General features: G+C 72.1%; 36 protein-coding genes and 1 pseudogene. 31 read left to right on the top strand and 6 right to left on the bottom strand.

The genetic code is table 11. The features are described from left to right. Window positions 1-119 precede the first annotated feature (119 nt). Together QK440_RS28375 and QK440_RS28370 are read right to left on the bottom strand one after the other, a co-directional pair. A complete protein-coding gene (locus QK440_RS28375) occupies window positions 120-1,775 on the bottom strand; it encodes a hypothetical protein (protein WP_282796069.1) in 1,656 nt (551 codons plus the stop codon). Window positions 1,776-1,990: 215 nt separating this feature from the next. Beyond that, window positions 1,991-4,207, bottom strand: coding sequence for an elongation factor G-like protein EF-G2 (locus QK440_RS28370; protein ID WP_282796068.1), 2,217 nt, complete (start codon window positions 4,205-4,207; stop codon window positions 1,991-1,993). 260 nt (window positions 4,208-4,467) lie between these two features. Here QK440_RS28370 and pgsA point away from each other — a divergent pair, with 260 nt between their 5' ends. The 4 genes from pgsA (at window position 4,468) to QK440_RS28350 (ending at window position 8,137) form a co-directional block, all read left to right on the top strand. Beyond that, window positions 4,468-5,142: a phosphatidylinositol phosphate synthase gene (gene pgsA / locus QK440_RS28365; protein ID WP_282796067.1), complete on the top strand. Its 675-nt coding sequence runs from the start codon at window positions 4,468-4,470 to the stop codon at window positions 5,140-5,142. Continuing rightward, complete coding sequence (locus QK440_RS28360) at window positions 5,139-6,074, top strand: phosphatidylinositol mannoside acyltransferase (protein WP_282796066.1); 936 nt, start codon at window positions 5,139-5,141, stop codon at window positions 6,072-6,074. The genes pgsA and QK440_RS28360 overlap by 4 nt, the downstream gene beginning before the upstream one ends. Continuing rightward, complete coding sequence (locus QK440_RS28355) at window positions 6,071-7,231, top strand: glycosyltransferase family 4 protein (RefSeq protein WP_282796065.1); 1,161 nt, start codon at window positions 6,071-6,073, stop codon at window positions 7,229-7,231. The genes QK440_RS28360 and QK440_RS28355 overlap by 4 nt, the downstream gene beginning before the upstream one ends. A 360-nt stretch (window positions 7,232-7,591) precedes the next feature. Beyond that, on the top strand, window positions 7,592-8,137 hold the full coding sequence (locus QK440_RS28350) for a hypothetical protein (RefSeq protein ID WP_282796064.1): 546 nt from the start codon (window positions 7,592-7,594) through the stop codon (window positions 8,135-8,137). Between the two features lie 15 nt (window positions 8,138-8,152). Here QK440_RS28350 and QK440_RS28345 read toward each other — a convergent pair whose 3' ends face one another. Continuing rightward, complete coding sequence (locus QK440_RS28345; protein ID WP_282796063.1) at window positions 8,153-8,404, bottom strand: hypothetical protein; 252 nt, start codon at window positions 8,402-8,404, stop codon at window positions 8,153-8,155. A 281-nt stretch (window positions 8,405-8,685) separates the two neighbouring features. Here QK440_RS28345 and pdxS point away from each other — a divergent pair, with 281 nt between their 5' ends. The 12 genes from pdxS to QK440_RS28285 all read left to right on the top strand — a co-directional run bounded on the left by pdxS (window position 8,686) and on the right by QK440_RS28285 (window position 21,761). After that, window positions 8,686-9,612: a pyridoxal 5'-phosphate synthase lyase subunit PdxS gene (pdxS, locus tag QK440_RS28340; RefSeq protein ID WP_282796062.1), complete on the top strand. Its 927-nt coding sequence runs from the start codon at window positions 8,686-8,688 to the stop codon at window positions 9,610-9,612. Next, the gene (pdxT, locus tag QK440_RS28335; RefSeq protein ID WP_282796061.1) at window positions 9,612-10,259 is read left to right on the top strand and encodes a pyridoxal 5'-phosphate synthase glutaminase subunit PdxT; all 648 of its coding nucleotides are present in this window, start codon (window positions 9,612-9,614) and stop codon (window positions 10,257-10,259) included. The genes pdxS and pdxT overlap by 1 nt, the downstream gene beginning before the upstream one ends. Before the next feature lie 76 nt (window positions 10,260-10,335). Beyond that, window positions 10,336-11,088, top strand: coding sequence for a YebC/PmpR family DNA-binding transcriptional regulator (locus QK440_RS28330; protein WP_282796060.1), 753 nt, complete (start codon window positions 10,336-10,338; stop codon window positions 11,086-11,088). Window positions 11,089-11,199: 111 nt separating this feature from the next. Continuing rightward, the gene (ruvC, locus tag QK440_RS28325) at window positions 11,200-11,760 is read left to right on the top strand and encodes a crossover junction endodeoxyribonuclease RuvC (RefSeq protein WP_282796059.1); all 561 of its coding nucleotides are present in this window, start codon (window positions 11,200-11,202) and stop codon (window positions 11,758-11,760) included. Beyond that, a complete protein-coding gene (gene ruvA / locus QK440_RS28320; RefSeq protein WP_282796058.1) occupies window positions 11,757-12,368 on the top strand; it encodes a Holliday junction branch migration protein RuvA in 612 nt (203 codons plus the stop codon). Before ruvC ends, ruvA begins: the two co-directional genes overlap by 4 nt. A gap of 127 nt (window positions 12,369-12,495) precedes the next feature. Further along, a complete protein-coding gene (gene ruvB / locus QK440_RS28315; RefSeq protein WP_282796057.1) occupies window positions 12,496-13,599 on the top strand; it encodes a Holliday junction branch migration DNA helicase RuvB in 1,104 nt (367 codons plus the stop codon). A gap of 198 nt (window positions 13,600-13,797) precedes the next feature. Further along, a complete protein-coding gene (gene yajC / locus QK440_RS28310; protein ID WP_282796056.1) occupies window positions 13,798-14,265 on the top strand; it encodes a preprotein translocase subunit YajC in 468 nt (155 codons plus the stop codon). Window positions 14,266-14,433: 168 nt separating this feature from the next. Then, window positions 14,434-16,284, top strand: coding sequence for a protein translocase subunit SecD (secD, locus tag QK440_RS28305; protein ID WP_282796055.1), 1,851 nt, complete (start codon window positions 14,434-14,436; stop codon window positions 16,282-16,284). A gap of 1 nt (window position 16,285) precedes the next feature. After that, a complete protein-coding gene (gene secF / locus QK440_RS28300) occupies window positions 16,286-17,413 on the top strand; it encodes a protein translocase subunit SecF (RefSeq protein ID WP_282796054.1) in 1,128 nt (375 codons plus the stop codon). A gap of 17 nt (window positions 17,414-17,430) precedes the next feature. Continuing rightward, window positions 17,431-17,979: an adenine phosphoribosyltransferase gene (locus QK440_RS28295; RefSeq protein ID WP_282796053.1), complete on the top strand. Its 549-nt coding sequence runs from the start codon at window positions 17,431-17,433 to the stop codon at window positions 17,977-17,979. A gap of 241 nt (window positions 17,980-18,220) precedes the next feature. Then, on the top strand, window positions 18,221-18,661 hold the full coding sequence (locus QK440_RS28290) for a hypothetical protein (RefSeq protein WP_282796052.1): 441 nt from the start codon (window positions 18,221-18,223) through the stop codon (window positions 18,659-18,661). 328 nt (window positions 18,662-18,989) lie between these two features. Beyond that, complete coding sequence (locus tag QK440_RS28285) at window positions 18,990-21,761, top strand: RelA/SpoT family protein (protein WP_282796051.1); 2,772 nt, start codon at window positions 18,990-18,992, stop codon at window positions 21,759-21,761. A gap of 81 nt (window positions 21,762-21,842) precedes the next feature. Here QK440_RS28285 and QK440_RS28280 read toward each other — a convergent pair whose 3' ends face one another. Both QK440_RS28280 and QK440_RS28275 read right to left on the bottom strand, forming a co-directional pair. Beyond that, entirely contained in the window at window positions 21,843-23,075 is a 1,233-nt protein-coding gene (locus QK440_RS28280; RefSeq protein ID WP_282796050.1) for a DUF349 domain-containing protein, read from the bottom strand. 178 nt (window positions 23,076-23,253) lie between these two features. Next, window positions 23,254-24,081 carry a peptidylprolyl isomerase gene (locus tag QK440_RS28275; RefSeq protein WP_282796049.1) on the bottom strand — a complete coding sequence of 276 codons (828 nt, stop codon included), beginning with the start codon at window positions 24,079-24,081 and terminating at the stop codon, window positions 23,254-23,256. A 228-nt stretch (window positions 24,082-24,309) separates the two neighbouring features. On the opposite strand from QK440_RS28275, the gene QK440_RS28270 reads away from it, so the two are divergent. The 5 genes from QK440_RS28270 to rpsD all read left to right on the top strand — a co-directional run bounded on the left by QK440_RS28270 (window position 24,310) and on the right by rpsD (window position 29,490). Continuing rightward, on the top strand, window positions 24,310-25,032 hold the full coding sequence (locus tag QK440_RS28270; RefSeq protein WP_282796048.1) for an MBL fold metallo-hydrolase: 723 nt from the start codon (window positions 24,310-24,312) through the stop codon (window positions 25,030-25,032). A gap of 15 nt (window positions 25,033-25,047) precedes the next feature. Further along, window positions 25,048-26,310: a histidine--tRNA ligase gene (hisS, locus tag QK440_RS28265; protein ID WP_282796047.1), complete on the top strand. Its 1,263-nt coding sequence runs from the start codon at window positions 25,048-25,050 to the stop codon at window positions 26,308-26,310. Between the two features lie 175 nt (window positions 26,311-26,485). Beyond that, the gene (locus tag QK440_RS28260) at window positions 26,486-27,127 is read left to right on the top strand and encodes a vitamin K epoxide reductase family protein (RefSeq protein ID WP_282796071.1); all 642 of its coding nucleotides are present in this window, start codon (window positions 26,486-26,488) and stop codon (window positions 27,125-27,127) included. Between the two features lie 57 nt (window positions 27,128-27,184). Next, window positions 27,185-28,540: a replication-associated recombination protein A gene (locus QK440_RS28255; RefSeq protein ID WP_282796046.1), complete on the top strand. Its 1,356-nt coding sequence runs from the start codon at window positions 27,185-27,187 to the stop codon at window positions 28,538-28,540. A 335-nt stretch (window positions 28,541-28,875) separates the two neighbouring features. Continuing rightward, on the top strand, window positions 28,876-29,490 hold the full coding sequence (gene rpsD, locus QK440_RS28250; RefSeq protein ID WP_190139530.1) for a 30S ribosomal protein S4: 615 nt from the start codon (window positions 28,876-28,878) through the stop codon (window positions 29,488-29,490). A gap of 22 nt (window positions 29,491-29,512) precedes the next feature. On the opposite strand, the gene QK440_RS28245 is transcribed toward rpsD, so the two are convergent. Continuing rightward, the gene (locus tag QK440_RS28245) at window positions 29,513-31,729 is read right to left on the bottom strand and encodes an AAA family ATPase (RefSeq protein ID WP_282796045.1); all 2,217 of its coding nucleotides are present in this window, start codon (window positions 31,727-31,729) and stop codon (window positions 29,513-29,515) included. A gap of 194 nt (window positions 31,730-31,923) precedes the next feature. Between QK440_RS28245 and QK440_RS28240 the strand changes: the two genes are divergently transcribed. The 10 genes and pseudogenes from QK440_RS28240 to QK440_RS28195 all read left to right on the top strand — a co-directional run. Beyond that, on the top strand, window positions 31,924-32,382 hold the full coding sequence (locus tag QK440_RS28240) for a DUF948 domain-containing protein (RefSeq protein WP_282796044.1): 459 nt from the start codon (window positions 31,924-31,926) through the stop codon (window positions 32,380-32,382). Between the two features lie 7 nt (window positions 32,383-32,389). Then, window positions 32,390-32,743, top strand: coding sequence for a DUF6167 family protein (locus tag QK440_RS28235; protein WP_282796043.1), 354 nt, complete (start codon window positions 32,390-32,392; stop codon window positions 32,741-32,743). Further along, complete coding sequence (alaS, locus tag QK440_RS28230) at window positions 32,743-35,412, top strand: alanine--tRNA ligase (protein ID WP_282796042.1); 2,670 nt, start codon at window positions 32,743-32,745, stop codon at window positions 35,410-35,412. Before QK440_RS28235 ends, alaS begins: the two co-directional genes overlap by 1 nt. Further along, on the top strand, window positions 35,412-35,876 hold the full coding sequence (gene ruvX, locus QK440_RS28225) for a Holliday junction resolvase RuvX (RefSeq protein WP_282796041.1): 465 nt from the start codon (window positions 35,412-35,414) through the stop codon (window positions 35,874-35,876). Before alaS ends, ruvX begins: the two co-directional genes overlap by 1 nt. Before the next feature lie 125 nt (window positions 35,877-36,001). Continuing rightward, the gene (gene mltG / locus QK440_RS28220; RefSeq protein WP_282796040.1) at window positions 36,002-37,666 is read left to right on the top strand and encodes an endolytic transglycosylase MltG; all 1,665 of its coding nucleotides are present in this window, start codon (window positions 36,002-36,004) and stop codon (window positions 37,664-37,666) included. Then, window positions 37,663-38,493 carry a shikimate dehydrogenase gene (locus QK440_RS28215; RefSeq protein WP_282796039.1) on the top strand — a complete coding sequence of 277 codons (831 nt, stop codon included), beginning with the start codon at window positions 37,663-37,665 and terminating at the stop codon, window positions 38,491-38,493. The genes mltG and QK440_RS28215 overlap by 4 nt, the downstream gene beginning before the upstream one ends. A gap of 136 nt (window positions 38,494-38,629) precedes the next feature. Continuing rightward, the gene (gene aroC, locus QK440_RS28210; protein WP_282796038.1) at window positions 38,630-39,814 is read left to right on the top strand and encodes a chorismate synthase; all 1,185 of its coding nucleotides are present in this window, start codon (window positions 38,630-38,632) and stop codon (window positions 39,812-39,814) included. Between the two features lie 29 nt (window positions 39,815-39,843). Next, entirely contained in the window at window positions 39,844-40,326 is a 483-nt protein-coding gene (locus tag QK440_RS28205; RefSeq protein WP_282796070.1) for a shikimate kinase, read from the top strand. Further along, window positions 40,323-41,414 carry a 3-dehydroquinate synthase gene (gene aroB, locus QK440_RS28200; RefSeq protein ID WP_282796037.1) on the top strand — a complete coding sequence of 364 codons (1,092 nt, stop codon included), beginning with the start codon at window positions 40,323-40,325 and terminating at the stop codon, window positions 41,412-41,414. The genes QK440_RS28205 and aroB overlap by 4 nt, the downstream gene beginning before the upstream one ends. 157 nt (window positions 41,415-41,571) lie before the next feature. After that, a pseudogene (locus QK440_RS28195) lies at window positions 41,572-41,899 on the top strand (hypothetical protein); the annotation flags it as partial.

Raw genomic sequence — 41,899 nt, 5'->3', positions numbered from 1 at the left:
GGGGCCCCCCGCCTGGTGGGGGGGGGGGCGGGCGCCGGGGGGGGCCCGCCCGGGGCCCCGGGGCGGGGGGGGGGGCTCGCCCCCGCCCCCCCCCCCCCTTGCCCCGTGCCGCGCGGCAGTCAGACGCCGTACACGTCCGCCTGGCGTGGCGACGGGTCCTGGATGGCGCCGCTGAGGAACGTGGCGCGGCCGCTGAAGCGGTCGGTGTTGACGCCGTTCTCCTCCAGGACCTTGATGGCGGCGGAGTGCACGACGCGCAGTACGGGCGTGGCGGCGCGCAGGGCGTCGTCGGCCATGAAGCGGTGGCGCCAGGGCTTGTCGGCCCAGGCGTGGCGCAGGCCGAAGGGCTCGGGGAGGACCAGGCTGCCGCCGAGGTAGTCCAGGATCGGCGGGTACCAGGTGAAGGGGGCGCGTACCGCGAGGCGCACCACTTCCTGGGCGTCGACGAGCGGGAGGTTGCGCGTCGTGGTCTCCCAGAACTTGACGGTCTTGCTGACCGTCTTGGTCTTGGGGGAGGGCTTGCTGGTGAACAGGGAGTGGACCGGGCCGAGGGCGTGGCCGGTGACCTCGATGCGCAGGGTCTCGTGCAGGACGGTCACCGTGATCAGCATGGTGATGACGAGCTGGCCGTCCCAGAGGGTGAACTGCACGCCGAGGTAGTGCCGGTCGCCGCTGCCGAACTGCTGCTCGTTGCAGATGCGCTGTATCTCGTGGCCCTTGATCTGGAACGCCTCGACGTCGGTGCCGGAGGGGCGGGAGACCGCGCCGGCGTTCTCCCCGATGGGGGAGACGATCCAGTGCTTTATCGACGGGGTGGGGAAGCCCCCGGTGTGCAGCGGGCCGCGCTCCAGCATGCGGAGCTGGTCGTGCACCGCGCGTATGACGTCCCAGCTCCGGAAGGGGTTGATCTCCTTGCCGTCCTCGCGGGGGGTGAGCTCCTCGGCGAGCTGCCAGCTTCCCCAGCGGGTGCCCATGCCCAGTATCCCCTTGGGGCCCGCGTAGAAGACGGAGTTGCTCTGCTGCTCGGCGGAGAGGCGGGCGAGGCCCTGGCGCAGGCGCTCGGCGGAGGTCTCGCCGGGGCTGCCCGGCACGGCCTCGGGGATCTTGGCGGCGACGCCGCCGCCGGAGAGCAGGCCGGACCAGCGGTCGCGCAGGTCCTTGGCGGTGGCTTCGGCCATGTGCTTGGCCAGGAACCAGCCGATGAGGGGGGCGACGAGGGACAGGCGCAGGTACCAGGCCCAGAAGCCGTCGAAGGGCAGCTTGACGAGGACGATGACGACGAGGATGCCGACGGCCACGAGGACGGCCGTGGAGACGGCCTGGGCGCGCTTGTCCTTCTGCTTGGTGATCCAGCGGTGGGCGGTGAAGACGAGCAGCCAGGCGAGCAGGCCGGGCAGGAAGAGCAGCCCGCACACGGCCATGACCGCCGTGAGTCTGCTGTCGCGCTGGCGGCGGATGCGGGTGGCGGCGAGGCAGTGCTCGACGACGGTCTGCGGCTCGGTGCCGAAGGACTGGATGAGGGGTTTGCGGGCGCCGCCGAGCATCCGCACCTGGACGGTTCTGGAGAAGGCCTCGCCGAGGCTCGGCCGGAACAGGGACCACAGGCCCGGTTTCACCACGGACTTGTGCCAGTCGTTGTTGGCCTTGAGGATCTCGTCGACCTCGCTGTCGCGGTAGGCCGCCGAGGCCAGGGCATGGGTGGCCGCGGTCTGTCCGGCGGAGCCGGAGAGCGGTACCTGGGCCCCTGGCCTGAAGTCGAATGCGTCGTCCGCCACCTGCCGCCCCCACTCGCCGCGCCGCCGGTCGGCGCGGCCCTTCCCGACTGCGTAGTTTCCCGACTGCGCGGCCAGGCACACCTGTTGAGCCGGCCGGTACATCAGTTGATCAGGTCATCAGCGTATCGGTGCGCACCGGCATCCGGCAGTCCTCGGCCGAATGCCGCCCGTCCGCGGGCGCGCGGAGCGGGCGGCAGGGGGCCGGTGGGGCGTGACTAGGCGCCGGGTCCGGCCTGTTCGCGGATCTTCTGGGCCACTTGCGGGGGCATCGGTTCGTGCCGGGCGTACGAGCGGTTGAAACGCGCTGTGCCCTGGGACAGGGACCTGAGGTCGATGGCGTAGCGGCCGATCTCGATCTCGGGGACCTCGGCGCGGACGAGGGTGCGTCCGCCGGGGGCCTGTTCGGTGCCGACGACGCGGCCGCGCCGTCCGGACAGGTCGCTCATGACGGTGCCCACGTACTCGTCGGAGATGAGGACCCGGACGTCGGCGACGGGTTCGAGGAGGTGGATGGTGGTGCCCGCGGCGGCCTCGCGCAGGGCGAGCGCGCCGGCGGTCTGGAAGGCGGCGTCGGAGGAGTCCACCGAGTGGGCCTTGCCGTCGAGGAGGGTGACGCGGATGTCGACGAGGGCGTTGCCGGTGGCGACGCCCTTGGCGGCCTGGGCGCGGACGCCCTTCTCGACGGAGGGGATGAACTGCCGGGGGACGGCGCCGCCGACGACCTTGTCGACGAACTCGATGCCGCTGCCGCCGGGCAGGGGTTCCACCTCGATCTCGCAGATGGCGTACTGGCCGTGGCCGCCGGACTGCTTGACGTGGCGGCCGCGCCCGGCGGACCGGCCCGCGAAAGTCTCGCGCAGGGACACCTTGTGGGGGACGACGTCGACCTGGACGCCGTAGCGGCTGCGGAGCCGTTCCAGGGCCACGTCGGCGTGGGCTTCGCCGAGGCACCACAGGACGACCTGGTGGGTGTCCTGGTTCTGTTCGAGCCGCATGGTGGGGTCCTCGGCGACGAGCCGGGAGAGCCCCTGGGAGAGCTTGTCCTCGTCGGCCTTGCTGTGCGCCTGGATGGCGAGCGGGAGCAGCGGGTCGGGCATGTCCCAGGGCTCCATGAGGAGCGGGTCGTCCTTGGCGGAGAGGGTGTCGCCGGTCTCGGCGCGGCTCAGTTTGGCGACGCAGGCGAGGTCGCCGGCGATGACCCGGGGCAGGGGGCGCTGCTGTTTGCCGAAGGGGGCGGACAGGGCACCGACGCGCTCGTCGGCCTCGTGGAGGTCCCGGGGCTCGTGGCCGCGGTCGGTGAGGCCGTGTCCGGACACGTGCACGGTGTCGTCGGGGCGCAGGGTGCCGGAGAAGACGCGGACCAGGGAGATCCGGCCGACGTAGGGGTCGGACGCGGTCTTGACGACCTCGGCGGCGAGGGGCCCTTCGGGGTCGCAGGTGAGGGCGGGCCTGGGGGTGCCGTCGGGGGTGGTGACGGCGGGCACGGGGCGCTCCGGCGGGGTGGGGAAGCCGCCGGTGACGAGTTCCAGGAGTTCGACGGTGCCGATGCCCTGGCGGGCGCCGCCGGCGGCGGGGGCGGCGGCGAGCACGGGGTGGAAGACGCCGCGCGCGACGGCGCGCTCCAGGTCGTCCACGAGCGTCTTGTGGTCGATCTCGTCACCGGCGAGGTAGCGGTCCATGAGGGACTCGTCCTCGCTCTCGGCGATGATGCCCTCGATGAGCTTGTTGCGGGCCTCCTCGATGGCGGGGAGCTGGTCCGGGCCCGGCTCGGACTCCTTGCGTTCGCCGGACGCGTAGTCGTACACGCGCTGGGACAGCAGGCCGACGAGGCCGGTGACGGGGGCGTGGCCGTCGGTGCCCGGCTCGCCGTGCAGCGGCAGGTACAGCGGCAGCACGGCGTCGGGGTCGTCGCCGCCGAAGGCGTCGGCGCAGGCGCGGGTCATCTGCGGGAAGTCGGCGCGCGCGGATTCCAGGTGGGTGATGACGATGGCCCGGGGCATGCCGACGGCGGCGCACTCCTCCCAGACCATGCGGGTCGCGCCGGTGATGCCCTCGACGCCCTCGGCGGCCGAGACGACGAAGAGGGCCGCGTCCGCGGCGCGCAGACCGGCCCTCAGCTCGCCGACGAAGTCGGCGTATCCCGGGGTGTCCAGGAGGTTGATCTTGTAGCCGCCCCATTCGACGGGGACGAGGGAGAGCTGGACCGAGCGCTGCTGCCGGTGCTCGATCTCGTCGTAGTCGGAGACGGCGGTGCCGTCCTCGACGCGGCCGGCCCGGTTCACCGCCCCCGCGGTGAGGGCGAGGGCCTCCACCAGAGTCGTCTTGCCCGACCCGCTGTGGCCGACCAGCACCACATTCCGTACGGACGCGGGATGGTCGGCCGTCGCTGCCCTGCCGGCGGCTCCGGGGTGTGCGTTCGCCTTGTCGCCCATGCCTTGGCCTCCCGGTGACGCGCATGGTGAGGAGGCTCAGCCCCCTCGGGGATGCTGGCTCAAGCGCGGACACACGGAGAACCGCTGCGGGGGCGGCTCCGACGACGCCCGCGGTGCTTCCGAGCTTTCCACTTGCGTCACTGTGCGTCCATACGTCGTACGCGATCGTGAGGGGGCGAGCCGCCCCCTCCGGGGCGTGACTACGATGGGCCAGCCGGTGGCCAACGGGGCCGCCGTGCGCACCGACCCTCGGGAAGGCCATGCTGAACAAGTACGCGCGTGCGTTTTTCACGCGTGTCCTCACGCCGTTCGCCGCGTTTCTCATCCGCCGCGGGGTCAGCCCCGACACGGTCACGCTCATCGGCACGGCCGGGGTGATGGCGGGAGCGCTGGTCTTCTTCCCCCGCGGGGAGTTCTTCTGGGGCACGGTCGTCATCACGCTGTTCGTGTTCTCGGACCTGGTCGACGGCAACATGGCGCGGCAGATGGGCCGCTCCAGCCGGTGGGGCGCGTTCCTGGACTCGACGCTCGACCGGGTCGCCGACGGCGCGATCTTCGGCGGCTTCGCCCTCTGGTACGCGGGCTCCGGCGACGACAACATCCTGTGCGCGGTGTCGATCTTCTGCCTGGCGAGCGGCCAGGTGGTGTCGTACACGAAGGCGCGCGGTGAGGCGATCGGCCTGCCGGTGGCCGTCAACGGCCTGGTCGAGCGCGCCGAGCGCCTGGTGATCTCGCTGGTCGCTGCGGGCTTCGCCGGGCTGCACAAGTTCGGGGTGCCCGGCATCGACGTGCTGCTGCCCGTGGCGCTGTGGATCGTGGCCGTCGGCAGCCTCGTCACGCTCGTGCAGCGGGTGGTGACGGTGCGCCGCGAGGCCGCCGAGGCGGACGCCGAGGCCGCGCGGCAGGACATGCCACAGAGCGGGACGGCGTCGTGAGCCGCGGCGCGGAGAAGCTCACCGACGCCCTGTACGGCGCGGGCTGGAGCACCCTCAAGAAGCTGCCGGAGCCCGCCGCCGTGCGCCTCGGGCGCACCATCGCCGACGTCGCCTGGAAGCGGCGCGGCAAGGGCGTGCTCCGCCTGGAGGCGAACTACGCGCGCGTGGTCCCGGACGCGTCGCCGCGGCGCCTGGCCGAGCTGTCCAGGGCGGGCATGCGCTCGTACATGCGCTACTGGATGGAGTCGTTCCGGCTGCCCGCGTGGAGCGAGGAGCGCATCCGGGACGGCGTGACGGTCGAGGACGTGCACCTCCTCACGGACGGCCTGGACCGCGGCCGCGGCGTCATCCTGGCGCTGCCGCACCTGGCCAACTGGGACCTGGCGGGAGCCTGGGTCACCACGAAGCTGAAGACGCCGTTCACGACCGTGCAGGAGCGGCAGAAGCCCGAGTCCCTGTACGACCGCTTCGTCGCCTACCGCAGCGGCCTCGGCATGGAGGTCCTGCCGCACACCGGCGGCTCGGCGTTCGGCACGCTGGCGCGGCGGCTGCGCGCGGGCGGCCTGGTCTGCCTGGTCGCGGACCGGGACATGTCGTCGTCCGGGGTCGAGGTGTCCTTCTTCGGCGAGACGGCGCGCATGCCCGCCGGGCCCGCCGCGCTCGCCCAGCAGACCGGTGCGCTGCTGCTGCCGGCGACGCTCTGGTACGACTCCTCGCCGGTGATGCGCGGGCGCGTGCACCCGCCCGTCGACGTGCCCGAGGAGGGCACCCGCAAGGAGAAGACGGCCGCCATGACGCAGGCGCTGGCCGACGCGTTCGCCACGGGCATCGCCGCGCACCCGCAGGACTGGCACATGCTCCAGCGCCTGTGGCTCGCGGACCTCGACCCGGCGAAGGGGCCCCGGCGCGCGGGAGGCGGAGGGACGCGGTGAGGATCGGCATCGTCTGCCCGTACTCGTGGGACGTGCCCGGCGGCGTCCAGTTCCACATCCGCGACCTGGCGGAGCACCTCATCCGCGTGGGGCACGAGGTGTCCGTCCTCGCCCCGGCGGACGACGAGACCCCCCTGCCGCCGTACGTGGTGTCGGCGGGCCGGGCCGTGCCGGTGCCGTACAACGGCTCGGTGGCGCGGCTCAACTTCGGCTTTCTGTCGGCCGCGCGCGTCCGCCGCTGGCTGCACGACGGCACCTTCGACGTCATCCACATCCACGAGCCGACGTCGCCCTCGCTCGGCCTGCTGGCCTGCTGGGCGGCGCAGGGCCCGATCGTGGCGACGTTCCACACGTCCAACCCGCGCTCCCGGGCCATGATCGCGGCGTACCCGATCCTCCAGCCCGCCCTGGAGAAGATCAGCGCGCGCATCGCGGTGAGCGAGTACGCCCGGCGCACGCTGGTCGAGCACCTGGGCGGCGACGCGGTCGTCATCCCGAACGGCGTGGACGTCGACTTCTTCGCCGACGCCGAGCCGCGCCCCGAGTGGCAGGGCCGCACGCTCGGCTTCATCGGCCGCATCGACGAGCCCCGCAAGGGCCTGCCGGTGCTGATGAAGGCGCTGCCGCGGATCTTCGCGGAGTGCCCCGAGGCGCGGCTCCTCGTCGCCGGGCGCGGCGACGAGGAGGAGGCGGTCGCCTCGCTCCCGGCGGAGCTGCGCCGGCGGGTGGAGTTCCTCGGCATGGTCAGTGACGAGGACAAGGCGCGCCTGCTGCGCAGCGTCGACGTGTACGTCGCCCCGAACACCGGGGGGGAGAGCTTCGGCATCATCCTGGTCGAGGCGATGTCGGCGGGCGCCCCGGTCCTCGCGAGCGATCTCGACGCCTTCGCGCAGGTCCTGGACCAGGGCGCGGCCGGCGACCTGTTCGTGAACGAGGACGCCGACTCCCTCGCGGAGGCGGCCGTACGCCTCCTCGACGACCCGCGGCGGCGCGCGGAGCTGCGCGAGCGGGGCAGCAAGCACGTGCGGCGGTTCGACTGGTCGACCGTCGGGGCGGACATCCTGTCGGTGTACGAGACGGTGACGGACGGGGCGGCGGCGGTGGCGGCCGACGAGCGCACGGGCCTGCGAGCCCGGTTCGGCCTCGCCAGGGACTAGCGGGGCCCTGCCCCTTTTGCCCACCCGCCCACCCGCCCGGCCCTGGCGGTCCCGTGCGGCCCCGGCCTGGCGGCTTTCCGTCCGTCGTCTGGCTGTTCCGTCGCTTCGCGCCGGATGGTTTCCCACCCGCCCACCCGCCCACCCGTGCGGGTCCGGTGCGGGATGGGCGGGGGAGTCTCAGGGCGCAAGGCGCAGCACCGCATCCAGCCCGTCCGGCGTTTGAGGACGAGGCGCGAAGCGCCGACGGGCCCGGGCCGTGTGCCCCGTGGGGCGCCGACGGCCCCGGCCAGGAGGGACCGCGGGGTGGCCGGGGCCGGGCCCCGGGCTCGTAGCCGCACCCCGGCGGTAGCCTAGGCCGCTGTGACCTCCACCTTGATCTGGATCGCGGCGGCCCTGTTCGCGATCGGCCTCTACCTGAGCTGGACCGCGGGACGCCTGGACCGGCTGCACGCGCGCATCGACGCGGCCCGCGCCGCGCTCGACGCGCAGCTGCTGCGCCGCGCCTCGGTCGCCCAGGAGCTGGCCACCTCCGGAGTGCTCGACCCGGCCGCCTCGATCGTCCTGTACGAGGCGGCGCACGCGGCCCGGCAGGCGGAGGAGGAGCAGCGCGAGGTCGCCGAGAGCGAGCTGAGCCAGGCGCTGCGCGCGATCTTCGGCGAGGCCCAGCAGGTGGAGGCGGTGCGCGAGGCACCGGGCGGCGACGAGGCCACGCGGGAACTGGCCGCGGCCGTGCGCCGCGTACCGATGGCACGGCGGTTCCACAACGACGCCGTACGCGCGGCCCGGGCGCTGCGCCGGCACCGCAAGGTGCGCTGGTTCCGCCTCGCCGGGCACGCGCCGTTCCCGATGGCGGTGGAGATGGACGACGAGCCGCCGGTGGCCCTGGTCGACCGGACCACCGCGTAGACCGGACCGCGGGGCCTAGGTCCGGCCCGCCTTGCGGAGCAGCTTGGCCACCTCCAGCCCCCACAGGGCGAGGGAGGCGACGGCGAGCGGCATGAACGGGGCCATCCGCCAGCGGAAGCCGTGGTTCACGGTCTCCCAAGTGACGTACACGGGCAGGACGAGGGCCGTCACCACCCCGTGCGCGTCCCACCACCGGCTCGCACGCCGCGCGCCCCTCACGACCGGCGCCACCACCGCTGCCCGCACCACAGCCCAGACTGCCCGCATGTCCCCAGAATGGCGCCCGCGTACGGCCCCCGGGGAGTGGTCACCAGAGTTTTCCGGCGGTCACGGCCTCGGCCACGGCTTCGGTCACGTCCACGCTCACGCCCACGGACACGCTCACGGACACGTGCAACGTACGAAAACGATCCACCGCCTCATCATTGGCCCTTGCTGTGGACTGGTCCGCGGACGTTTCCTCTAGACGGGCGTTCTCCCGGGACGGCGAAAGCGCCCCACACAGCTCTTTTCCACCGAGCCACCGAGCCACCGAGTGAGGTCAACCCGTGTCCAGCACGCTCCCCAGCACCGACCAGGCCACCGCCGAGACCACCGCGACCGGCACCGCCCGAGTGAAGCGCGGCATGGCCGAGCAGCTCAAGGGCGGCGTGATCATGGACGTCGTGACGCCCGAGCAGGCGAAGATCGCCGAGGACGCGGGCGCCGTCGCCGTCATGGCGCTGGAGCGGGTGCCCGCCGACATCCGCAAGGACGGCGGCGTGGCCCGGATGTCCGACCCGGACATGATCGAGGGCATCATCGAGGCCGTCTCCATCCCCGTGATGGCCAAGTCCCGCATCGGCCACTTCGTGGAGGCCCAGGTCCTCCAGGCCCTCGGCGTGGACTACATCGACGAGTCCGAGGTGCTCACCCCGGCCGACGAGGTCAACCACTCCGACAAGTGGGCCTTCACCACGCCGTTCGTCTGCGGCGCCACCAACCTGGGCGAGGCCCTGCGCCGCATCGCCGAGGGCGCCGCCATGATCCGCTCCAAGGGCGAGGCCGGCACCGGCAACGTCGTGGAGGCCGTGCGCCACCTGCGCCAGATCAAGAACGAGATAGCCCGGCTGCGCGGCTTCGACAACCACGAGCTGTACGCCGCCGCCAAGGAGCTGCGCGCCCCGTACGAGCTGGTCAAGGAGGTCGCCGAGCTGGGCAAGCTGCCGGTGGTGCTGTTCTCCGCCGGTGGCGTCGCCACCCCGGCCGACGCCGCCCTGATGCGCCAGCTCGGCGCCGAGGGCGTCTTCGTCGGCTCCGGCATCTTCAAGTCCGGCGACCCGGCCAAGCGCGCCGCCGCCATCGTGAAGGCCACCACCTTCTACGACGACCCCAAGGTCGTCGCGGACGCCTCCCGCAACCTCGGCGAGGCCATGGTCGGCATCAACTGCGACACCCTGCCCGAGACCGAGCGCTACGCGAACCGGGGCTGGTGATGACCGCCACCGCGACGCACGGCCCCGGCGGCTCCACGGCGGACGTCCCCGTGGTGGGCGTCCTCGCCCTGCAGGGCGACGTACGCGAGCACCTGATCGCCCTGGCCGCGGCCGACGCCGTGGCCAGGCCGGTCCGGCGGCCCGAAGAGCTCGCCGAGGTCGACGGCCTGGTCATCCCCGGCGGCGAGTCCACCACCATCTTCAAACTGGCCGCTCTGTTCGGCCTGTTGGAGCCCCTTCGCGCGCGCGTGCGCGAGGGCATGCCGGTCTACGGCACCTGCGCGGGCATGATCATGCTCGCCGACAAGATCCTCGACCCGCGCTCGGGCCAGGAGACGATCGGCGGCATCGACATGATCGTGCGGCGCAACGCCTTCGGCCGGCAGAACGAGTCCTTCGAGACGGCGGTCGACATCCAGGGCGTCGAGGGCGACCCTGTGGAGGGCGTCTTCATCCGCGCCCCCTGGGTGGAGTCGGTCGGCGCCGCGGCCGAGGTGCTCGCCGAGCACGAGGGCCACATCGTCGCCGTACGCCAGGGCAACGCGCTCGCCACGTCCTTCCACCCGGAGCTGACGGGGGATCACCGGGTGCACGCCTTGTTCGTGGACATGGTGCGGGCGGACCAGGCCGCCCGGCGGTCCTTGTAGGATCTCCGGGGGTCCCCCCGGCCGTCGCGGCACGGGGGAGTTCGTACGAGGTTGGTTACGCGAAGGAGACAGGCAGATGTCCGGCCACTCTAAATGGGCTACGACGAAGCACAAGAAGGCCGTGATCGACGCCAAGCGCGGCAAGCTCTTCGCGAAGCTGATCAAGAACATCGAGGTCGCTTCCCGTACCGGCGGCGCCGACCTCGACGGCAACCCGACGCTCTTCGACGCCGTGCAGAAGGCCAAGAAGTCGTCGGTGCCCAACAAGAACATCGACTCGGCCATCAAGCGCGGCGCCGGCCTGGAGGCCGGTGGCGCCGACTACGAGACGATCATGTACGAGGGCTACGGCCCCAACGGCGTCGCGGTGCTCATCGAGTGCCTGACGGACAACCGCAACCGCGCCGCCTCCGAGGTCCGCGTCGCCATGACCCGCAACGGCGGCTCCATGGCCGACCCCGGCTCCGTGTCGTACCTCTTCCACCGCAAGGGCGTCGTGATCGTCCCCAAGGGCGAGCTGACCGAGGACGACGTCCTGGGCGCCGTCCTGGACGCGGGCGCCGAGGAGGTCAACGACCTCGGCGACACCTTCGAGGTGCTCAGCGAGGCCACCGACCTGGTCGCGGTCCGCACCGCGCTGCAGGAGGCCGGGATCGACTACGACTCGGCGGACGCCAACTTCGTCCCGACCATGCAGGTCGAGCTCGACGAGGAGGGCGCGCGCAAGATCTTCAAGCTGATCGACGCGCTGGAGGACAGCGACGACGTGCAGAACGTCTTCGCCAACTTCGACGTCTCCGACGAGGTCATGGAGAAGGTCGACGCCTGAGGGCGCATCCGGTGAGCGGGCCGACGGGACACACCCCGTCGGCCCGTCGCTTTGTCAGTGGCACCCGATAGCCTGCACGAACAGGCGATCGGTGAAGGGGGCAGGGGAACGGTGCGGGTACTGGGGGTCGACCCGGGGCTGACCCGGTGCGGTGTCGGCGTCGTCGAAGGCGTCGCGGGCCGCCCGCTCGCGATGCGCGGCGTCGGCGTCGTGCGCACCCCCGCCGACGCGGAGCTGGGCAGCCGCCTCGTCGCCATCGAGGCGGGCATCGAGCGCTGGCTGGACGAGCACCGCCCCGAAGTCCTCGCCGTGGAGCGCGTGTTCAGCCAGCACAACGTGCGCACGGTCATGGGCACCGCCCAGGCCAGCGCCGTCGCCATGCTGTGCGCCTCCCGCCGCGGCATCCCCGTCGCCCTGCACACCCCCAGCGAGGTCAAGGCCGCCGTGACCGGCTCGGGCCGCGCCGACAAGGCCCAGGTCGGCGCCATGGTGACCCGGCTGCTGCGGCTCGACGCGCCGCCGAAGCCCGCCGACGCCGCCGACGCCCTCGCCCTCGCCATCTGCCACATCTGGCGCGCCCCGGCCCACAGCCGCCTGCAGCAGGCACTCCAGCAGGCCAGGAGCCCGCACGCCCCGCACGCCCCGCACGCAACGAAAGGCCGTACGGCATGATCGCCTTCGTCAGCGGCCCGGTCGCCGCCCTCGCCCCGGACACCGCCGTGGTCGAAGTGGGCGGCGTCGGCATGGCCGTCCAGTGCACGCCCGCCACGCTCGCCACGCTCCGCGTCGGCCGGCCCGCGAAGCTCGCCACGTCCCTCGTGGTCCGCGAGGACTCCCTCACGCTCTACGGCTTCGCCGACGACGACGAGCGGCAGACCTTCGAGCTGCTCCAGACGGCGAGCGGCGTTGGCCCGCGCCTGGCCCAGGCGATGCTCGCCGTGCACAGCCCCGACGCGCTGCGCCGCGCGGTCTCCTCCGGCGACGAGAAGGCGCTCACCGCCGTGCCCGGCATCGGCAAGAAGGGCGCCCAGAAGCTCCTGTTGGAGCTGAAGGACCGCCTGGGCGAGCCGCTCGGCACCGGCGGCCCGGCCGTCGGCACCCCTGTCACCCAGGGCTGGCGCGACCAGCTCCACGCCGCCCTCATCGGCCTGGGGTACGCGACGCGGGAGGCCGACGAGGCGGTCGCCGCCGTCACGCCGCAGGCCGAGGCCGCCGAGGGGAACCCGCAGGTGGGCCAGTTGCTGAAGGCGGCGCTCCAGACGCTGAACCGCACCCGGTGACCGCCGGGCCGCCCCCGGCTGACGGCCGGCCCCCGGGCCGCGCCCGGCGCGGCGGCCCGCTCCATCCGGTCCGCGGACACCGCGGATCCGCCATTCGATCATCACGGACACACGCGAGGCAGACGCCATGAACTGGGACGACCCGACCGACGAGACCGCGCCCGCCGCCGCGGACGAGCGCCTCGTCGGCTCCGCCGCGGAGCGGCTGGTGGGCGCTGCCGCCGACGGCGAGGACCAGGCGGTCGAGGCCGCCCTGCGCCCCAAGGACCTGGACGAGTTCATCGGCCAGGAGAAGGTCAGGGAGCAGCTCGACCTCGTGCTGCGCGCGGCCCGCGCCCGCGGCGCCACCGCCGACCACGTGCTGCTCTCCGGCGCCCCCGGCCTCGGCAAGACCACCCTGTCGATGATCATCGCCGCCGAGATGGGCGCCCCGATCCGCATCACCAGCGGCCCGGCCATCCAGCACGCGGGCGACCTCGCGGCGATCCTGTCCTCGCTCCAGGAGGGCGAGGTCCTCTTCCTCGACGAGATCCACCGCATGTCGCGTCCCGCCGAGGAGATGCTGTACATGGCGATGGAGGACTTCCGCGTCGACGTCGTCGTCGGCAAGGGCCCCGGCGCCACCGCCATCCCCCTGGAGCTGCCGCCGTTCACGCTGGTCGGCGCCACCACGCGCGCGGGACTGCTGCCGCCGCCGCTGCGCGACCGCTTCGGCTTCACGGCGCACATGGAGTTCTACGAGCCCGCCGAGCTGGAGCGGGTGATCCACCGCTCGGCGAGCCTGCTGGACGTGGAGATCGACGCGGACGGCGCCGCCGAGATCGCCGGCCGCTCCCGGGGCACCCCGCGCATCGCCAACCGCCTGCTGCGCCGCGTACGCGACTACGCGCAGGTCAAGGCCGACGGCGTGATCAACCGCGAGATCGCGGGCGCCGCCCTCAAGGTGTACGAGGTGGACACCCGCGGCCTCGACCGCCTGGACCGCGCCGTGCTCGAAGCCCTGCTGAAGCTCTTCGGCGGCGGCCCGGTCGGCCTGTCCACGCTGGCCGTGGCCGTGGGGGAGGAGCGCGAGACGGTGGAGGAGGTGGCCGAGCCGTTCCTGGTGCGCGAGGGCCTGCTCGCCCGCACGCCCCGCGGCCGCGTCGCCACCCCCGCCGCGTGGACGCACCTGGGTCTGACGCCGCCCCGGCAGGGGGCGGGAAATGGCCAACAGGACCTGTTCGGGACGTGACACCGGCGGTGACGGCGCGGAGAGTCGCACGGTCAGGAACCCCGGTGCCATGCTGAGCGTTGTTCCTTAGGCGGCGAGCGTTGTTCGTATGGCGCGGACTCGCTTAGACTCCGCCGATGCCGCCTTTGTGGGCGGCGCCGCCCACCCCCATCCATCAGGCCGCTCCACCACGCGGTCGTGCGAAGGAAACTCCGTCCCGTGAATATCGTGACCCTCCTCCCGTTCATCGTGCTCATCGGGGCCATGTTCCTGATGACCCGCTCCGCCAAGAAGAAGCAGCAGCAGGCGGCGCAGATGCGCGACCAGATGACGCCTGGCACCGGCATCCGCACCATCGGCGGCATGTACGCCACCGTCAAGGAGGTCCACGACGACGCGGTCCTCCTCGAGGTGGCCCCCGGCGTCCACGCGGTGTACGCGAAGAACGCCATCGGTGCCGTCCTGGAGGACGACGAGTACAACCGCATCGTGCACGGCGCGGAGTCCGAGAGCGACACGCCGGTGGTGCCGGACGACGCCTCCTCCCTCACCGGGTCCGACGAGCCCGGCGAGTCCGTGTCCGACGACTCGCGCATCGACCTCGGCAAGAAGGACGCGGCCGACGAGGCCCCCGAGGCCGCAGACGCAGAGCCGAAGAAGACCGACGGCGAGTCCGGCGCGAAGTAGTCACAGCCGGGGGCCGTGCGCCCGCTCGCGCACCGGTGCCCCCGCCGCAGGTGATTTCGCGCCGCGTCTCGACACAACTTCATGGCCGCCCGCCCGGGCCCCCCTCCGCTCAGCGAGGACCAGGGGGAGCACCCCGCAGGCCGGCGGTTGGACAGGGAGAACGAGAAGGTGGCAGCACCCAAGAAGGGCCGAAGGCAGGGCACCCAGGGGAAACCGGGTCGCACCCTGGTCTTCATCCTGATCGCCCTGGTGGCGCTCACCGGGGGGATGTTCCTCTCCGGGCACACCACGCCCCGCCTCGGCATCGACCTCGCCGGCGGTACGAGCATCACGCTCCAGGCGAAGAACGAGCCGGGTCAGAAGAACGCGATCAACGAGACCAACATGAACACGGCTGTTGACATCATCAACAAGCGTGTCAATGGTCTGGGTGTTTCCGAGGCCGAGGTACAGACCCAGGGCTCCGAGAACATCATCGTCAACATTCCCAAGGGCACCAACGCCGAACAGGCGCGCGCGCAGGTCGGCACCACCGCGCAGCTCTTCTTCCGGCCGGTCATCGCCCGCCAGCCCTCCGTACCGGCGGACGCCGGCAAGGACAAGGGCGGCAAGGACCAGGGGGACAAGGGCGACAAGGACAAGAAGGACAAGCCCGGCTCGTCCGCCTCGCCGAGCGCCGGCGACAAGGACGGCAAGGGCGACGACGCGTCCTCCGGCAAGCCCTCCTCGTCCCCGACGACCCAGGGCCGTTCCGTCACCGACGGCCTGAAGGACGCCCCCACCCCGCCGACGGCGCCTTCCGGTGCGGCCAGTGACAAGCCCCAGGGCGACCAGGGCGACAAGAGGGACGACGGCAAGAAGGACGAGACGCCGAAGCCCGACCCCACCGGCGAGCCGACGGCCAAGCTCCAGCAGCAGTTCGCCACGCTCGACTGCACCGACCCCAAGGTCCGCACCAAGATCAAGGAGGGCGTCAAGCCCACCGACACGGTCGTGGCCTGCGGGAAGGACAAGGACGAGAACTGGAACAAGTTCATCCTCGGTCCGTCTGAAATCAACGGCAAGGAAGTCGACGACGCCGAGGCCGTCTACGACACCCAGACCGCTGCGGGCTGGAAGGTCACGATGGAGTTCTCCAAGAAGGGCTCCAAGCAGTTCGGTGACATCACCGGCAAGCTGGCCGGCAAGCCGTCCCCGCAGAACGAGTTCGGCATCGTCATGGACGGTGAGGTCGTCTCGTGGCCGTATGTGAACCAGGCTGTGACCGGCGGACAGGCCGAGATCTCCGGCAGCTTCGACCAGGACGAGGCCAAGGACCTGGCCAACATGCTGTCGTACGGCGCGCTCCCGCTGACGTTCAAGGAGCAGAGCGTCCAGACCGTCAGCGCGGCCCTCGGCGGCGAGCAGCTCCGCGCCGGTCTCATCGCGGGCGCCATCGGCCTCGCCCTCGTCATGATCTACCTGGTGGTGTACTACCGCGGCCTGTCCCTCATCGCCATCGCCAGCCTCGGGGTCTCGGCGGCGCTGACGTACACGATCATGACGCTGCTCGGCCCGACGATTAAGTTCGCGCTGAACCTGCCGGCCGTCTGCGGCGCCATCGTCGCCATCGGCATCACCGCCGACTCGTTCATCGTCTACTTCGAGCGCATAAGGGACGAGGTCCGCGAGGGCCGTACGCTGCGGCCCGCCGTGGAGCGCGCCTGGCCGCGGGCCCGGCGCACCATCCTGGTGTCGGACTTCGTGTCGTTCCTCGCCGCCGCGGTGCTCTTCATCGTCACCGTCGGCAAGGTCCAGGGCTTCGCGTTCACGCTGGGTCTGACCACGCTCCTCGACGTCGTGGTGGTGTTCTTCTTCACCAAGCCGCTGATGACGCTCATGGCCCGGAAGAAGTTCTTCGCGGACGGCCACAAGTGGTCCGGTCTCGACCCCAAGCGGCTCGGCGCCAAGCCTCCGCTGCGCCGCTCGCGCCGTACGAGCGCCCCCGCCCCCGTCGACCCGAACCCGAAGGAGGCGTGAGATGTCGAAGCTCGGCAATCTCGGCGCCCGGCTCTACCGCGGCGAGGTCGGCTACGACTTCGTCGGCAAGCGCAAGATCTGGTACGGCATCTCGATCCTGATCACCATCACGGCCTTCGTGGCCCTGATGGTGCGCGGCCTGCACATGGGCATCGAGTTCGAGGGCGGCGCCGTCTTCAACACGCCCAAGACCAGCGTCTCGGCCGCCCAGGCCGAGGAGATCGCGGAGGACGCCTCCGGCCACCAGGCGATCGCCCAGCGCCTCGGCAACGACACGCTGCGCATCCAGATCAGCGGCGTGGACACCGACAAGTCCGACCAGATCAAGGTCAAGCTCGCCAAGGAGCTCGACGTCAAGGCGGACGACATCAACGCCGACCTGGTCGGCCCGAGCTGGGGTGACCAGGTCGCCGACAAGGCCTGGCAGGGCCTGGCGATCTTCATGATCCTGGTGGTCATCTACCTGGCCATCGCCTTCGAGTGGCGCATGGCCCTGGCCGCGCTCATCGCGCTCATCCACGACATCACGATCACCGTGGGCGTGTACGCGCTCGTCGGCTTCGAGGTGACGCCGGGCACGGTCATCGGCCTCCTGACGATCCTTGGTTACTCGCTGTACGACACGGTCGTGGTCTTCGACAGCCTCAAGGAAGGGTCGAAGGACCTCACCAAGCAGACCCGCTTCACCTACAGCGAAGTCGCCAACCGGTCCATCAACGGCACCCTGGTCCGGTCGATCAACACCACGGTCGTCGCGCTCCTCCCGGTCGCCGGTCTGCTCTTCATCGGTGGCGGCTTCCTCGGCGCCGGCATGCTGAACGACATCTCGCTGTCGCTGTTCGTCGGCCTCGCCGCGGGCGCGTACTCGTCGATCTTCATCGCCACTCCGCTGGTCGCCGACCTCAAGGAGACCGACCCGCAGATGAAGGCGCTCAAGAAGCGGGTGCTCGCCAAGCGCCGGGCCGCCGCCGCCAAGGGCGAGTCCGCGGAGGCCCCGGCATCGGAGGCCGCGGAGGACGCGGAGCCCGCCGAGGACGCCGCGGCGGCCGTCGTCGGCCCGCGCTCCGGCCCGCGCTCCCAGCCCGCCCGCAACCGCGGCCGCGGCCGCCCGTCGGGCAAGCGCCGATGACCGGGACGGACACCGCCATGACCGACACCACCGACATCACGGGCCTGCTGCTCAGCCGCATCAGGGACGTGCCGGACCACCCGATGCAGGGCGTGACGTTCAAGGACATCACGCCGCTGCTCGCCGACCCGGCGGCGTTCGCGGCGCTCACCGGCGCGCTCGCCGACCTGTGCGTGCGCAACGGCGCCACGAAGGTCGTCGGCCTGGAGGCCCGCGGCTTCATCCTGGGCGCCCCCGCGGCGCTGCGGGCCGGGCTCGGCTTCATCCCGGTCCGCAAGGCGGGCAAGCTCCCCGGCGCCACGCTCAGCCAGGCCTACGACCTGGAGTACGGCAGCGCCGAGATCGAGGTGCACGCCGAGGACCTGGCCGCGGGCGACCGCGTCATGGTCATCGACGACGTCCTCGCCACCGGCGGCACCGCCGAGGCGTCGCTGCGGCTCATCCGCCGCGCCGGCGCCGAGGTGGCCGGTGTGGCGGTTCTGATGGAACTCGCTCACCTGCAAGGGCGCCAGAGGGTCGCGCACGCTTTGGAGGAGGCTCCGCTGGAAGCCCTCATTACCGTCTGATTGGGTCTATCAGCTGCTCGTACGGGCGTTCCGGTTCCTACCGGAACGCCCGTTGCTGTTGGTGCTACCCGTTACTCATCCCTGTGCCGTCCGCCGTCGGCCCAACGGTGACGTGATGCTTTTCGCCGTCCTCTGGTCGAACCTCAGATCCCCCACAACCCATTTGATGGGCTCCAGGGTTTTATGATCAAATGGATCTTGACCTCCCCGTACGGGGATCTGAATAGGAGGACGTATCTTGATGTCGCGCAAGTTCGCTACGGGGGCAGTTGCCTTGGCCTCGGTTGCCGCCATGGCTTCGGTTGCAACTCCGGCGAACGCAGCTCCGAAGCCCGCGGCGAAAGCTGCCGCGGTCACCATGGACACGAAGGTGACGGCCGTGAAGGGGTGTGGTGGCTGGAAGAACGCGGTTGGCATCCCTGGTCGGTGGAGCACCTCCAAGTGGAACTGCGATCTCATCGGCAGCCCGGGCCTCAAAGTGGGATACCGCTGGGTAGCTGAGCGCGGGACGCCCTGCATCAAGGTCAGGGGATACGTCAAGGGCGGTCCCAGGGGCTACAGGGAGAAGTGGTACAACGCGGGCTGCGGAAAGTCCGGTTATCTCAAGAACGTGCCGTGGGGATATGTGGCGTCTACGCGTGCGATTAAGATTAAAGGTTTCGCAATGCTGAAGTGGCGGTGAGTGGCCACCCTCACGAGTTAGTGAGGTAAAAAATCAGACAACTCGTCGATGTCGAACTGATGTGTCTGAGTCTGCACTCAACATCCGCTGCCAGTCTGGGCTGTCTCAGGCAAGCTCGCAGTAATGCCACCTGGGAGCGTCGCGGTCTGAGGTGCAGGGGCCTGATGTGACGGCTAGAGGCGGGCACCGGAGGAATCCGGCGCCCGCCTCCGGTGTTTCTCCAGTACGGAGCCGTCTCACCGGTCGAAGGCGAGCCGTGGGCCCAGGATCGATACCATGGGCACTTCGGGACCTGACCGGGGGACCCGATCGCGCACAGGGAGCGCTCTTGCCAGACGAGTCCCAGCCACTTGCCGCCGCCGAGTCCGCCACGGAGACCGAGCGGGCCGCGGCGCCAGCCGCCGCGCCCACGCGGCCCGGGCCGAGCACGCCCGCGCCGAACGGGAAGACGACCGGCCCCGGCGCGACCCCGGCGCCCGGCGGCACGACCGCGCCCGGCGGGACCCCTGCGCCCCCCGCCCCCGACGGCACCCCTGCGCCCGAAGGCACCCCCGCCCTCGGAGGCACCCCCGCCCCCGGAGGCACCCCGGCCGCCGAAGGCACCTCAGCATCCGGCGGCCGCCCCGCGCCCGGGGAACGCAACCGCGCCGCCGAGCGGCAGCCCGAGCAGCCCCGGCCCACGGACCCCCAGCGGCCCGAGCGCCCCTCCGCCCAGCCGCCCGCGGTCCGCCCCAGCACACCGCCCCCGGTCCGCGCCACGCCGCCCGCGGCCCGCCCCGCCTCCGGCAAGCCGGAGCGCTCCGGCTCCTCCAACCGCGTCCGCGCCCGCCTCGCCCGCCTGGGCGTGCAGCGCTCCAACCCGTACAACCCGGTCCTGGAGCCTCTGCTGCGGATAGTGCGCAGCAACGACCCCAAGATCGAGACCGCCACGCTGCGCCAGATCGAGCGCGCCTACCAGGTCGCCGAGCGCTGGCACCGCGGCCAGAAGCGCAAGAGCGGCGACCCGTACATCACCCACCCGCTGGCCGTCACCACGATCCTGGCGGAGCTGGGCATGGACCCGGCCACGCTGATGGCGGGCCTGCTGCACGACACCGTCGAGGACACCGAGTACGGCCTGGAGCAGCTCCGCCGCGACTTCGGCGACCAGGTCGCCCTCCTCGTCGACGGCGTCACCAAGCTCGACAAGGTCAAGTTCGGCGAGGCCGCCCAGGCCGAGACCGTGCGCAAGATGGTCGTCGCCATGGCCAAGGACCCCCGCGTCCTGGTCATCAAGCTCGCCGACCGCCTGCACAACATGCGCACCATGCGCTATCTGAAGCGCGAGAAGCAGGAGAAGAAGGCCCGCGAGACGCTGGAGATCTACGCTCCGCTGGCGCACCGCCTGGGCATGAACACCATCAAGTGGGAGTTGGAGGACCTCGCCTTCGCGATCCTCTACCCCAAGATGTACGACGAGATCGTGCGCCTCGTCGCCGAGCGCGCGCCCAAGCGCGACGAGTACCTGGCCATAGTGACCGACGAGGTCCAGGCCGACCTGCGCGCCGCCCGCATCAAGGCCACCGTCACCGGCCGCCCGAAGCACTACTACAGCGTCTACCAGAAGATGATCGTCCGCGGCCGTGACTTCGCGGAGATCTACGACCTGGTGGGCATCCGCGTCCTCGTCGACACGGTGCGGGACTGCTACGCGGCCCTCGGCACGGTGCACGCGCGCTGGAACCCGGTCCCCGGCCGGTTCAAGGACTACATCGCGATGCCCAAGTTCAACATGTACCAGTCGCTGCACACGACGGTCATCGGCCCCAACGGCAAGCCCGTCGAACTCCAGATCCGGACGTTCGACATGCACCGCCGCGCCGAGTACGGCATCGCCGCGCACTGGAAGTACAAGCAGGAGGCCGTCGCCGGCGCCTCCAAGGTGCGCACCGACGCGCCCAGGACGTCCGGCAAGAAGGACGACCACCTCAACGACATGGCGTGGCTGCGCCAGCTCCTCGACTGGCAGAAGGAGACCGAGGACCCGGGCGAGTTCCTGGAGTCCCTGCGCTTCGACCTGTCGCGCAACGAGGTCTTCGTGTTCACCCCCAAGGGCGACGTCATCGCGCTGCCCGCGGGTGCCACGCCGGTGGACTTCTCCTACGCGGTCCACACCGAGGTCGGCCACCGCACCATAGGCGCCCGGGTCAACGGCAGGCTCGTCCCGCTGGAGTCGACCCTGGACAACGGCGACCTGGTGGAGGTCTTCACCTCCAAGGCGGCGGGCGCGGGCCCGAGCCGGGACTGGCTCGGTTTCGTCAAGTCGCCGCGGGCGCGCAACAAGATCCGTGCCTGGTTCTCCAAGGAGCGCCGCGAGGAGGCCATCGAGCAGGGCAAGGACGCCATCGCGCGCGCCATGCGCAAGCAGAACCTGCCGATCCAGCGCATCCTCACCGGCGACTCACTGGTCACGCTCGCGCACGAGATGCGCTACCCCGACATCTCGTCGCTGTACGCCGCCATCGGCGAGGGCCACGTCACCGCGCAGAGCGTCGTACAGAAGCTCGTGCAGGCCCTCGGCGGCGAGGAGGCCGCCAACGAGGACATCGCCGAGAGCGCCCCGCCCGCGCGCCGCAGCCGCTCCAAGCGCCGCTCCAGCGCCGACCCCGGCGTGGTCGTCAAGGGCGTCGACGACGTGTGGGTGAAGCTGGCTCGCTGCTGCACCCCGGTGCCGGGCGACCCCATCATCGGCTTCGTCACGCGCGGCAGTGGCGTATCGGTTCACCGCAGCGACTGCGTCAACGTGGACTCGCTGTCCCGCGAGCCCGAGCGCATCCTCGAGGTCGAGTGGGCACCCACGCAGTCCTCGGTGTTCCTCGTCGCCATCCAGGTCGAGGCCCTGGACCGCTCCCGGCTCCTGTCGGACGTCACGCGCATCCTCTCGGACCAGCACGTGAACATCCTCTCGGCGGCCGTCCAGACCTCCCGCGACCGCGTCGCGACCTCCCGCTTCACCTTCGAGATGGGCGACCCCAAGCACCTGGGCCACGTCCTGAAGGCGGTCAGGGGAGTGGAGGGCGTCTACGACGTGTACCGCGTGACGTCGGCCCGCAGGCCCTGAGGCGGCGGCAGAGGCGGCGGCGGACACGGGTCCGCCCCCGGCGCCACGGCACCGGGGGCGGACCCATGAGCGGGGCGGGCGTCAGCCGCCGAACTCCTGCAGACCCTTGAGCGCCTGGTCGAGCAGCGCCTGACGGCCGTCGAGCTCCTTCTGGAGCTTGTCCGCCTTCGCGGTGTTGCCCGCCGCGCGCGCGGCCTCGATCTGGCCCCTCAGCTTGTCCACGGCGGCCTGCAGCTGACCGGTCAGACCCTCGGCGCGGGCCCGCGCCTCCGGGTTGGTCCGGCGCCACTCGGCCTCCTCGGACTCCTGCAGCGCCCGCTCCACCGCGTGCATCCGCCCCTCGACCTTCGGCCGGGCGTCGCGCGGGACGTGGCCGATGGCCTCCCAGCGCTCGTTGAGGGAGCGGAACGCCGCGCGGGCCGCCTTCAGGTCCGTCACCGGGACGAGCTTCTCGGCCTCCTCGGCCAGCTCCTCCTTCAGCTTCAGGTTCTCCGCCTGCTCGGCGTCGCGCTCCGCGAACACCGCGCTGCGCGCCGCGAAGAAGACGTCCTGGGCGCCGCGGAAGCGGTTCCACAGGTCGTCCTCGTGCTCGCGCTGGGCGCGGCCCGCCGCCTTCCAGTCGGCCATCAGCTCGCGGTAGCGCGCGGCCGTCGGGCCCCAGTCCGTGGAGTTCGACAGCGCCTCGGCCTCGGCGACCAGCTTCTCCTTGGTCTTGCGGGCCTCCTCGCGCTGCGCGTCCAACTGCGCGAAGTGCGCCTTGCGACGCTTGGAGAACGCCGACCGGGCGTGCGAGAAGCGGTGCCACAGCTCGTCGTCGGACTTGCGGTCCAGGCGCGGCAGCCCCTTCCACGTGTCCACGAGCGACCGCAGACGCTCCCCGGCCGCCCGCCACTGCTCGCTCTGCGCGAGCTCCTCGGCCTCGGCGACCAGCGCCTCCTTGGCGTGCCGTGCCTCGTCGGACTGCTTGGCCTTCTGCGCCTTGCGCTCCTCGCGGCGCGCCTCGACCAGTTCGACCAGCTTGTCGAGCCGCTTGCCCAGCGCGGCCAGGTCACCCACCGCGTGCGCCTCGTCGACCTGCTGACGCAGGTGGTCGATGGCGGTCATCGCGTCCTTGGTGGACAGATCGGTCGTCTGCACCCGGCGCTCGAGAAGTCCGATCTCGACGACCAGACCGTCGTACTTGCGCTCGAAATAGGCCAGGGCCTCGTCGGGAGATCCTGCCTGCCACGAACCGACCACTCGCTCGCCGCCGTCGGCCGTACGCACGTACACGGTCCCCGTCTCGTCGACGCGGCCCCACGGGTCGCTGCTCACAGCGCCTCCTCCACATGATGCCTGCACAAGGCCACGGGCCCCCGGCATCGTCCACAGTTTCGTCACCGCCAACATAGGCGAACGGCGGGGCGGCTGTCCGCATCCAGCGCGAGCGAAATTCGCCGCTCGCGCTCGGGTTTCGCCGGACAGCCGCCCCGGTCCGCGCCCCGCTACGACGTCAGGACTTGCGTACGGTCGCCTTGTCGATGACGACCGTCGCGTTCGGCGTCCCGTCGCCCTGCCCGGAACTCTCACCCGCGGCGGCGATCTTCTTCAGCACCTTCAGGCCCGACGCGGAGATCGTCCCGAAGGGGGTGTAGTCGGGCGACAGCTCACTGTCCTGGTAGACGAGGAAGAACTGGCTGCCCCCGGTGTCGCGGCCCTTCTTCGTGCGGGGGTCGTAGCGGTTCGCCATCGCCACCGTGCCCGCCGGGTAGACGTTGCCCTTGACGCGCGCGTCCTTCAGGTTCTCGTCCGGGATGGTGTAGCCCGGGGTGCCCTCACCGGTGCCCTTGGGGTCGCCGCACTGCAGGACGTAGAGGCCGCGGGTGCTCAGACGGTGGCACCGGGTGTGGTCCAAGTAGCCCTTGTTGACGAGGAAGTTGAACGAGTTGACGGTGCGCGGGGCCTTCGCCGCGTCCAGGGCGAGGTCGATGTCGCCGCACGTCGTGCCCAGCCTCATGGTGTACGAGGCGGACTTGTCGACGGTCAGCGGCGGCTCCTTGCCGAAGCTGAGCGGCTTGACCTTGCCCGGGGCGGGCTTGCGGCAGGGGTCGGCGGGCTTGCTCGGGGTGGGCTTGGCGTCCGCCTCGTCCCGCGTGGAGCCGCCGTCGTCGAACGCGCCCGCCGCGTACGACACGGCGCCGCCCGCCACCACCACGGCGAGCGCGCCCGCGATCACCGCGTTGCGCGCCCGCCGCCGGCGCTGCGCGGCCTCCCGCCGCGCCTGCTGCCGCAAGTGCTTCTCCCGTGCGAGCTGCTTACGCCGCTGCTGCTGGCTGACCACCGGGCCCACTCCTCGAACGTCTCATGCGTCGTCTCGTACATCCCGTACGCGCCCTCGTACGTGCCCGTACGCGCGCCTACGTCGTCCGTCGTCCTCGGCGCACGGCCGAAGGGGCCGCGCGTGCCCGTACCGTATATGGGTTACCTGTGGAATCGGCAGCGCCGGTAGGCTCTGACCCGCCGCGACCTCCGCTGCCGACTCCGCCGTACGACGACATGAAGGACGACCGTGCTCATTGCCGGGTTTCCCGCCGGGGCCTGGGGGACCAACTGCTACCTGGTCGCCCCCGCCGCCGGCGAGGAGTGCGTGATCATCGACCCGGGGCACGAGGCCGCCCCGGGCGTCGAGGAAGCACTCAAGAAGCATCGGCTCAAGCCCGTCGCCGTGGTGCTGACCCACGGCCACCTCGACCACGTCGCCTCGGTGGTACCGGTCTGCGGCGCCCACGACGTGCCCGCCTGGATCCACCCCGAGGACCGGTACATGATGACCGACCCGGAGAAGGCCCTCGGCCGCTCCATCGGGGCGCAGCTCATGGGCGAGCTGACGGTCGGCGAGCCCGACGACGTGCGGGAGCTGACGGACGGGGCGCACCTGAGCCTGGCCGGGCTAAACCTGACCGTCGCGCACGCCCCGGGCCATACCAAGGGGTCGGTGACCTTCCGGCTGCCCGAGACCGCCGAGATCCCCTCGGTCTTCTTCTCGGGCGACCTGCTCTTCGCCGGCTCCATCGGACGCACCGACCTGCCCGGCGGCTCCCACGCCGACATCCTCGAGTCGCTGGCCCGCGTGTGCCTGCCGCTCGACGACTCGACCGTGGTGCTGTCCGGCCACGGCCCCCAGACGACCATCGGCCAGGAGCGCGCCACCAACCCCTTTCTGCGGCAGGTGGCCGCCGGCCGTCCAGGCCGGGACGCGGACCCCACGTCCGCGCCCCGACGAGGAATGTGACGAGAGACTTCTGAAGTGAGCACCTTCAAGGCCCCCAAGGGCACGTACGACCTCCTGCCGCCGGACTCCGCGACGTACCTCGCGGTGCGCGAGGCCATCGCGGCACCGCTGCGCAACTCCGGCTACGGCTACGTGGAGACCCCCGGCTTCGAGAACGTCGAGCTGTTCGCGCGCGGCGTCGGCGAGTCCACCGACATCGTGAACAAGGAGATGTACTCCTTCACGACGCGCGGCGGCGACCAGCTCGCCCTGCGCCCCGAGGGCACCGCCTCCGTGCTGCGCGCCGCCCTGGAGGCCAACCTGCACAAGGCGGGCAACCTCCCGGTCAAGCTCTGGTACTCCGGCTCGTACTACCGCTACGAGCGCCCGCAGAAGGGCCGCTACCGCCACTTCTCGCAGGTCGGCGCCGAGGCCATCGGCGCCGAGGACCCCGCGCTCGACGCCGAGCTGATCATCCTGGCCGACCAGGCGTACCGCTCGCTCGGCCTGCGCGAGTTCCGCATCCTGCTGAACTCGCTCGGCGACAAGGAGTGCCGCCCCGTCTACCGCGCCGCGCTCCAGGACTTCCTGCGCGGCCTCGACCTGGACGAGGAGACCCGCCGGCGCATCGACATCAACCCCCTGCGGGTCCTCGACGACAAGCGGGACGACGTCCAGAAGCAGCTCGTCGGCGCCCCGCTCCTGCGCGACTACCTGTGCGACGCCTGCAAGGCGTACCACGAGCAGGTGCGCGAGCTCCTGACGGCGGCGGGCGTCGCCTTCGAGGACGACGCCAAGCTCGTCCGCGGCCTCGACTACTACACGCGGACCACCTTCGAGTTCGTCCACGACGGCCTCGGCTCGCAGTCCGCGGTGGGCGGCGGCGGCCGCTACGACGGCCTCTCCGAGATGATCGGCGGCCCCGCCCTGCCGTCCGTCGGCTGGGCGCTCGGCGTGGACCGCACGGTGCTCGCCCTCCAGGCCGAGGGCGTCGCCCTCGACCTGCCCGCCGCCACCAGCGTCTTCGCGGTGCCGCTCGGCGAGGAGGCCCGCCGCGTGCTCTTCGCCAAGGTGACCGAGCTGCGCAGGGCCGGGGTCGCGGCGGACTTCTCGTACGGCGGGAAGGGGTTGAAGGGCGCGATGAAGAACGCCAACCGCAGCGGCGCCCGCTACACCGTCGTCGCGGGGGAGCGCGACCTCGCCGAGGGCGTCGTCCAGCTCAAGGACATGGAGTCCGGCGAGCAGGAGGCGGTCGCGGTGGACGAGATCGTGGCCGTGCTCCAGGGCAGGCTCGGCTAGTCCGGCAGCGGGCACAGGGGGCGGGGCGGCGCTTCGGCGCGCCCCGCCTCCTCGCCGTCCGCCCCCCTCCCGGGGCCCTTATGTCCGCCCAACGGTGGACACACAGGAGCTTGCGGCACAATGACCCTGCCCCGGGCCACCCACGAGCGACGGAAACGGCGTGATGAGCGAACCGATGTCAGTGAAGCTGCCAGTGAAGGACCGTGCCGCCGGTGGCGGGCAGCGCGAGGACGGGACCGGTTCCGTCGGCGGGAGCCGGGCGTTCGCGCTGCTGCTGGTGATCACGGGCGCGGCGGGCCTGCTGGCGTCGTGGATCATCACGCTGGACAAGTTCGAGCTCCTGAAGGACCCGGACTTCCAGCCGGGGTGCAGCATCAACCCCGTCGTCGCCTGCGGCAGCATCATGAAGAGCGACCAGGCCGAGGTGTTCGGCTTCCCGAACCCGATGCTGGGCCTGGCCGCGTACGCCGTGGTGATCGGCGTGGGCATGAGCCTGCTCGGCCGGGCGCGCTTCCCGCGCTGGTACTGGCTGACCTTCAACGCGGGCACGCTGTTCGGTGTCGGCTTCTGCACCTGGCTGCAGTTCCAGTCCCTGTACCGGATCAACGCCCTGTGCCTGTGGTGCTGCCTGGCCTGGGTCGCCACCATCCTCATGTTCTGGTACGTGACCTCGTTCAACGTCCGCAACGGCTTCCTGCCCGCGCCCGGCTGGCTGAAGACGTTCTTCGCGGACTTCACGTGGGCGCTGCCGGTCATGCACGTCGGCGTCATCGCCATGCTGATCCTCACGCGCTGGGGCGCGGACCTCTGGTCCTGAGCGCCCGGACCGGCGGTCCCGGCCTGATTGTCAGTGGGGTGGCATAGGGTTTCCGACGTGGAGCCCGATCTGTTCACCGCCGCCGCCGAGGACCGCCAGGAGAAGGACCCGGCGAGCAGTCCCCTGGCCGTCCGGATGCGCCCGCGCACCCTCGACGAAGTCGTCGGCCAGCAGCATCTGCTGCGGCCGGGCTCGCCGCTGCGCAGACTGGTGGGCGAGGGCCAGGGCGGGCCCGCGGGGCCGTCCTCGGTGTTCCTGTGGGGCCCGCCCGGCATCGGCAAGACGACGCTGGCGTACGTGGTCTCCAAGGCGACGAACAAACGCTTCGTGGAGCTCTCCGCGATCACCGCGGGCGTCAAGGAGGTCCGCGCGGTCATCGACGGGGCGCGCCGGGCGATGGGCGGCCACGGCAAGGAGACCGTCCTCTTCCTCGACGAGATCCACCGCTTCAGCAAGGCCCAGCAGGACTCGCTGCTCCCGGCCGTCGAGAACCGCTGGGTGACCCTGATCGCGGCGACGACGGAGAACCCGTACTTCTCGGTGATCTCCCCGCTGCTGTCCCGCTCGCTGCTGCTGACCCTCGAACCCCTCACGGACGACGACCTGCGCAGCCTGCTGCGGCGCGCCCTCACCGAGGAGCGCGGCCTCGGCGGCGCGGTCACCCTGCCCGAGGAGGCCGAGGACCACCTCCTGCGGATCGCGGGCGGTGACGCGCGCCGGGCGCTGACCGCCCTGGAGGCGGGCGCGGGCGCGGCCCTCGCCAAGGGCGAGGCGGAGATCACCCTCCAGACCCTGGAGGAGTCCGTCGACCGCGCCGCGGTGACGTACGACCGCTCCGGCGACCAGCACTACGACGTCGCCAGCGCCCTGATCAAGTCCATCCGCGGCTCCGACGTGGACGCCGCCCTGCACTACCTGGCCCGGATGATCGAAGCGGGGGAGGACCCCCGGTTCATCGCCCGCCGCCTGATGATCTCCGCGAGCGAGGACATCGGCCTGGCCGACCCCCACGCCCTGCAGATCGCCGTCTCCGCCGCCCAGGCCGTCGCCATGATCGGCTTCCCGGAGGCCGCGCTCACCCTCAGCCACGCCACGATCGCCCTCGCCCTCGCGCCGAAGTCGAACGCCGCCACGACCGCGATCGGCGCCGCCCTGGAGGACGTCCGCAAGGGCCTCGCCGGCCCCGTCCCGCCCCACCTGCGCGACGGCCACTACAAGGGCGCGGCCAAGCTCGGCCACGCCCAGGGCTATGTGTACCCGCACGACCTGCCCGAGGGCATCGCCGCCCAGCAGTACGCCCCGGACGCCCTGACGGACCGCGAGTACTACACCCCGACCCGCCACGGCGCCGAGGCGCGGTACGCGGACGCCGTGGAGTGGACCCGGAAACACCTGGGTCGCAAGCGGCCCTGAGCAGCCTGTAGAATCTCCCGAAGCGCTGCGTCCCGTGTCCGGTCCCGTACCGGCACACCAGAGCGGGACATCCAGCCGGAGGCCCGGCCCCAGGGCGGGGGCCTCCAGGAGCGTCGCGCACCGTCGAAGGTGTCGCGGGCAGCCCACCACCATCCCCACGGGTCCCCCGAGGGAAGCGGCCGGTGGGCCACTCGCGTGCTGCACATAGTGCCCAGACCCAGGAGCGGCTGCCGGGCGGGTCCGTCAAGGACCCGCGTGGTTTCCCGGGCTGCGGATGTGACCTCCCCTAACCCTGGTGAAGCCGATCACGTACAGAAAACAGAGGTGTTTGGTTCATGCCGAACCAGTCCCGCCCCAAGGTCAAGAAGTCGCGCGCCCTCGGTATCGCGCTGACCCCGAAGGCCGTCAAGTACTTCGAGGCCCGCCCCTACCCGCCCGGCGAGCACGGCCGCGGCCGCAAGCAGAACTCGGACTACAAGGTCCGTCTGCTCGAGAAGCAGCGTCTGCGCGCGCAGTACGACGTCTCCGAGCGCCAGCTCGTCCGCGCCTACGAGCGTGCCTCCAAGGTCCAGGGCAAGACCGGTGAGGCCCTGATCGTCGAGCTGGAGCGCCGTCTCGACGCCCTGGTCCTGCGCTCGGGCATCGCCCGCACGATCTACCAGGCCCGCCAGATGGTCGTCCACGGCCACATCGAGGTCAACGGCCACAAGGTCGACAAGCCGTCCTTCCGCGTGAAGCCGGACGACGTCGTCATGGTCCGCGAGCGCAGCCGCAAGAAGCCGCTGTTCGAGGTCGCGCGCGAGGGTGGCTTCGCCGCCGACGGCGAGACCCCGCGCTACCTCCAGGTCAACCTGAAGGCCCTGGCCTTCCGCCTGGACCGCGAGCCGAACCGCAAGGAGATCCCCGTGATCTGCGACGAGCAGCTCGTCGTCGAGTACTACGCCCGCTGACCCGGACGTAGCCTCACCTGGCTCAGCCCGCCGTCTCCCCGCCCTTGCGGCTCGGGGAGGCGGCGGGTTCGTCCGTGTACGGGGCCGGCGCGCCGCCGTACCCGTCCCGGTCCCCCTCGGGCGCCGGGGCCCGGCCGAGGGCCCGCGCCACCGCCGCGTCCGGCGAGAGCAGCGCCCCGGCGCGCAGCCCCGCCGCGTACCCCTCGTCGCCGAGCCGCTCCCGGGCCCGCTGCGCGCACAGCGCGTGCGGCCCGCCGAAGTACCGCGAGCCGAACAGCGGCAGCCCCACCGACCGCCACAGCCGCGCCGCCGCGCCCTGCAGCACCGCCGCCTCCGCCGCGTCCTCCTCCACCGTGAACAGGGCCAGCAGCTCCACCGCAAGCACCGTGCCCAGCAGGTCGTGGAACGCGTGGTCCAGCTCCAGGCAGCGGGCGACCAGCTCCCGCGCGCGGCCCGGCTCGCCCCGGGTCCAGGCCGCGTACCCGAGGACGTACAGCGCGTAGGCGAGGGCCCAGCGCTCCCCGTGGTCCTCGCAGACCCCGCGCACCTCCTCGCACAGCTCCACGGCGGCCTCCAGCGCCCCCTGGAAGGCCAGCGCCATCGCCAGCTCCACCCGGGCCATCAGCACGTTGCTGTTCAGCTCGCCGAGCCGCCGGTACTCCGCCAGGGCCGAGCGCAGCAGCCGCTCCGCGCGCGGCATGTCGTCGCCGACCAGCGCCAGACAGCCGAGGCGGTGCACGGCGTACGCCGCCGCCACGGCGTCGCCCGTACGCTCGGCCGTGTCCCGGCACTCCTGGAGCGCGCGCAGCGCCGGCACCGTGTCGCCCTGGAGGATCGCCACGTGGCCGAGCACCCACAGCGCCTTCAGCCGCGACGCCTCGCGGCCCGGCCCGCCGTCGAGCTCCACGGCCCGGTCCAGCCAGTGCCTGCCCTCCGCGAGCCGCCCGCAGCCCACCCAGCAGAACCACAGCGTGCCCGCCAGGTGCCGGCCGAGGTGCGTCTCCTCCGGCTCTGTCAGGCAGAACTCCAACGCCGCCCGCAGATTGGGCAGTTCGCACGCCACGAGGGCGGCCACCCGCGCCTGGCGCGGCGAGAACCACTCCAGCTCGCACCACGTGGCGAGCCCCAGGTACCAGTCGCGGTGGCGGCGCCGCATCCGCGCCGCGTCCCCCGTGGCCCGCAGCCAGTCCGCGCCGTACGCCCGGACCGTGTCCAGCATGCGGTAGCGCACCCCCGCCGCGCCCTCCTCGCGGGAGAGGACCGACTGCGCGAGGAGCTCGTCCAGGACGTCGAGCACCTCGTCCGCGGGCAGCCCCTCACCGCCGCACACGTACTCGGCCGCCTCCAGGTCGAAGGGCCCGGAGAACACCGAGAGCCGCGCCCACAGCAGCCGCTCCCGCGCCGTGCACAGCTCATGGCTCCAGCCGATCGCCGTCCGCAGCGTCCGGTGCCGGGCCGGGCCGTCCGGGCGGGCCCCGGTGAGCAGCCGGAACCGGTCGTCCAGGCGGGCCAGGAGCTGCCCGGGGGACAGGGCGCGCAGTCGCCCCGCCGCGAGCTCCAGGGCGAGCGGGATGCCCTCCAGGCGGCGGCACAGCTCCAGGACCTCCGCGCGGTGCGCCCCGTCCACGGTGAAACCGGGCACCGAGGCCGCTGCCCGGTCGGCGAACAGGGCCACCGCCTCCGGCTCCGTCAGCGGCGCCAGCGGCAGCACCCGCTCACCGGCCGCGCCCAGCGGCCTGCGCCCTGCGGCGAGCACGCGCAGGCCCGGACAGCGCCGCAGCAACTCCCCGACCAGCGAGGCCGTGGCCGCCACCAGGTGCTCGAAGCCGTCCACCACGAGCAGCGGCTCCCGGCCCGCGAGCCGGTCGAGCAGCACCTGCCGCGGCGGCCTGCTGGTGTGGTCCGTCAGCTCCAGGGCACCCGCCAGCGCGTGTGCCACCAGATCCGGGTCCCGCACCCCCGCCAGCTCCACCAGCCAGGCTCCGTCACGCGGCCGCAGGGCGGCGGCCGCCCGCGCCGCGAGCCGCGACTTGCCGACGCCGCCCGTCCCGGTCACCGTCACCAGCCGGGACTCGGCCAGGGCCGCCGCCACGGCGGCCAGCTCCGCGGCGCGCCCCACGAAGGCGGTCGGCTCGGCGGGCAGGTTTCCCGGGGAGGCCGGCGGTCCCGGACGGGCGGGCCGCGGACCGGCGGCCGCGGAGTCCTCCCCGCCGGTCCCGGGGTGCTCAGGGTGTCGCATGTCTTACGGAGCGTACCCAGGCGTGCGCACTCCGTACAGCCCGTCCGGGAAGGCCCTCCGGCACCCCGCGCCCCAAGTGCCGCGTGCGGTAATGCGGTACGGAGCCGGGGCCCCGGCGCGATAGGGTCGGAGCACGACTTTTCGACGTTCGACGACCCTGGAATCCAGGGCGGTGTCTCAGGGAGCGGTGCGCTGTGTCCGGTGGAGAGGTGGCCGGGATCCTGGTGGCCGTCTTCTGGGCGATTCTGGTCTCCTTCCTGGCGGTGGCGCTGGCGAGGCTGGCACAGACGCTCAGGGCGACCACCAAGCTCGTCGCGGACGTGACCGAGCAGGCGGTTCCGCTGCTCGCCGACGCCTCGACGGCGGTGCGCTCCGCGCAGACGCAGATCGACCGGGTGGACGCCATCGCCTCCGACGTCCAGGAAGTGACGTCGAACGCGTCGGCGCTGTCCACGACTGTGGCCTCCACCTTCGGCGGACCGCTCGTGAAGGTCGCCGCGTTCGGCTACGGGGTGCGCCGGGCCATCGGCCGCAAGGACGCGCCCGCCAAGCCGCCCCGCCGTACGGTGATCGTGGGCCGCACCCTGTCGTCCGCGCGCCGGAGCAGGCGTGCCGACCGCACCGACCGCACCCCCAGGGACAAGAAGGACTGACGCAGCGATGTTCCGACGTACGTTCTGGTTCACCGCGGGCGCGGCCGCCGGCGTCTGGGCCACCACCAAGGTCAATCGCAAGCTCAAGCAGCTCACCCCGGAGAGCCTCGCGGCCCGCGCCGCCGACAAGGCGATCGAGGCGGGCCACCGGCTCAAGGACTTCGCGCTCGACGTCCGCGACGGCATGGCCGAACGCGAGGCGGAGCTCGGCGACGCCCTCGGCCTCAACGCCCCGGTCGACCCCGAGCTGCCCGCCCAGCGCCGCCTCGCGATCGTCGAGAACCACATCTCCAAGCACCCCAAGTCCCTCGCGAACCCGACGGACACGACGTACTCGTACAACCGGAATGAGGACCACTGATGGAGTCGGCTGAAATCCGTCGCCGCTGGCTGAGCTTCTTCGAGGAGCGTGGGCACAAGGTCGTGCCGTCGGCGTCGCTGATCGCGGACGACCCGACACTGCTCCTCGTCCCCGCGGGCATGGTCCCCTTCAAGCCCTACTTCCTGGGCGAGACCAAGCCGCCCGCCCCGCGCGTCACCAGCGTCCAGAAGTGCGTGCGCACGCCGGACATCGAAGAGGTCGGCAAGACCACCCGGCACGGCACGTTCTTCCAGATGTGCGGCAACTTCTCCTTCGGCGACTACTTCAAGGAAGGCGCCATCAAGCTCGCCTGGGAGCTGCTCACCAGCTCCGTGGCGGACGGCGGCTACGGCCTCGACCCGGAGAAGCTCTGGATCACGGTCTACCAGGAGGACGACGAGGCGGAGCGCATCTGGCGCGACGTGATCGGCGTCCCCGCCGAGCGCATCCAGCGCCTCGGCATGGGCCCGAACTTCTGGTCCATGGGCGTGCCCGGCCCCTGCGGCCCCTGCTCCGAGATCAATTACGACCGCGGCCCGGAGTTCGGCGAGGAGGGCGGCCCGGCCGTCAACGACGAGCGCTACGTGGAGATCTGGAACCTGGTCTTCATGCAGTACGAGCGCGGCGCCGGCCAGGGCAAGGAGGACTTCCCGATCCTCGGCGACCTGCCGTCGAAGAACATCGACACGGGCCTCGGCCTGGAGCGCCTCGCGATGATCCTGCAGGGCGTGCAGAACATGTACGAGACCGACACCCTGCGCGTCGTCATCGACAAGGCCACCGAGCTCACCGGCGTCTCTTACGGCACGAGCCACGACACCGACGTCGCCCTGCGCGTGGTCGCCGACCACATGCGCACCTCGACCATGCTCATCGGTGACGGCGTCACCCCCGGCAACGAGGGCCGCGGCTACGTGCTGCGCCGCATCATGCGCCGCGCCATCCGCAACATGCGCCTCCTCGGCGCCACCGGCCCCGTCGTCGCCGAGCTCCTGGACGTCGTCATCACCACGATGGGTCAGCAGTACCCGGAGCTGGTCGAGGACCGCAAGCGCATCGAGACCGTCGCGCTCGCCGAGGAGGCCGCCTTCCTCAAGACCCTCAAGGCCGGCACCAACATCCTCGACACCGCCGTCTCCGAGACGAAGGCCGCCGGCTCCGCCGTGCTCCCCGGCGACAAGGCGTTCCTGCTCCACGACACCTGGGGCTTCCCGATCGACCTCACCCTGGAGATGGCCGCCGAGCAGGGCCTGTCCGTGGACGAGGACGGCTTCCGCCGCCTGATGAGGGAGCAGCGGGAGCGCGCCAAGGCCGACGCCCAGGCCAAGAAGACCGGCCACGCCGACCTCGGCGCCTACCGCGAGATCGCCGACGCCGCCGGAGCCACGGACTTCATCGGCTACGCCCACACCCACGGCGAGTCCCGCGTCGTCGGCATCCTCGTCGACGGCGTCTCGTCCCCGGCCGCCACCGAGGGCGACGAGGTGGAGATCGTCCTCGACCGTACGCCGTTCTACGCCGAGGGCGGCGGCCAGATCGGCGACACCGGCCGCATCAAGCTCGACACCGGCGCCGTCGTCGAGGTCCGCGACTGCCAGAAGCCGGTCCCCGGGGTCTACGTCCACAAGGGCGTCGTCCAGGTCGGCGAGGTCACGGTCGGCGCCGCCGCCCAGGCCACCATCGACGTGACCCGCCGCCGCGCCATCGCCCGCGCCCACTCCGCCACGCACCTCACGCACCAGGCGCTGCGCGACGCCCTCGGCCCGACGGCCGCCCAGGCCGGTTCCGAGAACCAGCCGGGCCGCTTCCGCTTCGACTTCGGCTCGCCGTCCGCCGTGCCGACCGCCGTGATGACGGACGTCGAGCAGAAGATCAACGAGGTCCTCGCCCGGGAGCTGGACGTCCAGGCCGAGGTCATGTCCCTCGACGAGGCCAAGAAGGCCGGCGCCATCGCCGAGTTCGGCGAGAAGTACGGCGAGCGCGTACGCGTGGTGACCATCGGTGACTTCTCCAAGGAGCTGTGCGGCGGCACCCACGTGCACAACACCGCCCAGCTCGGCCTGGTCAAGCTGCTCGGCGAGTCCTCCATCGGCTCCGGCGTGCGCCGCATCGAGGCCCTGGTCGGCGTCGACGCGTACAACTTCCTGGCCAGGGAGCACACGGTCGTCGCCCAGCTCCAGGAGCTCGTCAAGGGCCGCCCGGAGGAGCTGCCCGAGAAGATCTCCGGCATGCTCGCCAAGCTGAAGGACGCCGAGAAGGAGATCGAGAAGTTCCGCGCGGAGAAGGTCCTCCAGGCCGCCGCCGGCCTCGCCCAGGGCGCCAAGGACGTGCACGGCGTCGCCCTGGTCACCGGCCAGGTCCCGGACGGCACCGGCGCCGACGACCTGCGCAAGCTGGTCCTCGACGTGCGCGGCCGCATCCCGGGCGACCGCCCGGCCGTGGTCGCCCTGTTCGCCGCGGCCAACGGCAAGCCGCTCACCGTCATCGCCACCAACGAGGCCGCACGCGAGCGCGGCCTCAAGGCCGGTGACCTGGTCCGCACCGCCGCCAAGACCCTCGGCGGCGGAGGCGGCGGCAAGCCGGACGTCGCCCAGGGCGGCGGCCAGAACGTGGCCGCGATCGGCGACGCCGTCGCCGCCGTCGAGCGCCTCGTCGGCGAGACCGCCTGATGCGTCGCGGCAGACGCCTGGCGATCGACGTCGGGGACGCCCGCATCGGGGTCGCCTCGTGCGACCCCGACGGGATCCTCGCCACGCCGGTGGAGACGGTGGCAGGGCGGGACGTCCCGGCCGCCCACCGCCGCCTCCGCCAGCTCGTCGAGGAGTACGAGCCCATCGAGGTCGTCGTCGGCCTCCCTCGCTCCCTCAAGGGGGGCGAGGGCCCGGCCGCCGTCAAGGTCCGCGCCTTCGCCCAGGAGCTCGCCGCGGGCATCGCCCCCGTTCCGGTGAGACTCGTGGACGAGAGGATGACCACAGTGACGGCCGGCCAGAGCCTGCGCGCCTCCGGCGTGAAGTCCAAAAAGGGCAGGTCTGTCATCGACCAGGCAGCCGCCGTGATCATTCTCCAACAGGCCCTGGAGTCCGAACGGGCGTCAGGGGCGGCTCCCGGTGAGGGCGTCGAAGTGGTCATCTGATCGCGATACGGTAACGTTCCGCGCGGTGCGGCGGCGTTCGAACAGCCGCCGTACAGCATCAAGAGGCGGAACGGTTGGTCTGGGATCCAGGCGACGGCCCCCGCCTCGCGGCTCGTAGGGGATCGATGACTGAGTATGGCCGGGGCCCAGGCTCCGAACCGTGGCATCCGGAGGACCCGTTGTACGGGGACGGCGGATGGGGAGGACAGCAGGCCCCGCACGGCGGCCCGTCCCCCTACGGCGGCCAGGGGCAGCACCACCCGCAGCAGTCGCAGCAGGACCACCCGCAGACGCCGTACGGCGACTGGGACACGGGACAGCAGCACTACGGCCACCAGCAGGGATACGACCCCCTACAGGCGCAGTACGAGGGAACCGGGCAGCCGCACGACGGCGGCTGGGACGGCGGCCGGCCGGGCCAGGTCCCCTACGGCAGTGATCCGGCCGACCCCTACGGGCAGCCCGCCGCCGCGTACGGCGAGGAGCGCCCGGACTTCTACGGCACGCCCGAGGCGTATCCGCCGCCGGAGCCGCCGGCCCGCCGCCGCCCGGCCGCCGAACCCGACCCGGAGACCGGCTGGGACCCGGGCCCCGACCAGGGCGAGGAGGCCTTCTTCGCGGGCGGCGACGACGAGGACGACGACGGGCCGGGGCGCGGCGGCCGCGGCGAGCGGCGCGGCCGGGGCGGCAAGAAGAACAGGAAAGGGCGCAACGGCTTCGCCTGCCTGGTCGTCACCGTGGTCTTCGCGGGCGGCCTGGGCGGCGTCGGCTATTTCGGCTACCAGTTCTACCAGGACCGTTTCGGCACGGCCCCGGACTACGCGGGCGACGGCATCGACGCCAAGGCGACCGTCACCATCGAAAAGGGGTGGAGCGGAACCCACATGGGGCAGGCGCTCAAGAGCGCCGGTGTCGTCAAGAGCGTCGACGCGTTCGTCTCCGCGCAGAGCAAGAACCCCGAGGGCCAGAAGATCCAGGCGGGCGTCTACACCCTGAACAAACAGATGTCGGCGGCCTCCGCCGTCGAATTGATGCTCAGCCCGAAGAGCCGCAACAACCTCATCATTCCGGAAGGCCGCCGGAACATCTGGGTGTACGAGGAGATCGACAAGCGGCTGAAACTGACGCCGGGCACCACCAAGAACGTCGCCCACAAGGACTGGAAGAGCCTCGGCCTTCCGCAGTGGGCGGCGGCGAACGTCAAGCCCGACGTCAAGGACCCGCTGGAGGGCTTCCTCTTCCCGTCCAGCTACCCGGTCGCCAAGGGCCAGCAGCCCCAGGACGTCCTGAAGAAGATGGTCACCCAAGCCGCCGAGAAGTACGAGGAGTTGGGCGTCCAGTCGGCGGCACAGCGGCTGCACCTCAAGAACCCGCTGGAAGTCGTCACGGTCGCCAGCCTCGTGCAGGCCGAGGGCAAGTACAAGCACGACTTCGAGAAGGTCGCGACGGTCGTCTACAACCGCCTCAAGCCCGGCAACACCGAGACGTACGGCCTGCTCGACTTCGACTCGACGGTCAATTACCTCAAGGGCCAGTCGAAACTCGCGATCGGTTCCGTCGACGACCTGCGGAAGATCAACGACCCGTACAACACGTACAAGATCAAGGGCCTTCCGCCCGGGCCGATCGGCAATCCCGGTGAGGTCGCGATCAAATCCGCGCTGCACCCGGCCGAGGGCGACTGGTACTACTTCGTCTCCGTCAGCGAGGACAAGACGCTCTTCGCGGAGACGAACGAGGAACAGAACCAGAACCGCGAGAAATACCTGAAGGAGCAGAACGGACAGTGAGCGCGCAGAAGTGCCGGGCCGCGGTTCTCGGTTCGCCGATCGCTCATTCCCTCTCGCCGGTGCTGCACCGCGCCGCCTACGCCGAGCTGGGCCTCGCCGGCTGGTCGTACGACCGCTTCGAGGTCGACGAGGCGGCGCTGCCCGGGTTCGTCGCCGGGATGGGGCCGGAGTGGGCCGGGCTGTCCCTGACGATGCCGCTGAAGCGCGCCGTCATCCCGCTCCTGGACGAGGTCAGCGACACCGCCGCGTCGGTGGAGGCCGTCAACACGGTCGTCCGGGCGGACGACGGGCGTCTCACCGGCGACAACACCGACATCCCCGGCATGGTCGCCGCCCTGCGCGAGCGCGGCATCGAGGAGGTCGGCTCCGCCGCGATCCTCGGCGCGGGCGCCACCGCGTCTTCCGCGCTCGCCGCCCTGGCGCGGATCTGCACCGGCGAGGTCGTCGCGTACGTCCGCAGCACGGCCCGCGCCGCCGAGATGCGGCAGTGGGGCGAGCGGCTCGACGTGGAGGTGCGCACCGCCGACTGGGCGGACGCCGCGCAGGCGCTGCACGCGCCGCTGGTGATCGCCACCACCCCGGCGGGCAGTACGGACGCCCTGTCCCACGCCGTGCCCGAGCGGCCGGCCACGCTCTTCGACGTGCTCTACGACCCGTGGCCCACCGACCTCGCGGCCCGCTGGTCGGCGTACGGCGGGGCGGTCGTCAGCGGCCTCGACCTGCTCGTGCACCAGGCCGTGCTCCAGGTCGAGCAGATGACGGGGCACTCACCCGCCCCGCTGGACGCGATGCGCACCGCGGGCGAACGGGCCCTCGCCGCGCGCTGATCCGTGCCGCGGGCGTCCGCCTGATGGACCGCGGGCCTGTGGGCGCCCCTGGACGTGGGAGGATCGGGGGTGGCGGGCCAGGGCCGCGCACCCGGTCGCGCCGTCGCAGTTCCAGGCGCGAGCATGAGGAGCACCGTTGAGCAGGTTGCGCTGGCTGACCGCTGGGGAGTCCCACGGACCCGCACTTGTCGCCACGCTGGAGGGACTTCCCGCCGGCGTGCCCGTCACCACGGAGATGGTGGCGGACCACCTGGCCCGGCGGCGCCTCGGCTATGGACGCGGCGCCCGGATGAAGTTCGAGCGCGACGAGATCACCTTCCTCGGCGGCGTGCGGCACGGCCTGACCATGGGCTCGCCCGTCGCGATCATGGTGGGCAACACCGAGTGGCCCAAGTGGGAACAGGTCATGGCGGCCGACCCGGTGGACCCGGCCGAGCTGGCCGACCTCGCGCGGAACGCGCCGCTGACCCGGCCCCGCCCCGGCCACGCCGACCTCGCGGGTATGCAGAAATACGGTGTGCCGGATGCCCGGCCCATCCTCGAGCGGGCCTCCGCCCGCGAGACGGCGGCCCGCGTCGCGCTCGGCGCGGTGGCCCGCTCGTACCTGAAGGAGACGGCGGGGATCGAGATCGTCAGCCACGTCGTGGAGCTGGCCGCCGCCAAGGCGCCGTACGGCGTCGTGCCGACCCCGGCCGACGTGGAGAAGCTGGACGCGGACCCGGTGCGCTGTCTGGACGCCGACGCGTCGAAGGCGATGGTCGCGGAGATCGACCAGGCCCACAAGGACGGCGACACCCTGGGCGGTGTGGTCGAGGTCCTCGCCTACGGCGTCCCCGTCGGGCTCGGCTCGCACGTGCACTGGGACCGCCGCCTGGACGCGCGCCTGGCCGCCGCCCTCATGGGCATCCAGGCCATCAAGGGCGTCGAGGTCGGCGACGGCTTCGACCTCGCCCGGGTGCCCGGTTCGAAGGCGCACGACGAGATCGTCGCCACCGAGGACGGCATCCGGCGCGCCACCGGCCGCTCCGGCGGCACCGAGGGCGGCCTGTCCACCGGCGAGCTGCTGCGCGTCCGCGCCGCGATGAAGCCGATCGCGACCGTGCCGCGCGCGCTGGCCACGGTCGACGTCGTCACCGGCGAGGCCACCAAGGCCCACCACCAGCGCTCCGACGTGTGCGCGGTCCCGGCCGCCGGGATCGTGGCCGAGGCCATGGTCGCGCTGGTCCTGGCGGACGCGGTCGCGGAGAAGTTCGGCGGCGACAGCGTGCCGGAGACCCGGCGCAACGTGGAGTCGTACCTCGAGCACCTCCAGATCCGGTGACCGGGCCGCGGATCGTCCTCGTCGGCCCCATGGGGGTCGGCAAGTCCACGGTGGGCGCGCTCCTCGCCGAGCTGCTCGGCACCGGCTACCGCGACACCGACGCCGACATCGTGGCCGCGCAGGGGCGGGAGATCTCCGACATCTTCGTCCAGGACGGCGAGCCGTACTTCCGCGAGCTGGAGCGGCGGGCGGTGCGGGCCGCGCTCGCCGGGCACGAGGGCGTCCTCGCGCTCGGCGGCGGCGCGATCCTCGACGAGGGCACGCGCGCGCTGCTCGCCGCCCACCCGGTCGTCTACCTCTCGATGGACGTCGAGGAGGCGGTCCGGCGGACCGGCCTGAACGCGGCGCGCCCGCTGCTCGCGGTCAACCCGCGCAAGCAGTGGCGCGAACTGATGGACGCGCGCCGCCACCTGTACGAAGAAGTCGCCCGCGCCGTGGTGGCCACCGACGGCCGCACCCCCGAAGAGGTCGCACGGGCGGTCCTGGACGCACTGGAGTTGAAGGAAGCATGAGCGAGGAAGTCACCCGGATCCACGTCGGCGGCACGGCGGGCACCGAGCCGTACGAGGTGCTCGTCGGGCGGCAGCTCCTCGGCGAGCTGGGCGGTCTGATCGGCCCCGCGGCCAAGCGCGTGGCCGTGATCCACCCGGAGGCGCTGGCCGGGACCGGCGACGCGCTGCGCCAGGACCTGGCCGACCAGGGGTACGAGGCCGTGGCCATCCAGGTGCCCAACGCCGAGGAGGCCAAGACCGCCGAGGTCGCGGCGTACTGCTGGAAGGCGCTCGGCCAGTCCGGCTTCACGCGCACCGACGTGATCGTCGGCGTGGGCGGCGGCGCCACCACGGACCTGGCCGGGTTCGTGGCCGCGACCTGGCTGCGCGGGGTGCGCTGGATCGCCGTACCGACGACCGTGCTCGGCATGGTGGACGCGGCGGTCGGCGGCAAGACCGGCATCAACACCGCAGAGGGCAAGAACCTGGTGGGCTCGTTCCACCCTCCCGCGGGCGTGCTCTGCGACCTGGCGGCGCTGGACTCGCTCCCGGTCCACGACTACGTCTCCGGCCTGGCGGAGGTCATCAAGGCCGGCTTCATCGCCGACCCGGTCATCCTCGACCTGATCGAGGCCGACCCGCAGGCGGCCCGCACACCGGCCGGAGCCCACACCGCCGAGCTGATCGAACGCTCCATCAAGGTCAAGGCGGAGGTCGTCTCCGGCGACCTGAAGGAGTCCGGGCGCCGGGAGATCCTCAACTACGGGCACACGCTGGCGCACGCCATCGAGAAGAACGAGCGCTACAAGTGGCGGCACGGCGCGGCCGTCGCGGTCGGCATGCACTTCGCGGCCGAACTCGGCCGTCTGGCCGGGCGCCTCGACGACGCCACGGCCGACCGGCACCGTACGGTCCTCGAGGCCGTGGGGCTGCCGCTCAGCTACCGCTACGACCAGTGGCCCAAGCTCCTGGAGACCATGAAGGTCGACAAGAAGTCCCGTGGCGACCTGCTGCGCTTCATCGTCCTCGACGGCCTCGCCAAGCCGACGGTCCTGGAGGGGCCGGATCCGGCGGTGCTGCTCGCGGCGTACGGCGAAGTCGCGGACTGACCGGCCGCGGGGCGCGGCGGCGGGCGGCGCGAACAAGCCACGGGCACTTCGCGGCTGCCCCGGCCGTTCACACAACGTCGGCCGGGGACGGTACCGTTCGGTACGGGTGGCCCGGCCGCCCGTACCAGGTGAGTCGCACGAGACGGAGTGGCAACGGATGCAGCACGTCGCGGGGTCTCCGCTGCCGCCGCCCCTTCAGCCGGGGCACGGACCGGCCACCGGGTGGTCCCCGGCCGCGCCCCACCCGGGCGCCCCGCAGACCGCCCCGGGCTTCCCGGCGGCGCCCGCCGGCTTCGCGCCCGGCCCCGCGCCCCAGCAGCCGCTCCAGGCCCCCGGGCCCGGCGTGCCGCGGGGCCCGGCGGCCCCGGTCCGTGCGGCCGTCCGGATGGCCCCGGCGGACCCGGTGGGCCCGGAGGCCCGGGCCCCTTCGGCCGTCCCGACGGCCCCGGCGGCCCGGGTGGTCCCGGTGGCCCGGGCGGCCCCGG

Origin of the sequence: Streptomyces sp. CC224B, assembly GCF_030010595.1 — a bacterium.
Classification (GTDB): Bacteria; Actinomycetota; Actinomycetes; order Streptomycetales; family Streptomycetaceae; genus Streptomyces; species Streptomyces longispororuber.
The sequence above is the reverse complement of the archived record's forward strand: the minus strand, read 5'-3'. Positions and strand labels throughout refer to the sequence as shown.

Coding starts and splice junctions, on each gene's coding strand:
- ruvX (WP_282796041.1), top strand. CDS start 35,412: ATGCGTCGCGGCAGACGCCTGGCGATCGACGTCGGGGACGCCCGCATC.
- QK440_RS28235 (WP_282796043.1), top strand. CDS start 32,390: ATGTTCCGACGTACGTTCTGGTTCACCGCGGGCGCGGCCGCCGGCGTC.
- alaS (WP_282796042.1), top strand. CDS start 32,743: ATGGAGTCGGCTGAAATCCGTCGCCGCTGGCTGAGCTTCTTCGAGGAG.
- QK440_RS28205 (WP_282796070.1), top strand. CDS start 39,844: ATGGGGGTCGGCAAGTCCACGGTGGGCGCGCTCCTCGCCGAGCTGCTC.
- pdxT (WP_282796061.1), top strand. CDS start 9,612: ATGACCGCCACCGCGACGCACGGCCCCGGCGGCTCCACGGCGGACGTC.
- QK440_RS28345 (WP_282796063.1), bottom strand. CDS start 8,404: ATGCGGGCAGTCTGGGCTGTGGTGCGGGCAGCGGTGGTGGCGCCGGTC.
- QK440_RS28330 (WP_282796060.1), top strand. CDS start 10,336: ATGTCCGGCCACTCTAAATGGGCTACGACGAAGCACAAGAAGGCCGTG.
- ruvB (WP_282796057.1), top strand. CDS start 12,496: ATGAACTGGGACGACCCGACCGACGAGACCGCGCCCGCCGCCGCGGAC.
- secF (WP_282796054.1), top strand. CDS start 16,286: ATGTCGAAGCTCGGCAATCTCGGCGCCCGGCTCTACCGCGGCGAGGTC.
- mltG (WP_282796040.1), top strand. CDS start 36,002: ATGACTGAGTATGGCCGGGGCCCAGGCTCCGAACCGTGGCATCCGGAG.
- pgsA (WP_282796067.1), top strand. CDS start 4,468: ATGCTGAACAAGTACGCGCGTGCGTTTTTCACGCGTGTCCTCACGCCG.
- QK440_RS28370 (WP_282796068.1), bottom strand. CDS start 4,207: ATGGGCGACAAGGCGAACGCACACCCCGGAGCCGCCGGCAGGGCAGCG.
- QK440_RS28295 (WP_282796053.1), top strand. CDS start 17,431: ATGACCGACACCACCGACATCACGGGCCTGCTGCTCAGCCGCATCAGG.
- ruvA (WP_282796058.1), top strand. CDS start 11,757: ATGATCGCCTTCGTCAGCGGCCCGGTCGCCGCCCTCGCCCCGGACACC.
- QK440_RS28290 (WP_282796052.1), top strand. CDS start 18,221: ATGTCGCGCAAGTTCGCTACGGGGGCAGTTGCCTTGGCCTCGGTTGCC.
- rpsD (WP_190139530.1), top strand. CDS start 28,876: ATGCCGAACCAGTCCCGCCCCAAGGTCAAGAAGTCGCGCGCCCTCGGT.
- aroB (WP_282796037.1), top strand. CDS start 40,323: ATGAGCGAGGAAGTCACCCGGATCCACGTCGGCGGCACGGCGGGCACC.
- QK440_RS28260 (WP_282796071.1), top strand. CDS start 26,486: ATGTCAGTGAAGCTGCCAGTGAAGGACCGTGCCGCCGGTGGCGGGCAG.
- QK440_RS28245 (WP_282796045.1), bottom strand. CDS start 31,729: ATGCGACACCCTGAGCACCCCGGGACCGGCGGGGAGGACTCCGCGGCC.